The 56,995-nt window shown below is 59.8% G+C and carries 52 protein-coding genes and 2 pseudogenes (2 of these 54 running past the window's edge); 34 read left to right on the top strand and 20 right to left on the bottom strand.

Annotated elements, in window-relative coordinates:
* Both DXT96_RS23815 and DXT96_RS23820 read right to left on the bottom strand, forming a co-directional pair.
* On the bottom strand, positions 1-1,147 hold the 5' portion of the coding sequence (locus DXT96_RS23815; RefSeq protein ID WP_153516749.1) for an extracellular solute-binding protein. The gene continues 5 nt to the left of window position 1, outside the view; only the first 1,147 of its 1,152 coding nucleotides appear in the window; the start codon lies at positions 1,145-1,147; the stop codon falls past the left edge of the window.
* Between the two features lie 452 nt (positions 1,148-1,599).
* A complete protein-coding gene (locus DXT96_RS23820; RefSeq protein WP_153516750.1) occupies positions 1,600-2,244 on the bottom strand; it encodes a hydrolase in 645 nt (214 codons plus the stop codon).
* A 153-nt stretch (positions 2,245-2,397) separates the two neighbouring features.
* On the opposite strand from DXT96_RS23820, the gene DXT96_RS23825 reads away from it, so the two are divergent.
* Together DXT96_RS23825 and DXT96_RS23830 are read left to right on the top strand one after the other, a co-directional pair.
* Entirely contained in the window at positions 2,398-3,291 is an 894-nt protein-coding gene (locus DXT96_RS23825) for a LysR family transcriptional regulator (protein WP_153516751.1), read from the top strand.
* Between the two features lie 9 nt (positions 3,292-3,300).
* Positions 3,301-3,549: pseudogene (locus DXT96_RS23830) on the top strand (substrate-binding domain-containing protein); the annotation flags it as partial.
* Between the two features lie 45 nt (positions 3,550-3,594).
* Here DXT96_RS23830 and DXT96_RS23835 read toward each other — a convergent pair.
* Positions 3,595-4,059, bottom strand: coding sequence for an Lrp/AsnC family transcriptional regulator (locus tag DXT96_RS23835; protein WP_149901396.1), 465 nt, complete (start codon positions 4,057-4,059; stop codon positions 3,595-3,597).
* A 167-nt stretch (positions 4,060-4,226) separates the two neighbouring features.
* On the opposite strand from DXT96_RS23835, the gene DXT96_RS23840 reads away from it, so the two are divergent.
* From DXT96_RS23840 to DXT96_RS23860, 5 genes are all read left to right on the top strand, one after another.
* Positions 4,227-5,006, top strand: coding sequence for an ABC transporter ATP-binding protein (locus DXT96_RS23840; protein ID WP_153516752.1), 780 nt, complete (start codon positions 4,227-4,229; stop codon positions 5,004-5,006).
* Between the two features lie 47 nt (positions 5,007-5,053).
* The gene (locus DXT96_RS23845; protein ID WP_153516753.1) at positions 5,054-5,827 is read left to right on the top strand and encodes a transporter substrate-binding domain-containing protein; all 774 of its coding nucleotides are present in this window, start codon (positions 5,054-5,056) and stop codon (positions 5,825-5,827) included.
* 11 nt (positions 5,828-5,838) lie between these two features.
* Positions 5,839-6,564, top strand: a complete 726-nt coding sequence (locus DXT96_RS23850) for an ABC transporter permease (protein ID WP_153516754.1) — start codon at positions 5,839-5,841, stop codon at positions 6,562-6,564.
* A gap of 12 nt (positions 6,565-6,576) precedes the next feature.
* Positions 6,577-7,266 (top strand): ABC transporter permease, encoded by a 690-nt coding sequence (locus DXT96_RS23855; protein WP_153516755.1) that lies wholly within the window; start codon positions 6,577-6,579, stop codon positions 7,264-7,266.
* A 77-nt stretch (positions 7,267-7,343) separates the two neighbouring features.
* A complete protein-coding gene (locus tag DXT96_RS23860) occupies positions 7,344-8,252 on the top strand; it encodes a homocysteine S-methyltransferase family protein (RefSeq protein ID WP_153516756.1) in 909 nt (302 codons plus the stop codon).
* Positions 8,253-8,342: 90 nt separating this feature from the next.
* Here the strand turns inward: DXT96_RS23860 and DXT96_RS23865 are convergent, their stop codons facing one another.
* Positions 8,343-9,734, bottom strand: coding sequence for an amidohydrolase (locus DXT96_RS23865; protein WP_153516757.1), 1,392 nt, complete (start codon positions 9,732-9,734; stop codon positions 8,343-8,345).
* Between the two features lie 9 nt (positions 9,735-9,743).
* Positions 9,744-10,967 carry an MFS transporter gene (locus tag DXT96_RS23870; RefSeq protein WP_153516758.1) on the bottom strand — a complete coding sequence of 408 codons (1,224 nt, stop codon included), beginning with the start codon at positions 10,965-10,967 and terminating at the stop codon, positions 9,744-9,746.
* A 121-nt stretch (positions 10,968-11,088) separates the two neighbouring features.
* Between DXT96_RS23870 and DXT96_RS23875 the strand changes: the two genes are divergently transcribed.
* A complete protein-coding gene (locus DXT96_RS23875) occupies positions 11,089-13,014 on the top strand; it encodes a helix-turn-helix domain-containing protein (protein WP_153516759.1) in 1,926 nt (641 codons plus the stop codon).
* Here the strand turns inward: DXT96_RS23875 and DXT96_RS23880 are convergent.
* The 4 genes from DXT96_RS23880 to DXT96_RS23895 all read right to left on the bottom strand — a co-directional run bounded on the left by DXT96_RS23880 (position 13,007) and on the right by DXT96_RS23895 (position 17,072).
* Positions 13,007-13,735, bottom strand: a complete 729-nt coding sequence (locus tag DXT96_RS23880) for an ABC transporter ATP-binding protein (protein WP_153516760.1) — start codon at positions 13,733-13,735, stop codon at positions 13,007-13,009. The two genes, DXT96_RS23875 and DXT96_RS23880, sit on opposite strands and share 8 nt — an antisense overlap.
* Positions 13,732-14,601, bottom strand: coding sequence for an ABC transporter permease (locus DXT96_RS23885; RefSeq protein WP_153516761.1), 870 nt, complete (start codon positions 14,599-14,601; stop codon positions 13,732-13,734). The genes DXT96_RS23880 and DXT96_RS23885 overlap by 4 nt, the downstream gene beginning before the upstream one ends.
* Complete coding sequence (locus tag DXT96_RS23890) at positions 14,598-15,593, bottom strand: aliphatic sulfonate ABC transporter substrate-binding protein (RefSeq protein ID WP_153516762.1); 996 nt, start codon at positions 15,591-15,593, stop codon at positions 14,598-14,600. The genes DXT96_RS23885 and DXT96_RS23890 overlap by 4 nt, the downstream gene beginning before the upstream one ends.
* Positions 15,594-15,746: 153 nt before the next feature.
* On the bottom strand, positions 15,747-17,072 hold the full coding sequence (locus DXT96_RS23895; RefSeq protein ID WP_153516763.1) for an LLM class flavin-dependent oxidoreductase: 1,326 nt from the start codon (positions 17,070-17,072) through the stop codon (positions 15,747-15,749).
* Between DXT96_RS23895 and DXT96_RS23900 the strand changes: the two genes are divergently transcribed.
* The 10 genes from DXT96_RS23900 (at position 17,049) to DXT96_RS23945 (ending at position 26,940) form a co-directional block, all read left to right on the top strand.
* A complete protein-coding gene (locus DXT96_RS23900; protein ID WP_153516764.1) occupies positions 17,049-17,369 on the top strand; it encodes a hypothetical protein in 321 nt (106 codons plus the stop codon). The two genes, DXT96_RS23895 and DXT96_RS23900, sit on opposite strands and share 24 nt — an antisense overlap.
* Before the next feature lie 89 nt (positions 17,370-17,458).
* Entirely contained in the window at positions 17,459-18,958 is a 1,500-nt protein-coding gene (locus DXT96_RS23905; protein ID WP_153516765.1) for an NAD(P)-binding domain-containing protein, read from the top strand.
* A complete protein-coding gene (locus DXT96_RS23910) occupies positions 18,951-19,595 on the top strand; it encodes a 2-hydroxychromene-2-carboxylate isomerase (protein ID WP_153516766.1) in 645 nt (214 codons plus the stop codon). The genes DXT96_RS23905 and DXT96_RS23910 overlap by 8 nt, the downstream gene beginning before the upstream one ends.
* Entirely contained in the window at positions 19,592-20,593 is a 1,002-nt protein-coding gene (locus DXT96_RS23915; RefSeq protein WP_153516767.1) for a dipeptidase, read from the top strand. Before DXT96_RS23910 ends, DXT96_RS23915 begins: the two co-directional genes overlap by 4 nt.
* Positions 20,594-20,622: 29 nt before the next feature.
* On the top strand, positions 20,623-21,696 hold the full coding sequence (locus tag DXT96_RS23920; RefSeq protein WP_153516768.1) for an ABC transporter substrate-binding protein: 1,074 nt from the start codon (positions 20,623-20,625) through the stop codon (positions 21,694-21,696).
* Positions 21,697-21,716: 20 nt separating this feature from the next.
* On the top strand, positions 21,717-22,772 hold the full coding sequence (locus DXT96_RS23925) for an ABC transporter ATP-binding protein (RefSeq protein WP_153516769.1): 1,056 nt from the start codon (positions 21,717-21,719) through the stop codon (positions 22,770-22,772).
* Positions 22,772-23,647, top strand: a complete 876-nt coding sequence (locus DXT96_RS23930) for an ABC transporter permease (protein WP_153516770.1) — start codon at positions 22,772-22,774, stop codon at positions 23,645-23,647. The genes DXT96_RS23925 and DXT96_RS23930 overlap by 1 nt, the downstream gene beginning before the upstream one ends.
* 8 nt (positions 23,648-23,655) lie before the next feature.
* On the top strand, positions 23,656-24,444 hold the full coding sequence (locus DXT96_RS23935) for an ABC transporter permease (protein WP_153516771.1): 789 nt from the start codon (positions 23,656-23,658) through the stop codon (positions 24,442-24,444).
* A 1-nt stretch (position 24,445) separates the two neighbouring features.
* Complete coding sequence (locus DXT96_RS23940) at positions 24,446-25,954, top strand: carboxylesterase/lipase family protein (RefSeq protein WP_153516772.1); 1,509 nt, start codon at positions 24,446-24,448, stop codon at positions 25,952-25,954.
* A gap of 38 nt (positions 25,955-25,992) precedes the next feature.
* Entirely contained in the window at positions 25,993-26,940 is a 948-nt protein-coding gene (locus DXT96_RS23945; protein ID WP_149901342.1) for a LysR family transcriptional regulator, read from the top strand.
* A 46-nt stretch (positions 26,941-26,986) separates the two neighbouring features.
* Here DXT96_RS23945 and DXT96_RS23950 read toward each other — a convergent pair whose 3' ends face one another.
* The gene (locus DXT96_RS23950; protein WP_153516773.1) at positions 26,987-27,454 is read right to left on the bottom strand and encodes a heme-degrading domain-containing protein; all 468 of its coding nucleotides are present in this window, start codon (positions 27,452-27,454) and stop codon (positions 26,987-26,989) included.
* Positions 27,455-27,519: 65 nt separating this feature from the next.
* On the bottom strand, positions 27,520-28,413 hold the full coding sequence (locus DXT96_RS23955; RefSeq protein ID WP_153516774.1) for a LysR family transcriptional regulator: 894 nt from the start codon (positions 28,411-28,413) through the stop codon (positions 27,520-27,522).
* A 122-nt stretch (positions 28,414-28,535) separates the two neighbouring features.
* On the opposite strand from DXT96_RS23955, the gene DXT96_RS23960 reads away from it, so the two are divergent.
* The 3 genes from DXT96_RS23960 to DXT96_RS23970 are packed head-to-tail and all read left to right on the top strand — an operon-like array spanning position 28,536 to position 31,283.
* A complete protein-coding gene (locus DXT96_RS23960; protein ID WP_371418986.1) occupies positions 28,536-29,729 on the top strand; it encodes an MFS transporter in 1,194 nt (397 codons plus the stop codon).
* Positions 29,726-30,184, top strand: a complete 459-nt coding sequence (locus DXT96_RS23965; RefSeq protein ID WP_153516776.1) for a cyclophilin-like fold protein — start codon at positions 29,726-29,728, stop codon at positions 30,182-30,184. Before DXT96_RS23960 ends, DXT96_RS23965 begins: the two co-directional genes overlap by 4 nt.
* Before the next feature lie 19 nt (positions 30,185-30,203).
* Entirely contained in the window at positions 30,204-31,283 is a 1,080-nt protein-coding gene (locus DXT96_RS23970) for an alpha/beta hydrolase (RefSeq protein WP_153516777.1), read from the top strand.
* Positions 31,284-31,371: 88 nt separating this feature from the next.
* Here DXT96_RS23970 and DXT96_RS23975 read toward each other — a convergent pair whose 3' ends face one another.
* Positions 31,372-32,904, bottom strand: coding sequence for an MFS transporter (locus DXT96_RS23975; protein ID WP_194287729.1), 1,533 nt, complete (start codon positions 32,902-32,904; stop codon positions 31,372-31,374).
* 111 nt (positions 32,905-33,015) lie between these two features.
* Between DXT96_RS23975 and DXT96_RS23980 the strand changes: the two genes are divergently transcribed.
* The 3 genes from DXT96_RS23980 (at position 33,016) to DXT96_RS23990 (ending at position 39,182) form a co-directional block, all read left to right on the top strand.
* The gene (locus DXT96_RS23980; RefSeq protein WP_153516778.1) at positions 33,016-33,906 is read left to right on the top strand and encodes a LysR substrate-binding domain-containing protein; all 891 of its coding nucleotides are present in this window, start codon (positions 33,016-33,018) and stop codon (positions 33,904-33,906) included.
* Between the two features lie 301 nt (positions 33,907-34,207).
* Entirely contained in the window at positions 34,208-36,151 is a 1,944-nt protein-coding gene (locus tag DXT96_RS23985; protein WP_153516779.1) for a methyl-accepting chemotaxis protein, read from the top strand.
* A 241-nt stretch (positions 36,152-36,392) separates the two neighbouring features.
* Positions 36,393-39,182: a bifunctional aconitate hydratase 2/2-methylisocitrate dehydratase gene (locus DXT96_RS23990; RefSeq protein WP_153516780.1), complete on the top strand. Its 2,790-nt coding sequence runs from the start codon at positions 36,393-36,395 to the stop codon at positions 39,180-39,182.
* Between the two features lie 452 nt (positions 39,183-39,634).
* Here the strand turns inward: DXT96_RS23990 and DXT96_RS23995 are convergent, their stop codons facing one another.
* The 4 genes from DXT96_RS23995 to DXT96_RS27250 form a co-directional block, all read right to left on the bottom strand.
* The gene (locus tag DXT96_RS23995) at positions 39,635-41,644 is read right to left on the bottom strand and encodes a hypothetical protein (RefSeq protein ID WP_371418987.1); all 2,010 of its coding nucleotides are present in this window, start codon (positions 41,642-41,644) and stop codon (positions 39,635-39,637) included.
* 153 nt (positions 41,645-41,797) lie between these two features.
* Positions 41,798-42,691: a DMT family transporter gene (locus DXT96_RS24000; protein ID WP_153516781.1), complete on the bottom strand. Its 894-nt coding sequence runs from the start codon at positions 42,689-42,691 to the stop codon at positions 41,798-41,800.
* A gap of 327 nt (positions 42,692-43,018) precedes the next feature.
* On the bottom strand, positions 43,019-43,423 hold the full coding sequence (locus DXT96_RS24005; RefSeq protein ID WP_149901331.1) for a hypothetical protein: 405 nt from the start codon (positions 43,421-43,423) through the stop codon (positions 43,019-43,021).
* Positions 43,424-43,469: 46 nt separating this feature from the next.
* The gene (locus DXT96_RS27250; RefSeq protein ID WP_149901330.1) at positions 43,470-43,688 is read right to left on the bottom strand and encodes a hypothetical protein; all 219 of its coding nucleotides are present in this window, start codon (positions 43,686-43,688) and stop codon (positions 43,470-43,472) included.
* 287 nt (positions 43,689-43,975) lie between these two features.
* Between DXT96_RS27250 and DXT96_RS24015 the strand changes: the two genes are divergently transcribed.
* Complete coding sequence (locus DXT96_RS24015) at positions 43,976-44,317, top strand: helix-turn-helix transcriptional regulator (RefSeq protein ID WP_153516782.1); 342 nt, start codon at positions 43,976-43,978, stop codon at positions 44,315-44,317.
* On the top strand, positions 44,314-45,237 hold the full coding sequence (locus DXT96_RS24020; RefSeq protein WP_153516783.1) for an SRPBCC family protein: 924 nt from the start codon (positions 44,314-44,316) through the stop codon (positions 45,235-45,237). Before DXT96_RS24015 ends, DXT96_RS24020 begins: the two co-directional genes overlap by 4 nt.
* Before the next feature lie 64 nt (positions 45,238-45,301).
* Here the strand turns inward: DXT96_RS24020 and DXT96_RS27090 are convergent, their stop codons facing one another.
* Complete coding sequence (locus DXT96_RS27090; protein WP_174374880.1) at positions 45,302-45,664, bottom strand: hypothetical protein; 363 nt, start codon at positions 45,662-45,664, stop codon at positions 45,302-45,304.
* 81 nt (positions 45,665-45,745) lie between these two features.
* Positions 45,746-46,192 carry a DUF3732 domain-containing protein gene (locus tag DXT96_RS24025; protein WP_153516784.1) on the bottom strand — a complete coding sequence of 149 codons (447 nt, stop codon included), beginning with the start codon at positions 46,190-46,192 and terminating at the stop codon, positions 45,746-45,748.
* Positions 46,193-46,212: 20 nt separating this feature from the next.
* On the opposite strand from DXT96_RS24025, the pseudogene DXT96_RS24030 reads away from it, so the two are divergent.
* The 8 genes and pseudogenes from DXT96_RS24030 to DXT96_RS24065 all read left to right on the top strand — a co-directional run.
* Positions 46,213-46,563 (top strand): annotated as a pseudogene (locus DXT96_RS24030) (transposase); the annotation flags it as partial.
* A 315-nt stretch (positions 46,564-46,878) separates the two neighbouring features.
* Positions 46,879-47,694 (top strand): DUF2189 domain-containing protein, encoded by an 816-nt coding sequence (locus DXT96_RS24035; RefSeq protein WP_153516785.1) that lies wholly within the window; start codon positions 46,879-46,881, stop codon positions 47,692-47,694.
* Between the two features lie 101 nt (positions 47,695-47,795).
* A complete protein-coding gene (locus DXT96_RS24040; RefSeq protein ID WP_153516786.1) occupies positions 47,796-48,182 on the top strand; it encodes a cytochrome c family protein in 387 nt (128 codons plus the stop codon).
* 46 nt (positions 48,183-48,228) lie between these two features.
* The gene (locus DXT96_RS24045; RefSeq protein ID WP_153516787.1) at positions 48,229-49,029 is read left to right on the top strand and encodes a cytochrome c oxidase subunit II; all 801 of its coding nucleotides are present in this window, start codon (positions 48,229-48,231) and stop codon (positions 49,027-49,029) included.
* Positions 49,030-49,075: 46 nt separating this feature from the next.
* Entirely contained in the window at positions 49,076-50,854 is a 1,779-nt protein-coding gene (locus tag DXT96_RS24050) for a cbb3-type cytochrome c oxidase subunit I (protein WP_153516788.1), read from the top strand.
* Positions 50,851-51,552: a cytochrome c oxidase subunit 3 gene (locus tag DXT96_RS24055; RefSeq protein WP_153516789.1), complete on the top strand. Its 702-nt coding sequence runs from the start codon at positions 50,851-50,853 to the stop codon at positions 51,550-51,552. The genes DXT96_RS24050 and DXT96_RS24055 overlap by 4 nt, the downstream gene beginning before the upstream one ends.
* 12 nt (positions 51,553-51,564) lie before the next feature.
* Positions 51,565-52,287: a heme-copper oxidase subunit III family protein gene (locus DXT96_RS24060; protein ID WP_153516811.1), complete on the top strand. Its 723-nt coding sequence runs from the start codon at positions 51,565-51,567 to the stop codon at positions 52,285-52,287.
* A 27-nt stretch (positions 52,288-52,314) separates the two neighbouring features.
* Complete coding sequence (locus DXT96_RS24065) at positions 52,315-52,644, top strand: cytochrome C oxidase subunit IV family protein (RefSeq protein ID WP_153516790.1); 330 nt, start codon at positions 52,315-52,317, stop codon at positions 52,642-52,644.
* 314 nt (positions 52,645-52,958) lie between these two features.
* On the opposite strand, the gene DXT96_RS24070 is transcribed toward DXT96_RS24065, so the two are convergent.
* Both DXT96_RS24070 and DXT96_RS24075 read right to left on the bottom strand, forming a co-directional pair.
* Entirely contained in the window at positions 52,959-56,555 is a 3,597-nt protein-coding gene (locus DXT96_RS24070; RefSeq protein WP_153516791.1) for an autotransporter domain-containing protein, read from the bottom strand.
* A gap of 249 nt (positions 56,556-56,804) precedes the next feature.
* Positions 56,805-56,995: the 3' portion of a hypothetical protein gene (locus DXT96_RS24075; RefSeq protein ID WP_153516792.1), read on the bottom strand. 91 nt of this gene lie beyond the right edge of the window; only the last 191 of its 282 coding nucleotides appear in the window; its start codon lies off the right edge, out of view — the gene reads right to left on this strand; it ends in the stop codon at positions 56,805-56,807.

Consider the following 56,995-nt stretch of genomic DNA (forward strand, 5'->3'; position numbering starts at 1 on the left):
ACTTGCGGTCGACGTTCGGAGCAACGTGACGGTACCAGCCGTCATTGATGGCGGTTTCCCATTTGCCGGCCGGGAAGGTCGGAATGGTCTGCGGAATGATGTCGGCGAAGCGCTTGCGCAGATCGGCCGGTACATAGTCCCAGGAAACGCCGGGGAAACCGCCGAGTTCGGTAAGGATTGCGCCCTGGATTTCTTCGGAGAGGACGAAATTCGCCAGTTTGAGCGCGGCGTCGCGATTGGCGCCATTTGCCAGCACCACAGCGCGCGAGAAATTGCCGCAAAGCGCCAGATCCTGAAGTTGGACGAGGCCGGTTTCCTTCGGCAGAACGCCCTGATCGATCGCCTGAAGCACCTGATCGGACCAGACCGGGGTCATGGTCACCACACCCTGCGACAGAAGTTGCAGCGACTGCGTGTTGCCGGAAGAATAAGCGCCCTTGTCGTAGAGCGACGGTGCGATATCGGTCAGCAGCTCCCAGGCCTTGCCCAGAGCCTTGTCACCGAATTCCTGGGTGTAATTGGCAACTGTGAAGGCCTTGGGGTCGAGACCGTTGGCCTGATGGATGGCGCGGCGGACGAAATTGCCGCCCGAACCGCCCTTGTCGGGACGGTTATAAACGAACTGGCCGGGATTGGCCTTGATCCATGTGACCAGCTGCTCCCAGGTCTTCGGTGCATCCGCCGGCTTGAGCTTGCTCGTATCATAGGCAAGCAGAACCTGGCTGCCGCGATAAGGCAGGCTGTATTCACCCTGGAATGCAAGCGGGTTGACGCGCGAATAGTTGGAAAGACCGGCTTTAGCCATGTTTACGTAAACGCCGGCATCGATCGCACCGGCGGGCAGCAGCGGATCGGCCGTTTCGAAATAATCGGCCTGCGGATCGGTGCCCGTCTGTTTAGCCGCAACGGCGCGCTCGCCGATGGCGATGATGCCTGCGCCGTCACCGGCGTCCACCAGGTTAAGCTTGAGACCGGGATTGGCGGCTTCAAAAGCCGGCTTGATGATGTTCGACCAGAAGTCGAGAATGTTGGTATCCGAACTGGTGTACCAGTCGATCGTGCCCGGGGCGGCGAAGCTCATGCGCGGCGCAAAGGTAAGGCCAGCGGCAGCGCCTGCTGCTGATATCATGAAGGTGCGGCGTTTCATCTCTGTCTCCAGTGCTCTCGGCGAGTGGAATTGTTGAGCGCTGACCCTTTTTGGAAAGATCGGAACGGCGCTGGCCCGCCTTTGCACAGCCGTGCACTTTTTAACGGACCGGCGGCGTTTCTAATGTCTTTCATTAACGCTTTCGTGACACCCGGCGGCACTGGTGGCCACTGACCGGCACCGTCGCGGTTTTCGCTCGCTCTCAGCAGGCGAACAAATTCTGCGTGAGGCGAGGAATTCTCACTTTGCACGAGCAATAAGGAGGCGTGAAAGCTGAAACATGGCCGTTGTGTTCCCCTCTGGAGTGTAGCGGGTGGCGGCCCTGCGGCACGCGCGATCTCTGCACTTGAGCGGACTTGTAGGTCGAGAGCTTCCCCTTGGGCTAAAGGCGGTGAGGGCCGGCAAACCAATCGTTCCGGCCCTCACAAAAATGTTCGCTGTGTCGGCCGGGATCAGCCAGCGACTGGCGTATTGAGAAGCTGCTGCTCCCAAAGATAGGCGATGCCGCTGCCGCCGAAGTGCTGGATGAGAATTTCGGTCAGCTCTTCGACATGCTCGGTGCGCGCCCAGTCGCGCTGCCATTCGCCAGCGAGCGCCATCACGGTCATCGGGTTCGCGCCGGCCGCGATCATCCGCTGGACGGCAACTTCGTGGGATTCCTTCGAAATCCCGCCCGACGCGTCGGTGATCACGGTCACGTCCCAACCTTCGCCGGCGGCCTGGATAACAGGCATTGCCACGCAAACCTCGGTCCACAGCCCGGCGATGATCAGCTGTTTGCGGCCTGTCGCCTTGACCGCGTCCACGACCTTCTCGTCCTGCCAGGTGTTGACCCAAGTCCGGTCGATGACCTCCTGGCCCGGAAATACGTCGGTGATCTGCTTGAAGAGGAGTCCGCCGCGCGCTGCGATCACGCTGGTGAGAATGGTCGGAACATTGAAAGCCTTTGCCAGCTTCGCCAGCGCGGTCGTGAGATTGACCACAGCCTGCGGATCGTGGCTGTTAAGATTTGCGAGCTGGTAGGGCTGATGGTCGATCAGAACGAGGACCGAATCTTCGGGACGAAGAAGAGAATCGAGGCCGTTACGAAGGGTCATCAAGACTTCCTTTCTCTGCCGTCATGGACGGCGATGGGTTCAAGAGGGACACGCGTCAGTGGGCGACGTGCCTGGAAGCAATTTGCTGTTCCTTTTGGTGGGGCGATAGTGCCATAGTCTGGCGAGCTGTGTCGCGAAACGAGGAACGCCGGAATGGACATCGAAGATCTCCAGACATTCGTCGCAGTCGCTGATGCCGGTGGTGTTTCGGCCGCCGCACGTCGGCTCGGCGTCTCCAAATCAATCGTCAGTCGGCGGTTGTTGCGGGTGGAGGCTGAACTTGGCGTGCAGCTGCTGGCGCGAACGACCCGCGGCGCGGCGCTCACGGAGGCGGGGATCACGTTCAGGGAACACGCGGCAAGGGCCACCGCCGAGATCGATGCCGCCAGGGAAACGATCCTTCCCACCGGCGAGCTGCGCGGCCGCTTGAGGGTTGCTATGCCGCTTACTTTCGGCCCGACCCACTTCGCCCCCGTGCTCGCGGAAATGGCGCATCTGCACCCGCAGCTTCACATTCATACCTCCTATAGTGATCGCTTGGTCGATCTCATTGCAGAGGGTTTCGATTGTGCGATCCGGAGTGCCTACCTTCAGGATTCAAACCTGATCGCGAAGCGCGTCGGGCCGATCCATGGAAAGCTTGTCGCCAGCCCGGCTTACATCAAGGCGCACGGTTCCCCTGAAACGGTAGAGCAGCTCGGTAACCATCAGGCGCTGATGCAGGGAACGGAAGTCTGGCAGTTTTTGGATGGCGACAAAATCGTCACGGTTCAACCGCAGGGCAGGTTCAAGGCCGACAGCGCCACAGCGCTTGCCGCAGCGGCGGCGGCAGGTCTCGGCATCGGCTGGCTGCCCGATTGCATCACGCATGCATATGTGACCTCCGGCGCATTGGTGCCGATCATGACGCGCTATCCCGTCCCTCCGGGCGCCACCTATGTCGTACGCCCGCCCAGCCAGCATCCCACCCGCAAAGTGCGGGTGCTCACTGAAATGCTGACTGAATATTTCAAACGGAACCCGGAACTCTGGGGCGTGGATAGTTGAAAAGGAGCATATCGGATCCCGGATGACGTATCGGTCGTTGGATTTGGCGATTATTCTGCGGCCATCCAGATTTCACCACGGCTAACGACGGTACGGGTGTTTGGTCGCGAAGCTGGAGCCGCCGCCCTTGCCTTGCTTCTTGAGCGGATTGACCGGCCGCGCAACCAGGATCAGCCGCCGCGTAGCACAAGGATCGTGTCGCGCCTGATTGAGCGGAAATCCACCGCGCAGGCTTTGTTGCGCAAGCCGCAGAGTTGAGAGAGGAACTTCGACAGATAGCTGACCGCAGGGTCATTTCCGTCATTATTCCGGAGGCACAAACAGGCCGAGCTTGACGTCCCGAAGCACCACATTCGTGTGCATTCGGCGGATCTGCGGGTTTTCGGCCATGATCAGCGCGGCAATATCGTCATAATGCTCGACGTCGCGGGCGGTGACGATCGCAATCAGATCGACCGCGCCGGTCACGTAATAGACCTGCTGGATGTGATCCTGCTTCTCCACCCAGACGCGAAACTTCGCCAGCGCGTCATAATTGTCCCGCTCGATCTCCATGCCAACGATGAACACCATCGACGTTGCCGTCGCCTTCCGATCGACGACGGCAACTTCCGCTTTGATAATCCCGTCCTCGCGCAGGCGTTTCAATCGTCTCTGCACGGCTGAGGCCGACAAACCCACGCGTTCGGCGATGGTCTCGGCTTTCATCTGGCAGTCGCGCTGAACGATATCGAGAATGTCACGGTCAAAACGATCCAGTTGTTCCATTATGCAATCCAGTCGGGTTTTCGCAGCGGCAATTCATGTATTTCGCCTTATATACCGCAAAGGAAAGATTATTTTGCATGAAAAATGCAAATTAGATGGAAATTGCGCGAAAAAACCGCGTCCTTTTGTCATTATCCTCCGCAAATTCATTTTAGTCGGAACCATGCATGCCAGACCAACCCTTTCCTGCTCTTCGTGTCGAAGATCTCCATAAAAGCTTCGGCTCGCATCAGGTTCTCAAAGGGATTTCGACGCAGGCCCATAAGTCTGATGTGATCTCCATCATTGGTTCCTCCGGTTCCGGCAAAAGCACCTTCCTCAGATGCATCAATTTTCTGGAAACGCCCGATCGCGGTCGTATTGCCGTGAACGGTGAGGAGATAGCGCTGAAAGCCGGGCGCGACGGGCGGTTGCAGCCGCGCAGCTGGCGGCAGGTTGAACGGCTGCGGACCGGGCTCGGCATGGTCTTTCAGAGCTTCAATCTATGGGCGCATCGCACCGTGCTGGAAAACGTCATCGAGGCGCCGGTGCATGTCATGGGCATGCCGCGGCGGGAGGCGGTCGAAAAAGCCGAGGCCCTGCTTCACAAGGTCGGACTTTTTGAAAAGCGCGACACCTACCCGGCCTTCCTTTCCGGCGGGCAGCAGCAGCGCGCGGCGATCGCCAGAGCGCTCTGCGTCGATCCTGATGTCATGCTGTTCGATGAACCGACCTCGGCGCTTGATCCGGAACTGGTCGGCGAGGTTCTCAAAGTCATCCGCGATCTCGCGGAAGAGGGCAGAACCATGCTGATCGTCACCCACGAAATGCGCTTCGCCCGCGATGTCTCGAACCGCGTTCTCTTCCTGCATCATGGACAGATCGAAGAAGAAGGTCCGCCGGAGCAGATATTCGGGGCACCCATCAGTGCCCGATGCCGGGAATTTACCGGCCTTATCGCCCACTGACGACCACCCCGCCATCATCGACAACACCATCAGGAGAAACCTTGCGAATGAAACTGCTTCCCATGTTTTTCGCCGGCGCGGCATTTGCACTGTCGGCCGTCACGGCACAGGCCGAAGTCCGCTTCGGCGTCATGAATGAATCCTATCCGCCCTTCTTCGCCAAGGACGCCTCGGGCACCTGGCACGGATGGGAAATCGACCTGATGAACGCGGTCTGCGAGGAGATGAAGGAAAAATGCTCCATCGTCGATATTTCCTGGGACGGCCTCATTCCCGCTCTCCAGAGCAAGAAGTTCGATGTGATCTGGTCGTCCATGTCGAACACGGCGGAGCGCTCGAAGGTGATCGACTTCACCGACAAATATTACAACACGCCGAGCACGCTGATCGGCCCCAAAGACCAGACGCCGGGCGCCGCGGCTGAAGATGTGAAGGGCAAGACCATCGGCATTCAGGTCTCGACCATTCAGTCCGAATATTACAAGAAGTATTTTGCCGGTGTCGCTGACGAAAAGACCTACCAGACGCTCGATGAGGCATTTCAGGATCTCGCTGCCGGCCGCATCGACTATGTCTTCGGCGATTCACTGGCACTCGACGCCTTTCTGAAAAGCGATGGCGGCAAGGATTGCTGCGTGAAAATGGGCGACGTTGCCGATGACAGGGAGATACTCGGAGCCGGCGTTTCGGGCGGCCTGCGCAAGGACGACACCGAACTGAAAGCCAAGCTGAACAAGGCAATAGCAGCGGTTCACACCAACGGCCAGTATGACGCGATCACGAAGAAATACTTCGACTTCGACATCTACGGCGCGAAATAAGCAATCATCAGATGGCGAGCGCGCAACAAGGTATTCTGGACCTGCTGTCTCCCTATCCTCCGGGATGGGGCGGCGTGCTTTTGGCAGGTGCGGTCGCCACGGTCGCCATCTCGGCCTGCGCTTTCGCGATCGGGCTGTTGCTCGGCACGGCCGGGGCGCTTGGAAAGCTTTCGGGTCATCCTCTGCTCCGGCTTCCGCTTAATCTCTATACGACGGTGATCCGCTCCGTTCCGGAATTGATCCTGATTGTCGGGCTCTATTATGCGGGCACCGATGGTCTCAATCGGCTGCTGGCGGCTCTCAACCTGCCGCCTGTCGAGGTCAACGGCTTCATGGCGGCCGTCGCCGTGTTGGGGTTCGTTCAGGGCGCCTACATGACGGAGGTGCTGCGCGGCGCGATCCTCGCCATCCCCGCCGGGCAGATCGACGCCGCCAAGGCGTTTGGCATGGGACCGGTCCTGAGGTTTCGCCGCGTCCTGCTGCCGGCACTTCTGCCCAATGCGCTGCCGGGTCTTGCCAATCTATGGATGTCGGTCACCAAGGACAGTGCGCTGGTTGCGGTGGTCGGTTATCAGGAGCTGGCGCTCGCCACCCGTCTCGCCGGGGCAAGCACCAAACATTACTTCCTGTTTTTCCTGGCGTCGGCATTTCTTTACCTCGCCATCACGCTTGTTTCCAACGTCGTCGTCAAATTGATCGAAGGACGGGTGCGGCGTGGACAGCCACGCCTTGCCTGAGGAAAGCACTCCATGAGTTTTGACTGGATACCGAACTATTGGTCGCTGCTTCTGATGGGAGCCTGGCAGACGGTGGCGCTGCTGGTGATTTCAGTGGTGTTCGGTTTCATCCTCGCCATCGGGCTTGCTTTCGCGCAGGTCAGCGGAGGCAGGCTGACGCGGCTTTTGGCTCGCGGCTACTGCACGTTCTTTCGCGGTACGCCGCTGCTGATCCAGCTCTGGCTGCTCTATTACGGCGTCGGTTCGCTGCTGCCCATGGTTCCCGGCATCCGCCAGAGCCTGTTCTGGCCGATGTTGCGCGAAGGCTTCTTTTTCGCCGCCGTCAGCTTCACGTTGAATTATGCGGCTTATGAAGCCGAAGTCTTGCGCGGCGCGCTGCTTGCCGTTCCGAAGGGCGAACTAGAAGCCGGTCGGGCCTTTGGCCTTTCACCGTGGAAGCTGACCCGCCGCATCTGGCTGCCGCGCGCCATTCGCATCGCCCTGCCGACGATTGCGGGAGAGATCATCATGCAGCTCAAGGCGACGCCGCTCGCCTTCACGGTCACGGTGATGGATCTCTACGCCGTGGCCAACAAGGTTCGACAGGACACGTTGCTGGTCTACGAACCGCTGCTCGTTGTTACCTGCTTTTATCTTGCCCTGACGGCCGTGATCGCCCGTGTCTTTCGAGGTCTCGAAGCACAGGTGCCGGTTCGCCGCTAGCTGATGGAAGATCCAACACATTGTTTTGAAAATCCCGCTGCCGGTGACGGCGCGGCAGCCTGAATGGAGATGAACTCATGAGCACAATACGAATTCTTGACGGCGGTATGAGCCGTGAATTGTTGCGGCTGGGGGCTGAGCTGAAGCAGCCGGAATGGTCGGCTCTGGCGTTGATGAATTCACCTGACATCGTGCGCGAGGTACACAAGGAATTCATCGCCGCCGGCACGCAGATCATTACGACGAACAGCTACGCCCTCGTACCCTTCCATATCGGCGAGGAAAGGTTCCAGAATGAAGGACCGGCACTGATCCGCCTCGCAGGCCGTCTGGCGCGGGAGGCCGCCGATGCGGCTGGGGATCGGAAAGTGCTGGTTGCCGGTTCGCTGCCGCCGATCTTCGGCTCCTACGAGCCGCAGAATTTCCAGCCTTCGCGAGTGCAGGACTATCTGAAAGTGCTTGTCGAAAACCTTGCGCCGTTCGTCGATGTATGGCTCGGCGAGACGCTGAGCCTGATCGCCGAGGCGGATGCCGTGCGGGAAGCGGTTGCGGCAACGGGCAAACCGCTCTGGATTTCGTTTACATTGGAGGATGGCGAGGCAGCGCTAAGGGGCGACGAACCAAAACTCCGGTCAACCGAGACTGTGGAAAATGCCGCCTCCTGGGCGGCTTCATCGGGTGCCGAAGCCATCCTGTTCAATTGCAGCAAGCCCGAGGTCATGCAGGGGGCCGTGGAGGTGGCAGCGCGTGTTTTCCGGGAGAAGAGTGTCCGCCTCGAAATCGGCGTTTACGCCAATGCTTTCGAAGGCGAACAGGGTGAGGCTGCCGCCAATGAAGGCCTGCACGACACGCGCAAGGATCTGAATGACGATGTCTATTCACGTTACGCCTGCTCCTGGGCCGAGGCCGGCGCGACGATCATCGGCGGCTGCTGCGGCATAGGGGCTGCCCATATTCATCGGCTGAGGACGACGCTTTTAGCTTGAGGCAACCGTATTCCTCGGTCAATGCGGACAGAAGGAGGGCGGTTTCCCGATGAGGGAGATCAAGGGCGGCCAGGGAGGCCGCCCGGAAACTCACCGCAGCCGTTGCGGGGTCGCGTCCGCCGGTATCAGCGGCACATAGCTCTCACCGTTCAGTTGTTCGCGATGCTCGGCTTTTGCCGCGGAGATCAAGTCAGGATCGAGCATTGCCTGCACGGCGGAGGCGGCCATGACCTTGCCGGCCTGCAACATGCCCTTGTGGGCGTAACCGGAGGTGCCCTGCGCCACCATCTGCCAGGTGTGCGGCGGCGTGCCGTAGGCTTCGGTCGCGACATAAACCTGTCCGGTCGGCACCAACCAGCTGACATCGCCGACATCGGTTGAACCGTGCAGGAACGTTGGCTTTTCCTCGAAATCGTTCAGGTCCTCCGAAAGGACCTTGCCGCGCCTTGCGACACGGGTCTGCACCTCCGCCGAAAATGTCTTTTGAATTGACCCGGCAAAATCCTTCTCACTGTTGGAGAAAGCGGCGACGCCGATCTTCTCGAACTCCCGATGCATCATCCGGGCGAGCGTCACATTCGGCACGAGATCGGCCGACGCCGCATCGAAGGTGATCTGCAACTCCGTTCCCGTCATCAGTGCGGCACCACGCGCAACATCCTTCACCCGTTCGGTGATGTCGCGAACCTGATCCATCCTCGGCGCCCGGACCTTGTAGAGCACCTGCGCCTGCGATTGCACCACGTTGGGCGCCCGTCCACCCGTGTCTGTGATGGCATAGTGGATGCGGCCGTCCTGAATGATGTGTTCCCGCAGATAATTCGAACCGACATTGGTCAGCTCGACCGCGTCCAGCGCAGACCGTCCGAGGTGCGGTTCGAATCCGGCATGGGCGCTGGTGCCGCGGAAGGTGAAATATAGCTGGTTGGTGGCCAGCATGCGCGCATTATAAGCGAGGTTTTCATCCCATGGGTGCCAGGTGAAGGCCACATCGACATCCGCAAACAGGCCCTCGCGGGCCATATAGGCCTTGCCGCCGCCGCCTTCTTCGGCCGGGCAGCCATAATAACGGATCGTGCCGCCAAGCTTCAGTTCATCCTTGCAGGCCTTGAGCGCCATTATGGCCGCAAGCGCGCCGGTGCCGAGAAGATTATGGCCGCAGCCATGGCCGTTTCCACCCTCGGTGATCGGCTTGTGACTGGCGATACCGCCCTCCTGGCTGAGGCCCGTCAATGCATCAAATTCACCCAGAATGGCGACGACGGGTTGGCCCTCGCCATAGCTGGCGACGAAGGCGGTTTCGATATTGCCGGCGTTGCGGGTGACGTCAAAGCCTGCCTTTTCCAACTCGTCGGCCAAGAGGGTGGCCGATTTTGTTTCCTCGTAACGGATTTCGGCGAAAGACCAGATGGCATCCGCCACGGATTTCAGATTATCCGCCTGGGCGGCGACGGTGCGTTCGATGATGTCGATATAAGTCATGGTCTTCCTTCAGGCGGTCTGTTCGACGGTTTTGTTGCCGTGAATGGCGGGGAAGGTGGTGGCAATAGCGCAGACAATCACGGCGCAGCCGACGATGACGCCAAAGGCGATGCCGTAATTCTGGCCGGTAGCGGAAAGAACGGCGCCGATGAGCATCGGCGAGGCGAATGAGCCGAGCTGCGCCAGCGAATTGATGAGGCCGGTGGCCGTACCGATCGAATTCTGCGGAAAGTGCTTCATGATGCTGACGAAGACACTGATTGAGATGGCGTTGAGGAACACGTTCGAGACCGACAGATAGGCAAATGCCAGCGGAATGGATTGCGCATTCGCCATCAGGTAGATGAAGATCGCCGACACGGCCGAGCCGATGCAGATGAGGTACTTTTCTTTCTGGTGGAAGTAGCGGTCAAGCAGCCAGCCGCAGGTGAGGAACGAGACGAAACCGAGCGCCGGCGGGATCATGGAATATGCGCCCATTTCCACCATGCTCATGCCCTTGACCTTCACCCAGTAGGACGGCAGCCAGGATTGCAGGCCCCAGAAGACGATATTGGTGAAGAAATAGACCGAGGCGATCTTCCAGGTCAGCGTGTTTTTCAGCAATCCGGCGATGCGCTGCTTTTCGGAAAGCTTGGGGCCGGCATCTCTGGCGGCCAGCGTCTGCGAGCGCGGCTTCATGACGGTGAAGAGCGCAATCGACAGGATGACGCCGACTGAACCCAGAACGAAGAACATGATGCGCCAGCTATAGAAGGAAATCAGCGTGGTGATGACAATCGCACCGAGCGCGAAGCCGACGGAGGCGCCCGATTGCAACACCGACTTGGCGCGCGCCATCTGGGTTTTCTCGAAATTCTCGGTGATCGCGACCGATCCTCCGGCCGGGAAAATGGCTTCCCCGGAACCCGTGATCGCCCGCGCGGCGGCCAGCCCGACCGCGCTGGTGACGACGCCGGAGGCGACGGTGCCGAGCGACCAGACGGCCACCGCCGAGCTCAGTACCCGGCGCGAGCCGAAGCGGTCGACGAGATAACCGCCAACCAGTTGTGTCATCGAATAAGCGAGGAAAAAGGCGCTGATGATCATGCCCTGATGATCGGTGGCCAGACCGAACTCTTCGCTGATCGGGATGATTGCGTAGTTGATTGCGGTCTTGTCCAGAAAGCCGACGACCCAGCAGATGAACAGCATTCCAATAATAATATGACGGCGTTTTATCGCAGAAAGCATTTTAGTGGTTCCCTTTGTATTTTGCTTTTTAACGTTTGTGTCACCGTCACGAAAAATTCATATGTTGAAACCGCCATAAAAATCTGAAATTTAATGTGCGTTAACACAGGAGGCGGTGCGCTTGAAAATTGATCTCCATGCGCATCCCGTCCTGCGCGAGCTGATGCAATCTCGGGCCGTTCAGCTCAGAACCATCGATGCCGATGGCCGGGAATCGTCGAGCCTGATTTCCCATGTCATTGAACGCGAAGACGAAAGCCTCAATCTTTCGGTCGATCATTCCTATTATACCGCCAAGCGCACCGAGTTTGCCATCCGCGGGGAGGGCGGCGAGGAGATAGCGGGGCGAATTCTTCAGGCTGTGCATGAAGCGGTCATCGCCCTTCAGACAAGAACTTTCGAAATGCTGGCTTCGGTCAATTCAGCGGTCATCAATTCGCTGGATGAAAAGGAGATCGTCCATAACGTCCTGCGGGAAGTGATGAACGTGCTGCCGCACTGCGACGCCGGCGTCTTTCGCCTGTTTGACGAGGAGAGCGGTTTTCTCATTCCTGTTTCGCATGAAGGGTTGCCCGACGACTATACCCATTATCGCGTCCAGCCGAATGAGTCCGTTTCGGGCGTGGTTTTCGCCACCGGCCAGCCGGCCATTCACAATGGCAGGCAGAACATCATTGCAGCGCACCGCGTCATGCGTCCCGAAAGCCAGTCTTTCATGGAGCGGTCGGAGATCGCCAATGCCCTGCTCTGCGTTCCCGTCATGGCGGAGGGTAAGCGTCTGGGCACATTGACGACACTGTGTTTTTCCAGCGACGGTGCGTTTTCGGTGTTCGACAGGACGGTTCTGGAATCGCTGGCGACGCAGATCGCAGTCGCCTATCAGCGCTCGCTTGCCTATCAGAACGCCGTTGCCACGTCGCATCGACTGGAGCAGATGCGCAGCGATCTTGCACGCAAGAATGCCGAGCTGGACCGTGCCGTCGCATTGCACGAGGCATTGTTGCGCATCTTCGCGGCGGGAAGTGGCATGACGGAGCAGCTTCATGCCGTTGCCGACCTGTTTCGCGTCGATTTCCGCTTTGAGAGCGTACTGGGTCTTGATTACCGGTCCGCCGGGTGGACGGAAGAGGGTGAAACACTGCGGCAGACAGTGGAAGTCGCCGAAGCGCCTGTCGGCCAGTTTCATTTCAGAGCCTCGGGGGATGCCGGCTTCCACCAAGTGCTTTTCGGCACATTGGCGACATTCGTGGCGCTGGACTTCGTGCATGACATGTCGCGGATGGATGTACTGAATGCGCGCCGGAAGGCGCATTTCGAAGCGCTTGCCGCCGGCGTCGACCCCGATGGCCGTCGCAGCCATCAGGGCTTTCGGCTTGATCGTTATCATCAGCTGTTTGTGGCGCGGGGTCCGCGCCGCGATGTTTCGGCCAATCCACGGCTGTCTCTCTACAAGTCCCAGTCAGATTTGCAGCAGGCAATGACGGCGTCGAATTCCCTTATCTTTCACGAAGACGAGCAGATTGTCATGCTGGTTTCCGCCTCCACCGTTGCGGCGCTCGAGCGAAACCTGCGGGCGGTTGCCGAGATTGCCGACAAGGAGGCCATCTGCGTCGGCACGAGCGAGATTTATGACGCGAATGAAGGCCACCCCGCCGCGCGGGAAATGGCGGCGCAGGCAAGCGAGGCTTTGCTGCGGCGCGGCCAATCGGGGCTTCTGCGCCACCGCGACATGGGTGTGGAACTGTTGCTGGAGGGCAGGGCGCGGCAGGATATCGTGGAATTCACCCGACAGATTCTGGCGCCGCTGCTGCGCGATCCCAGACATCGCTCCCTGCATGAAACCCTTTCGCGTTACATTCAGGAAGGGAAGTCCGTTGCCCGCACGGCGCAGGCGCTGAACATCCACAGCAACACGCTTTACCAGCGGCTGCAGCGGGTGGAAACGCTGACCGGCCGCAAGCTTGCCGATGCCGCCGATTTTACCCTGCTCAGCCTCGCCTGCCAGCTTCACGCCGATTATTCAGGTGAAGCCGCCGCCCTCAGATGACGTGGGCGTTGTGCAGGGCGGTCAGCACCTCGTTCTTGAGGCTGGCGAGGTGCGGTGACCTTCGGTCGCGCGGGCGCGGCACGTCCACCTCGATCCGCTGCTGGATGCGGCCGTCGTGGGCGCCCATCATGTAAATGCGGTCACCGAGATAGAGCGCTTCATCGATATCGTGGGTGACGAGCAGGAAGGAAATGCCGCGCTGTTCGACGATTTTCAGCACCAGATCCTGCAATTTCATCCGCGTGAAGGCGTCCACCGCACTGAAGGGTTCATCCAGCAGCAAGATGCGCGGCCGGGTATAGAGCGCCCTTGCGATGGCCACCCGCTGCGCCATGCCGCCTGAAAGGGCCTTCGGCAGCGCGCCAGCGTGGCCGCTCAGTCCCACATCGTTGATCAAGCCCTCTACACGCTCGACATCATATTTCTTGCCGGCGGCATAACCGATGTTTTCGGCAACCGTCAGCCAGGGCATCAGCCGCGGTTCCTGAAACACGAAGGCGATGGGAGGAGAGGTCTGGTCTTCCTCCGCCTGCTGAACCTTCACCGTGCCAGAAAAACGCCGGTCGAGACCGGCGGCGATACGCAGCAAGGTGCTCTTGCCGCAGCCGCTGGGGCCAAGCAGAACCGCCGCTTCACCATCGCCAAGTGTCAGGTGGATATCCTGAAGGATGATCGTATCGCCAAAAGCTTTTTCGCGCACATCGACATTGAGCAGGCTCATTGCAGCCGCCCTCCTTCGTGAAGGGAATAGGTGTCACGCCAGCGCAGGCAGCGCTCCTCGACGATCTTGAACAGGCTGTCGGAAATCTTGCCCAGAACCGCAAGGCAGATAATGGCGATCATCACCAGATCGGGCCGCGAAAGTTCCCGCCCGTCGGACAGCATGTACCCAATGCCTTCGGAGGCGGCCAGAAGCTCGGCTGCGACGACACTCAGCCAGGCGAGCGACAGCCCGTAACGCAGGCCGGTGAACAGATGCGGCAAAGAGGCGGGAATGAAAATCCGCCACACCAGAACGGGCAGCGGCTGGCGATACATCTCGCCGACCTCCACCAGCTTGCGGTCGACATTCCGGATGCCGGAGAAGAGGTTGAGATAGACCGGAAAAAACGCGCTTTTGGCGATCAGCACGATTTTCGAGGTTTCACCGATGCCGAACCAGATCATCAGCAGCGGCACCCATGCAAGGCTCGGAACGGCTCTGAGCGCCTGAAACGTCGGTTCGAGATAGCGCTCGGCGGCAATCACCAGTCCGACCAGCGAACCGACGACGACTGCCAGCAGAGAGCCGATGACGAAACCGACAAAGACACGCGCGGTACTGGCCGCGACATTCGTCCACAACGGGCCTTCGGCAAGCCGCAGAAACGTCTCGTATAGCTCGGAGGGTGGCGGCAGCACATAGGGACTGACCCAGCCCAAACGGACGAAAAGCTCGAGCAACACCAATGAGCCGACCGGCACGATCGCGCCGCGCAGATCGAACCGTCGAAGGAAATTCCCTGCCCGCTGCAAAAGCGGCAGTCGGGAGGAGGCTTGTTTTTCAGTCTGCTTCACGCGCAGGAATTCGCGCGGATGGGAATTCATGCGCCGAGCGCCTTTTTCGCCGGTGCCGGGTCGGCCAGCGTTGAAAGGACATTGTCGACATTGACGCCTGGCCGAAGCACGTCGTCGCCCAGCAGCGGGGTAACGATGCGGATCGAGTTCAGCAATTCCTCGCCCGGAACGGGGTCCTTCCAGTCGCGCTTGTTGATGGTCAATTCGGTGATCTTGGGATCGTTGCCGGTAACCTTGGTGACGAAATCGATGAATTCGCGGTTATTGTCGCGGATCCACTTCTGCGTTTCCACCCAGACGCCGAGCAGGCGCTCGACCGCTTTCGGGTGCTTGGCCAGAAACTCTTCCGACACGCTGAAGACGCTGCCATCGCGCCAGCTGCGCTCGTCGAAAATTGCCCTGTCGCCGGCAAGCTCGGCCTGGGATGTATGCGGATCGATACCAACCCAGGCATCGACCTGCCCCTGCTGCAGCGCGTTGAAGCCCTCAGGATGTTGCAGGTTCACGACCTTCAGATCGTCGATCGACAGTTTGTTCTGGTCAAGGGCGCGGACGAGTGTGAAATAGGGCGCCGTTCCCTTGGTGACCGCAATGGTCTTGCCCTTGAGATCGGCGACGGTCTTGACCGGCGAATCCGGGCGCACCTGGATGATGGAGGAACCACCCCAGCTTGCCACATAGATAACCTTCAGCGGCACGCCGTTGGCACGAGCCAGAAAGGCGGATAGTGCGGCCGAGCCGGCAAAATCCGTCGAGCCGACCTTCAGGAATTCCAGCGAATTGTTGCTGCCGCGCGATTGCACCCAGGTGATCCTGGTGCCGACATCCTTGAAAGCCTCCTCAAGCCAGCCCTTGTTCTTTATCAAAAGCGTGTGGGAGGAGTAAAATCCCCAGTCCAGCTTCAGCTCGGCAGGGAAATCCGGCGAGCTCTGGGCCAGCACACTGCCTGAGACAAACGGTGCTGCGAGAGCACCGGCAATGCCGAATTTGAGGATCTGGCGGCGGGAATGTTCAGCCTTCATATTAATTCACCTAATTTATGTATTTTGTGTAATTAAAAGGTACGGGCGGGTGTTTTTGAGGTCAATCCGCCCTTCTGGAACCTCATGCCAAACTTCAGGGCGGGTGTGGAAAATCTCCCTAGCTTTGTCGCAATCGGCGCGATGGCCCGTTATTTAAGGGAAAAAACGATTGGCCGGCCGTTGCAGCCCCAGATGGTCACGCAAGGTCGGCCCCTCATAGTCCTTTCGAAACAGCCCACGCCGTTGCAGTTCCGGCACCACCTGCGTGGTGAAGTCGTCGAGGCCGACGGGGAGGAAGGGGAAGGTGACGTTGAAACCGTCCGAGCCTTCTTCGTGGAGCCATTGCTCCATCTCGTCGGCGATGGTTTTGGGTGTGCCGACGAAGGCGAGACCGGCATAGCCTCCCAGCCGCTGGGCCAGCTGGCGCACCGTCAGTCCTTCGATTCTGGCGAGTTCGATGACCCTTTCACGGCTTGATTTGCTGGCATTGGTTTCCGGAATGTCAGGTAGGGGGCCATCGGGGTCGAAGCCGGAAACATCGTGACCGAGCGCGATCGACAGCGAGGCAATGGCGCTGTCATAATGGACGAGACTGTCCAGCTTGGCGCGTTTGGCTCTCGCCTCTTCCACGGTCTCGCCGACCAGCACGAAAGCGCCCGGCAGGATGACAATGTCATCGCGAGAACGGCCCGCGGCGACAGTCCTGTCCTTGACGTCCTTATAAAAGGCCTTTCCTGCCGCAAGCGTGGGTGTTGCCGCAAAAACCACCTCGGCGGTTTCGGCGGCAAGCTGGCGTCCCGGCTCGGATGCGCCTGCCTGAACGATCACAGGCCAGCCCTGCACCGGACGGGCGATATTAAGCGGCCCGCGCACGGAAAATTCGGGTCCCTTGTGATTGAGCACATGCATTTGTTCAGGATCGAAGAACAGCCCGCTATCGACATCCCGAATGAAGGCGTCCTCCGAGAAGGAGTCCCAGAGGCCGGTGACGACATCGTAGAATTCGCGTGCCCGCGCATAACGCTCGGTGTGATCAGGCTGCTCGTCGCGGCCGAAATTCCGCGCCGCATCCGGATTTGAGGTGGTGACGATGTTCCATCCGGCGCGGCCATTGCTGAGGTGGTCGAGCGAGGCGAAACGCCGTGCCACATGATAGGGCTCGTCGAATGTGGTGGATGCGGTGGCGACCAACCCGATGCGGGAAGTAACAGCGGCGAGCGCCGAAAGCAGCGTAAATGGCTCGAAAGACGTCACGGTATGGCTGCGGCGCAGGGCTTCCGTCGGCATGTTCAGCACCGCCAGATGATCGGCCATGAAGAAGGCGTCGAATTTCGCGGCTTCAAGCTGCTGTGCAAACCGCGCCAGATGGGCGAAATTGAAATTCGCATCCGGGAAGGAACCCGGATAGCGCCATGCGCCCGTGTGGAGACTGACGGGCCGCATAAAGGCGCCGAGATGCAGTTTGCGATCATTTGCCATGGGGGCCTTACTCTTTCGTCGTGGGTTCTGATCCGGGCTGCTGGTCTTGCCGATGGTCTCTGGCAGGCGAAGGCAGGCCCGGTCGTCATCGCGACGATATCCCTGCCGGGGACTTGGCGCGGCAAAGACTATTCCGATTATGAATTGCAAACCGAAAGATTTTTTCCGAAATTCTTTATTTTGCGAGATAGCGTGGCCGGTGGGGCAAGAGCTTCACCCCCAGTTGGCCGCGACAGGCGGGCCACCGAGCCGCGCTTCCGGCGGCTTGCGCCAAAATTTGCTGAAAACCGCAAATGATTAGAAGAATTTTGCTTTCCGCATTCGCGCTTCTGTGTTTCTTATGATGCTTAAATAGAATTTTTAACGTGCATTAATTCAGAAATAACATGATGGAAGATCGCAAAACCAATGCTGTGTCCGCTGATGCGGGTGGCTTGCCGGCGCTCGAGGCGAGGCTTGCGCAGGAACTTGCCGTGCTCGAGCGGCCGGCAAAGCCGTGGGTGCCGCGCACCCATCTCGGCGGTGCCGAGGTGTTGGATGTCGCCGTCATCGGTGCGGGGCTCTGCGGGCTCACCGCGCTTGCCGCCCTGTCATTTGCCGGGATCGACAATATCAGGGCTTTCGACAAGGCGGCGAGCGGGCTGGAAGGGCCATGGGTAACGAGCGCGCGCATGGAAACATTGCGCACCCGCAAGGAACTTGCAGGTCCCGCTCTCGGCGTGCCGTCCCTGACATTCCGCGCATGGTTCGAAGCGCAGTTCGGCGCAGCCGCTTATGAGGAGATGCAGCTTATCCCGCGTGAAGCGTGGATGGCTTACATGGTCTGGTATCGCACTGTGCTGGCGCTGCCGGTGAGCAACGATACCGAACTTGCCGGCCTCGGTTTGCGTGAGGATGGTCTGCTCGACCTCGAACTACAGGGGCCGGAAGGCCGCAGCAATGTTCTGGCGCGTCGGGTGATTTTGGCAACGGGGCTTGATGGTCTCGGTGCGCCGCGCCTGCCGGACGTGGCGAAAACGGTGCCCGCCCGCTTCGTTCGCCATAGCGGTGATATATTCGACGTGAGCGCATTGCGCGGCAAGCGTGTTGCCGTGGTCGGCGCCGGCGCTTCGGCAATGGACAATGCGGCAGCAGCGCTGGAGGCAGGGGCTGCGCGCGTCGATCTCTTCATTCGCAGAGCCGATATTCCGCGCGTGGAAAAATTCGGCGGCGTCGCCAGCCTTGGCATGACCCATGGTTATATCGGCCTGCCAGATGCAGATCGCTGGGCCTTCATGGTCGAAGCGGAGCGCACGCAGATACCGCCGCCGCGTCACAGCGTCCTCAGGGTCTCGCGCCACGCCAACGCCTTCTTCCATCTGGCCAGTCCCATCCTCAGCCTGACCGAACTGGGCGATGCGGTGGAAATCGAGACGCCGAAGGGTCGCTATCCGGCGGATACTATCATTTTTGCCACCGGCTTTGATGTCGATTTTGCCCGGCGGCCGGAATTTGCAACCCTGAGCGGCCGCGTCCTGCTCTGGCGCGACGCCTATCAACCGCCTGCCGGACAGAGCAACGATGCGCTGGGGTCCTATCCCTATCTCGGCGCGGCCTTCGAATTTCTGCCGAAACCGGGTCTGCCCGCCACGGAGGCGGAGACAATTTCCCGTATTCATTGTTTTGCCTATCCGGCCGTCCCGTCCCACGGGAAAATCACCAGCGGCGTTCCGGCCGTCAGCCAGGGGGCGGAGCGTCTGGCGCAGGGCATCGCCCGTTCGCTGTTCGTGGAAGATCGCGCCCGCCATTTCGATACTTTCATGAACCACGACGCCGCTGAAATCACCGGCGAGGAATGGCGCGACGCAGATGCGCAGGACAAGATAAGGGAGCATGCCAATGGCTGAACCGGTGCTGAAACTGGAGATATTTTACGGCATCTCCTCACCATGGGCCTATTTCGGCGCGCCACGGGCGGTCGAAGTCGCCCGCACCCATGGGGCGGCCATCGTGCTGCGCCCCATCCGCATCATTGAGGCCAATGGCGGCATTCCGCTGCGCAACCGCCCGGATGCCCGACAGAATTATCATGCCGTGGAGCTGGACCGGTGGCGTCGTTATCTCGACATGCCGCTCAATCTTGCACCGAAATATTACCCCTGCGCCACCATCGAACGTGCAGCCCAGCTCGTCATCGCCGCGCAGAAGGCCGGTCTTGATGCGATCAGCCTGTCCTTCGCCATCCAGCGCGCATTGTGGAGCGAAGATCGCGACATTGCCGATCTCGACACACTCCGCACTATCGCGCAGACCGTTCTCGGCGCTGAAGCTGCGGCACTGGTGCGCGATCCGCAGCGGCAAGACATCGTGGCGGAGTGGCATGGAAATCTCGCTGAGGCCGAGCGCGTCGGCATTTTCGGAACACCGACCTATGTGGTGAACGGCGAGCTTTTCTGGGGGCAGGACCGTCTGGAATTCGCCAGCCGCGCCCTTGGGGCGCTCAAGCAGCAATTTTCACAATCCGCCGTGAGGACATCCGCATGACCGATGCCGCAAAACTCCATAATGAAGCCATTGTCATCGACGGTCTGCAAACCTGCCAGTGGAGCCGGTCGATATTCGAGGACATGCGCGCGGGCGGCCTCACCGCCGTCAACGTTTCGAGCGTGATCTGGGAAAATTTCCGCGAGGGCATCGGTTATGTCAGCGAATGGAAACGTTTTCTGCGGGAAAACGACGACCTGATCCGCCCGGTGCGCTCGGTGGCCGATATTCACGCGGCCAAGGTGGAAAACAAGACGGGCATCATCATCGGCTGGCAGAACACCTCGCCGCTTGAGGACAGGCTTGATTATGTCGAGATATTCAAGGATCTCGGCGTCGGCATCATGCAACTCACCTATAATACTCAGAACTATTCCGGTGCCGGTTATCTGGAAGAAAACGACAGCGGCCTGACCGGCTTCGGCCGTGAAGTGCTTGGGGAGATGAACCGCGTCGGCGTGCTCTGCGATCTCAGCCATGTCGGCGACAGAACCACGGCGGATGTCATCGCCCGCTCGAAATCACCGGTCTGCATCTCGCATGTGCTGCCGCGCGCGCTGCGCGATGTGAAGCGCAACAAGCCGGATGAACTTTTGACGGCCTGCGCCGAAAAGGGCGGCATCATCGGCATCAGTCTTTTTGCACCGGGTCTTGCTGCCGGAAATGATGCGACTGTCGAGGATTATCTCGATGCCATGGCCTATGTTATCGATCTCGTCGGCGAAGATCATGTCGGCATCGGCACGGATTTCTCGCAGGAGCGGCCGCGCCCCGGTCCCTGGCAGCTCTGGGCCAACCGTGACAAGGGCACGGCGCGCACGTTGACGGAATTCGCGACCGTCAAGATTTCCAAGCCGAAGGGCATCGAGCGCATTGGCGAGGTTCCCAATATCACCGCCCGCATGCTGGCGCGTGGCTGGAGCGAAACGCTCGTTCTCAAACTTCTCGGCCAGAACTGGCTGCGCGTGCTGGATGCCGCCTGGCGGCCCATAAACTGACAATATCAAAAAAAACGGAGGCAATTGAAATGAAAAATGCTCATCAGCGCCGCAAGGCCGCGATTGTCGCCGGCATCGTTGCCGCCGGGATCGCATCGCTCTCGGGCACCGTCTTTGCGCAGGATGCGACGAAAGGCACCGTCAATATCGTCGGTTTCTCCGGGGTCTTTGCGGATAACTATCAGAAATTCATCATCGACACCTTCAAGGCCCAGCATCCCGGCATTGAGGTGAATTATCAGCAAAGCAAGAATTCGGCCGAAACGCTGGCGTTGCTCACCCTTCAGCGCGCCGAGCCGAAGGTCGATGTCGCCCTGATCGACGTTTCGGTTGCGATCAAGGCGAACAAGGAAGAATTGTTCACCAGGCTCGACGCCGCCAAGGTGCCGAACCTTGCAGACCAGCCGGAATGGGCGCGCATCGACGGCGACCGCGCCATCGCGTTCTCGCAGGACAATCTTGCCATCCTTTATAATACCGAAACGGTGAAGGAGCCGCCGACAAGCTGGGCCGATCTTGCCGATCCGAAATACAAGGGGAAGATCGCCGCCAAGCTTTCCGATACCCGCGGCGTCATTCTGCTGCCGATCCTCACCAAGTTGAAGGGCGGCGACTACAAGACCTCCATCGATCCGGGCATCGATTTCCTGAAAGAGATTGCGCCGAGCGTCTCCACTTTCGAGCCGGCGCCGGATTGTTATGCGGTGGTGCAGAGCGGCGAAGTCGATCTTTCCATTTGCTGGAATGGCCGCGCGCAATATCTGCATGACACGCAGGGCGGCAAGATCGGCGTAGCACTGCCGAAGGAAGGCTCCATCGGCCAGACGAACACGATCGGTCTCGTCGAAGGTTCCGCCAACAAGGAGGCCGCCGAGCTTTTCGTGAATTATGCGCTGAGCGCCGAGGCGCAGGCGACATTCGCCGAAAAGAGCTTCTACGGCCCGGTCAACAGCAAGGTTTCTCTGAGCGAGCCGGTCGCCGCACGCATATATGGCAGCAAGGAAGCGCAGGCAGCGCAGTCTTCGCTCGACTGGAGCTTCGTGGCGGACAAATATTCGGCATGGATACAGCGGATCAACCGCGAGGTCATCGCGGCCAATTGAGACAGGAAGCAGAGGACGCCATGGCCGATCATCATGTCGAGATCGACAATCTCGTGAAGACCTATCCGGGCGCCCTCAAGCCCTCCGTGGATCACGTCAGCCTTTCCCTGCCGCGCGGGGAAATGCTGGCGCTACTGGGGCCGTCCGGCTGCGGCAAGACGACGATCCTGCGTATGATCGCCGGTCTTATCCCGGCAACATCGGGCGAAATCCGGCTGGATGGCCGCGATATCTCCGCAACCGCCGTCCATAAGCGCAATATGGGCATGGTGTTTCAGGCCTATGCCCTGTTTCCGCATATGAATGTGTCGGAAAACATCGCCTTCGGGCTGGAAATGCGCGGCATTCCAAAATCGGAGCGCAAGGACCGGGTGGCAAAGGCGCTTGATCTGGTCAAGCTTTCCGGCCTTGGCGAAAGGCGGGTTTCCCAGCTTTCCGGCGGCCAGCAGCAGCGAGCGGCGATCGCCCGCTCGCTCGTCATCGAACCTGCGCTGCTGTTGTTCGACGAGCCGCTCTCCAATCTCGATGCGAAGCTGCGCGATGAGATGCGCGATGAAATCCGCGACATCCAGAACCGCACCGGCGTTACCAGCATTTTCGTCACCCATGATCAGGATGAAGCCCTGTCTATGGCCGACCGGCTTGCCGTCATGTCGGAAGGCCGGCTGGAGCAGATTGGCACGCCACGCGAGATTTTCGACCGGCCGAAAACGGATTTCGTCGCCTCCTTCATCGGTGCCGGTTCGTTTCTCGCGGGTACCGTGGTTGCGCCGGGCCGGGCGGAAATTCCCGGTCTCGGTGTCCTGCATTTCTCAGGCGCAATCCCTGCCGGCCAGAAAGCGCGGTTTCTGGTCCGCCCGCACCGCTTCGTGCTGGGCGAAGGCGTCAACGCCTTTTCCGGCATCGTCGAACACGTTACCTATCGTGGGCAGGTGTTGACGCTCGGCGTGCGCGCGGGCGAGCATCGCCTGCAGGCCGATCTGCCCACCCATGCCGCCGCCCTGCCGGCCAGGGGCGAGCGGGTGACGCTTTCCGTTGCGCCCGAGGATGTAACGCTGATCGGGGAGGCGGCCTGATGGCGGCGGCAAGCCATTCCGCCAGTGGCGGTGCGTCGCATCGCGGCATCCTGCTTCTTCTGCTCCTGCCGGGTCTTGTCGCGCTGCTGACGACCTTCCTGTTGCCGCTCATCTGGCTGGTGCGGGCATCGTTCGCGTCCTCGGCGATGGCCGCCCTTCGCGGCGGCGACTGGACGCTCGAATCCTACCGCACCGTTATTTTCGACCCGTTCTACTGGAAAATCGCCTGGAACACGCTTTATCTCGGCGTGAATGTTGCGGTTCTGGCGGTCGTTCTTTCCTATCCCATCGCTCTCTTTCTTGCCCGCACCCAGAGCCGCTGGCGCGGTGTGCTGACCGCACTTGCCGTTGCGCCGCTTCTCACCTCTTCGGTGGTGCGCACCTATGGCTGGATGGTCATTCTGGGGGACAGGGGTGTGATCAACACGGCGCTGCAATCCTCCGGGCTGACGGACGGCGTCGTCCGGCTGACCAATAATTATTTCGGCGCGACCGTCGCACTGGTCGAAATCCTGATGCCCTATGCGATCCTTGCGATGCTGAGCGGTTTCGGCCGGCTGAACACGCAGTTTGAGGAGGCCGCCGCCATGCTCGGGGCAAACCGGCTGCGGGTGTTTACTCGCATCGTGCTGCCGCTGTCGCTGCCCGGCGTTCTGACCGCCGCCCTTCTGGTCTTTGTGCTGGCCATCTCCTCCTTCGTCACGCCGCGCCTCATGGGCGGTGGCCGTGTCTTCGTCATCGGCACGGAGGTTTATAACGAGGCGACGGTGACGCTGAACTGGCCGTTGGCGGCCGCACTTTCCGTGCTGCTGCTCGTCCTGTTCGGCAGCGTGATCGTGATTTACCAGCGCGCCATGCGCGCGCTTGAGACGTGAGGCCGACCATGGACGCGAAATTCGGACGTCTCGCCCACGCGCTGCTGCTGACGCTGCTCTATCTGTTTCTTCTGGCGCCGATCATCGTCGTTCTGATCATTTCTTTCGATACGCGGCAATATCTGGCGTTTCCGCCGGAAAATTTCTCCTTCGGCTCCTATGCCAAGGTGTTCGCCAATGCCAAGTTCATCAGCGCCTTCTGGCGAAGCCTCGGCATCGGCCTGCTCGTCGGTTTCGTGTCGATCTTTGCGGGGCTGCTTCTGTCTCTGGCGCTGTCGCGGCACGAATTCCGCGGCAAGGGCGCGCTCAATTTTCTGATCCTTGCACCCTTCCTCGTGCCGCATATCGTGCTGGCCGTGGGTGTGATGCTGGTGCTTGGGCCGCTTGGCCTGCTCGACAGCTATACCGGCATCTTCCTCGCCCATCTCGGCATCACCACGCCCTATACGGTGCGCACCATCACCATGAGCCTGATGGCGGTGGATCGCCGTATCGAGGAAGCGGCGCGCGTTCACGGCGCATCGCCCGCCATGGTATTGTGGCGCATCACGCTGCCGCTCGTGCGACCCGGCCTCATCGCCGGCGCGGTCATCGCCTTCCTGATTTCCTTCGACGAAGCGACGATCTCACTCTTCATCGTTTCTGTGAAGTCTTCGACGCTACCGACTGAAATTTATCATTATCTTGAATATTCCACCGATCCGCAGATTGCCGCTCTTTCCGTCATCCTCATCCTCATTTCCGTCGGTGTGGTCGTGGCGGTGGAGCGGCTGATTGGATTGCGCAAGGTGCTGTGACATGACGATTGTTCAAGTGGCAGCCGGCGCGCTGCAGGGTATCAGGGAAAACGGCATTCACGCCTTTCTCGGCGTGCCCTATGCCGCGCCAGTCATGCCGGAGCGGCGTTTCGAAGCGCCGCAGCCGGTTTTGCCGTGGCAGGATGTGCGCGATGCCACCCGGCTTGGCCCCGTCTGTCCACAAATCCCGACCTATGGTCCGGTCGGCACCGCTGCGACCTCTAAACTTGCATTCGGCGAGGATTTTCTCACCGTCAACATCCGCACGCCGGACCCGGCGGGCCGGTCGCCGGTGTTGTTCTGGATCCATGGCGGCGGTTATGCGGTCGGTTCGGCCAATGAGCCGGTGCTGCAGAGCGGCGCTTTCGCGGCAAGCGGCATCGTTGAGGTCACGGTCAATTATCGCCTCGGTGCACTGGGTTTCCTCCATGTCGAGGGCAAGCCTGACAATCGCGGTCTGCTCGATCTCATTGCCGCGCTCGAATGGGTGCGCGACAATATCGCCGCCTTCGGTGGCGATCCTGACCGCGTGACGCTGGCAGGGCGCTCGGCGGGCGGCTTTGCGGTCGCGACGCTGATGGCCATGCCTCGGGCGAAAGGGCTTTTTCACCGGGCCATGCCGCAGAGCGGGGCAAGCACGGCAATTGCGTCCCTTGAGGACGCCGCCAAACTCTCGCACCGCTTTCTGGCGGCGGCAGATACGGACGATGCGTCGCTTGCGGCTCTTCCAATGGACAGGCTGCTCGAAATCCAGCGCGATCTCTGCAACCAGTCCTATGGGCAGCATGATTTTGCCCGCGACGGGACGGCGGCGATGCTCGGCGTGCCATTTGTGCCTGTTGTCGATGGGGTGAGCCTGTCGGAACACCCGGAAACTGCCGCGCAGGCAGGGCGCACCGCCGCCGTGCCGATGATGATCGGCTGCACGACGGGAGAGTACGTTACCCACGCGACGGCGCAGCCGAAGATGGATTTCACACTCTGCGCGAAACTGCTGCATGAGCGTGTTCTGCCGCTTGGCCTTACCGGTTCCGGCATTGTCGAACGCTATCGTGCCGCCTTGCCGGGCCACAGTGCACGCGGCATCTGGCGCGCGGTTGCCGGCGATCTGGTTTTCCAGCTTCCCGCGATCCGTTTCGCCAGGCTGCATGCCCGTTTCAACCCGGTCTATAAATATCTCTACGGCCCGCTGGAGGCCGATGAACTCGGTGCGCCGCACGGGGCGGAAGTCGGCTCCGTCTGGTATCGCGATGGCTCCAACAGCCGTGACCTGCCGGAGCGTCAACGGGTGACGGATGCGGGTTTTGCAAAGGCAATCCACCAACTGTGGGTCTCATTCATAAAGGACGAACGGCCCGCCGCGCCGAATGGCGAATGGCCGCTTTATCACGCCGAAAAGCCGATGGTTCTGCGGGCGCTTGTGGCCGGGTTTGGCGCTACTCTCGATCCCTTTGACGGGCGTGCGGCGCTTTGGTTGCAGACGGGCGAACCGACCGGTATAGCGCGTTGACGATACGGAAAAGCACATGTCTCGGGGTGGAGTGGAAAATGGTGTCTGACTATCTCGATACGCGGCAGCTCGAGGCTTTCGTGGCGGTGGTTTCGATCGGCAGCATTACCGGTGCTGCAAAAGCGCTGGGCAAGTCGCAACCCGTCGTCACGCGCCTCATTCAGGACCTTGAGGGCGAAATCGGTTTTGCGCTGCTGCATCGCAACGGCCCGCGCATCACCCCCACCGAAAAGGGTGTCGCCTTTTTTGCCCAGGCGGAGCTGTTTCTCAGCGGCCTCAGAACGATCAGCGAAAGCGCACGGCACATCCGGGCCGCGCGCCGCACGGCCATCGAGGTGGCGGCCATTCCGGCGATTGCCTCCAGCCTTCTGCCGAGGGCGCTCGCGGCCCTGCCGGCCGACAGGTTCCCCGATCACGTGCATCTGCAGAGCATTTCTTCGGAAAATGTCGTGCAGGCAGTGATGGCCGGCACGGCGGATCTGGGTGCGGTCAGCCTTCCGCTCGACAATCCCGGCATCGACATTCACTGGCTGGGGGAGGTGCCGTGCGTCGCCGTGGTTGCGGAGGATCATCCACTGGCGCAAAAGGCGGTGATCTCTGCGGAAGACCTTGCCGGACACCGGCTTATCGCCTCCGCCAACCCCTTCCGCCTTCGCATGCGGATCAACGACGTACTTTCCAGTCTCGGTGTCGATCTTTCCTCTGTCATCGACAGCAATGCGACCTATGTTTCCCTTTCGCTGGCGCGCATGGGGCTCGGCATCGCCATCGTCGAATCGATCACCCTCTGGGGTCTGCCGGTGGAAGGGGTCCGCGTTCTGCCCCTTTCATTTCACATACCGTTCCAGTGGGGCCTCGTTACGGCGGCCGGCCGGCCGGTCATCTTCGAAGTGGAACAACTGGTGGCCACCGCAAGACAAATGGTGGCGGATATTCCACAAGCCGTCGTCTACGACAAAATATCGCAAATCCCAGTATCTGACTGAATTTTCTCCGATGCGGTCGTTTCGACCACCAAGCCGCAATTGCCGTCTATGACAAGACTTCCCTGAGAACGGCCACCACGAGATTGTGGTCTTCGACATTGGGAAGGCCACTGACCGCAACTGTACCGATGAGCGTTCCACCTTTCAGTATCAATGGAACGCCGCCGCCGCTTGCGACGTAGTCGGCCGGCGGAAGCTTGAATTTTTGATTGAAATCATAACCACCTTCCTCCGCCTCCAGTCTGAGCTGCAGCGAGCTGCGATGGAAACGGTGAACTGCTGCGCATTTCCGGCGAGTCCAGTCGAAATTGTCGATCGTTGCGCCGCCGACAAGCGTTGCAAAAATAACGTCCATGCCGTGGCGAACCTCGATAGCCACCGGCAAATTGCCCTCATACGCCCTATGGCGAATTCGTTTTCCCAGCGTCCAGGCGAACTCGTAGTTGAATGCCGACAGCTCCAGCGACTTTTGCTCTTCGGCCAAGGCCGCCAATGATGGTGTTGGTACTGTCATGTTAGCGGTTCTCCTGTTTTGACATTGGGATTATTCGGATCATGACGTAGCATCGTCATGGTGTATCAAACATGATGCCGAAGGGCATCGACGATCACCTTCATCGCCGGCGACATCTGGCGTCGGCTGGGGTAATACAGATGGTAGCCGGTGAAGGGCTCGCTCCAGTTATCGAGAGCCGCCTGCAATCTGCCCTCAGTGATATGTTCCTCAACGATATCCTCTGGAACGTAAGCGATCCCGTAACCCTTTATGGCCGCATCGATCTGGGACATCGAGGAATTGAAGCTCAACTGGCCGTCAACCCTGACCCGCAGCTCGTGCCCGTCCTTTTCAAACTCCCAGGCGTAAAATCCGCCCCAGGTTGCCTGGCGTGTGTTGATGCAGGTATGGCCGACCAGATCTTGCGGTGTAGCGGGGATGCCGTGCCTTGAAAAGTATTCCGGTGAAGCCACGGCCCTGAGACGCCAGTCCGGGCCGATCCGCACGGCGATCATGTCCTTGTCGACGCTTTCCCCTAAGCGCACGCCGGCGTCGAAGCGTTCCTCAACGATATTGCGCATGCCGTTGTCGCTATAAAGCTCGACATGAACGTCCGGATAGTCCGAGAGCACACGGGCTAATTTCGGCCAGACTGTCATCTGCAAAGCGTGGTCGGACAGGGTGAGGCGCACGGTGCCGGAGGGCTTTTCCCTGAAAGCGACGAGGTCCACCAGATCGGCTGCAATGCCCTCAAATCGTGGCGCAAGTGACAGAAACAGCCGCTCGCCGGCGTCTGTCGTTGCAACGCTGCGTGTCGTCCTTGTCAAAAGACGAACGCCCAATCGGGCCTCCAGCTGCTTGATGGTGTAGCTCAATGTCGATTGCGACGTTCCAAGCGTCGCCGCGGCCTTTGTAAAGCTGCGTTCCTTGGCCACCTCCATGAACCACAGCAGGTCCTTCATGTCCTCGCGCTGCATCAAAGCCTCGATTGATATTGAGTTTCGATAAGTTCATGCGGATTAGCACGGATTGTCGGCAAAGTCTCCCGGCAATATCTTCCGGTCCGAACACAGAAACAAATTTCGACGGGACCGAACGAGTGACCCTTACCTATAATGAAAACATAGAAAGCAAAGGCGCGGCGTGGAGCGCCGTTCTGTGCATGACGCTGTGCGCTTTCGTATTGATCGCGTCGGAATTCATGCCCGTCAGCCTGCTCACGCCGATTGCTGCCGATCTCGGGGTTTCGGAAGGAAATACGGGGCAGGCGATTTCCATCTCGGGTATTTTTGCGGTGGTGACCAGCCTGTTCATTGCCAGCCTGACGCAGCGGCTTGACCGGCGTATCGTCGTCCTCGGCCTCACGGCGCTGCTGATGGTATCGGGTCTGGTCGTGACCTTTGCGCCGTCTTTCCCCGTTTTGATGCTCGGCCGGGCATTGCTCGGCATTTCGATCGGCGGCTTCTGGTCGATGTCCACCGCCATTGTGATGCGGCTCGTTTCCCGCGAGCAAGTGCCAAAGGCGCTAGCTTTGCTCAACGCCGGTAACGCCGTTGCGGCAACGGTTTCTGCACCACTCGGAAGCCTGCTGGGCGCCTATATCGGCTGGCGCGGCGCCTTCTTTCTGGTCGTGCCGATCGGGCTGCTGGCGCTGCTGTGGCAGTGGATCACCCTGCCTGCACTTCCACCCCGGAGCGAACGCAAATCCACCAATGTTTTCCGGTTGCTCGCCCGCCCGCCTGTCGCGGCAGGCATGACCGCGATCTTCCTGTTGTTCATGGGGCAGTTCGCGCTTTTCACCTATCTGCGACCATTTCTTGAAAAGGTCACACAGGTTGGAATTGAGACGCTGTCGTTTCTCCTTTTGATCATGGGGTTGGCGGGGGCTGTCGGGACATGGGTCATCGGAAGGCTGCTGCACAAACGCCTGTTCAGCATTCTCGTGATCATCCCTTTGCTGATGGCTGGTATCGCTCTTGTCATGGTCGCCTTGGGCGGTGTGAAAATTGCCGTCGTCGCCGCACTTGTCGGCTGGGGTTTTCTTGGAACCGCCGCGCCCGTCGGCTGGGGCACGTGGCTCAGCCGTATTCTCCCGGATGACGCCGAGGCGGGCGGCGGGCTGCAGGTCGCTGTCATCCAGCTGGCGATTACGGCCGGAGCCTCGTTCGGCGGCGTTTTATTCGACGCTTTCGGGTGGTGGTCGGCCTTCACCATGAGCGCGCTGCTGCTCAGCGGTTCCTCGCTCGTTTCCCTTGTCGCCTGGCGGGTGACACGGAGACCAGCAGGCGCATGAGATTTGCCCATGCGAAACGACGTGAACTGCTGGCGCTGGCAATCGCTGCAATCATCGTCCCCGGCCGGGCTTTCAGTAAAAGCGGCCCCAACAATCAGGAGCGGACTGAAGTGAAAATCAAGCTGACATCAGGAGAAAACACGATGACGGCAGTACTTTACGACAATCCATCGGCGCGCGACTTCGCATCCATGCTGCCGCTCGATCTCAGGATTGCTGACTTCAGCTCCAACGAGAAGATCGCTTATCTGCCGCGAAAGTTGACCGTCGAAGGCCATGGGCCATTCGACAATGAGCGACCATACGACCTCTGTTATTACATGCCCTGGGGCAATCTGGCGATGTTCTATGCCAACTACAGGCATCCCGGCCTGATCCGGCTGGGACGCTTCGAACAAGGCTATGAAGCGCTGCATCTCCCCGGGGAGTTTCCGCTGCGTATCGAACGCATTTAATCCACACAGGAGACCTCCCATGACCAACGACATTAAAACGACCGAGACACTCAACACCGGCAGACGCAACCTGATGAAGGCAACGGGCATCGCCGTTGCCGCAATCGGCATGGTGCAGGCTGCGAGCACGATGCCGGCCTTCGCCCAGACCGCTGCCTGGGACAAGGTCTTCCCGAAGAGCGACAATGTTGACCACGAGAAGGTCTCGTTCAAAAACCGCTATGGCATCACCCTGGTGGGCGACCTTTACCTGCCGAAGAACCGCGCAAGCCAGCCATTGGCGGCCCTCGTCATCAGCGGTCCGTTCGGTGCCGTGAAGGAGCAGTCCTCGGGGCTTTACGCGCAGACCATGGCGGAGCGCGGGTTTGCCACGCTGGCGTTCGACCCGTCCTATACCGGAGAAAGCGGCGGCGAGCCCCGCAACATTGCTTCGCCTGACATCAATACCGAAGACTTCAGTGCGGCGGTGGATTACATCGGCCTGCAATCTTATGTCGATCGCGAGCGCATCGGCGTCATCGGCATTTGCGGTTGGGGTGGCATGGCCTTGAATGCGGTTGCGTCAGACAAGCGCGTGAAGGCGGTCGTGGCCAGCACCATGTACGACATGACGCGGGTGATGTCGAAAGGCTACAATGACAGCGTCACGCTTGAGCAACGCACACAGGCGCTGGAGCAGATGAGCCGGCAGCGCTGGGTGGATGCCGAGAAGGGAACGCCCGCCTATCAGCCGGCCTATAACGAACTAAAGGGTGGCGAAGCGCAGTTCCTGATCGACTACCACGACTACTACATGACGCCGCGTGGCTATCATGCGCGTGCCGTCAACTCCGGCAATGCCTGGTCGCAGACCACACCGCTGTCGTTCATGAATATGCCGATCCTGACCTATATCGCCGAGATATCTCCGCGTCCGGTCATGATTATCCATGGCGAGAAGGCGCATTCCCGCTACTTCAGTGAAACCGCTTTCGCCGCGGCGGCTGAACCGAAAGAACTGGTGATCATTCCGGATACCAATCACGTTGATCTTTACGACCGCGCGGACAAAATCCCGTTCGACCGGATCGCCGGTTTCTTCAACCAGCATCTGGCTTGATCGAATGCACAATGTGTCGGCTATAGCAGCCGGCACACATCACAGGATAGGACGACGCGCCCCGCGCGCGTCGGTGGGTTTTCGGTCTCTACCCTTGCGCGGCTGTCTGTTGCTCGACCTCACCGTTTGCGACCGTCGCAGCATTCGGCAGCAGGATGAAAATTGCGATCCCGCAGAGCGCCGTCACTGCGGCAAGCCACCAGCAAAGCGTCGAAAACGCAGTCTGATAGGCGTCGCCCAAGACACCATCCCCGATGTGGGACGATATTGCCGCAGCCCCGCTCAGGTCGCCGACTGCCAGCCGTTGCCCTGTCTCGTTTAGAAGAGATACGGAGAGCGGCGTCAGCCGTCCGAGCGAGGCTGAAATCAAGGCGGAAAGAGCAGCGCTGACGATTGCCAGCGCAATGCCTTCACCGGCAACCCGCACAGTGCTGAATATGCCCGTCGCCATTCCCGCGCGTTCCACCGGCACGACGCCGACGGACAGGCCGTCCATCAGGCCCCAGGGCAGGCCGGCTCCAATGCCGATGACGAGCATGGGCAGAACGATCATGCTGCCATCTTCTGCGGTGAAACCGGCAAGCCAGACGAGGCCGGCAGCGGCGATCAGCAGGCCGGTGCCGCAGAGCAGGCCGGGTGAAACATGACGGGCCAACATCGTCGCCGCGATGGGTACGACAAGCATGGGGGCCGACAGTCCCAGCATGATGAGCCCCGCCTTGATCGCTCCCTGTTGCTCGATGCCGATCAGGCGCAAGGGAATGATAACCAGAAGAACGACGAAGCAGGCGCAGGTGGCGATCGGCAACAATTGCACACCCACAAACCGCGCATAACGGAACAGCGACAGGTCCAGCATCGGCCGCGCCGTCCGCATCTCGATCATGATGAAGGCCGCGAGCGAAATCGCAAATCCGAGGCTGAAAACGGTAACGCCAGTAGGCCCGAGAACAGGCAGCTCGATCATCATGACGGTGAACAGAGTGAGTGTGAGGGTAAAACTTGCTGCTCCCGGCCAGTCGAGCTGCGCAGCATCGGGATCTTTCGTTTCTCGCATCCGTGGCGGGCCGAGGATCAGGGCCAGAAGGCCGATCAGGCCGCCGGCGAGGAATATCGCCCGCCATCCGACGGTCTCGATCATCAATCCCGTCAGCAGCGGACCAGAGGCAAGCCCGACGCCGAAGGTCGTTCCCAATAGCCCAAAGGCGCGCGTTCTGGCATGGCCGTCGAATTCCTGCGCCAGCGCCGCCGTTCCGCCAGCCAGTGCGGCAGCAGCACCCACGCCCTGACCGGCGCGTAACAGGTCGATGATCCAGACTGAAGGCGCCAGCCCAAGCGCGAAGGAAAAGCCGACAAATAGCGCAAGGCCAATCAGAAACACGCGCCGTCTGCCATATCGATCCGCCAGCGCGCCGGCCGCCATCAACAGGCTTCCGAAAGCCAGCATGAAAGCATTGGTGATCCAGGTGAGAGATTCCGGCGATCCGCCAATATCGCGTCCAATCGCCGGCGTGGCGACCGCGCCGGCGGAGAAGTTCAAGGGAAGTGTCAGGGCGGCGAGACATACCGCCGCCAAAACCGAATTTCGGCTGACGGATGGCCTGTAAGAAATGTCGATCATGCGAACTCCGATAGTGAAAATGATGTCGCGACATTCTCATCCGACGAATGCAGTTCGATAATCGGCCTTGTCGGCCTTTCATTGCGGATCAAAATTCTCTAATAAACGACTATGGATAAGTTGAGCGAGATCGATGCTTTTGTGCGCGTTGCCGAAAGGCTTAATTTCGCCAAGGCCGGGCAAAGCCTCGGACTGTCACCGTCTGCGGTCGGAAAAAGTATCGCCCGGCTGGAGGCGTCGTTGGGCGTGCGGCTGTTCAACCGCACCACACGAAAGGTCACGCTGACCAATGAAGGGGCGATGCTGTTTGAGCGGTATCGCGCCATCTTGACCGATCTGCGCGACGCCCATGAGGCGGTCACGGATAATCAGGCTCTGCCGCGCGGCAGTCTGCGGGTGACGCTTCCGACGATCGGCTACCGATTTCTGCTGCCGATCGTGCCTGAATTCCGTCGACGATATCCTGATATCGAGCTGGAACTCGACTTCAACGACAGGCGGGTCGATCTGATCGAAGGCGGCTTCGATGCGGCAATCCGCAGCGGCGAGCTTGACGATTCGAGCCTGATCGCACGACGTCTGGGACCGTTCCGTTTCGTTTTATGCGCGTCGCCAGCCTATTTTCAACGAATGGGCATGCCCCTTCATCCTGACCAACTCTCGAACCATGAAGCTTTGCGGTTCCGCTTTCCGACCTCCGGCAAGTTTCAGGAATGGCTGCTGGAAGATGGTGATAACCCCCTGTCGACCATGCGTGTCGCTCTCACCTGCGGCAATATGGAAGCGATACGGGCGGCGGCGATCGATGGGATGGGCCTCGCCTACATGCCTGAATTTCTGGCGATGGACGCCATCCGGGATGGTCTGCTCAAGCCAGTCTTGAACGAACATCTCGCCGCGCCGGGTCAGTTCTCGATAGTCTGGCCGTCTGCCCGGTTCATGGCTCCAAGGCTGCGGGTTTTCATCGATTTTGCAGTCGAAAAACTGTTCGTCGAAAACTGACGGTGCTCCACCCGAAATCGCTTCTCGAATAAGGTTGCAGCGCAGCGAATTATGAGCACTTGCATATATTAGGTAACACTTCATTCAGTGGTTTTGTGAAATCTAAACAGGCAGGTTCCAAGGTTTCATCGGCGGAGCCGGTAGAACAAGCGGCCCCCTCGGTCTGCCTCGTGGCAGCTCGGACAAGGGCATCCGCTTGTCGCCCCATGAGGAGGGGCAACAGCTACCCGCGATGTTTCATTTTATGTTTCCCCGGCCTCCCTAACGGGCGGCTGGCGGAGCGCTTGCCTTGAGGCCATTCATGTCTTTCCTGAAGAATACCAAGATAAAAACGAAGGTCGTTTTTGTCATTTCGCTGATGAGTTTGATGTCGCTGTCCGGAATTAGCTACGTCAGCCTGCAATACAAAAACACCGATCAGGTCTATAGCGATTTCATCGCCAATGAGGCTCTTGCGGCGGTGCTGAACGCCAGAACCAGCGGCAATCTCAATGCACTCGGCATGCAGATGCTTCGCGCCAGCCTCAATGATCCGGCCGGCAGCGATTTCGAATCGGCGGTCAAGACTTTCAGGGCAGACCGCAAACAACTCGAAGAACGCCAGAACAAGATCATGGAGCTGGTGCCGGCCCGCACGGATGCCGCCCGCGATATCCTGAAAGGTGTCGTTGAAGTCGAGGAAATCGGCAATCAGGTCATCACCCTGATGCAGGCGGGAAAAACCGCTGAAGCGCAGCAGATGGCGCTGAACGTCCTTCGGAAAATCGGCGAAGTGTCGCCGAAGATCAGCGCAGGCAACGAGCAGCTTATTCAGGTGATGAATGATGGCAGGCAGCAGCTCACCGCCAGCACGAATACGACGATCTGGACAGCTCTGGTCAGCATAGCACTCATTTCGCTGGCATTGATCGCACTCGGCCTGTTTGTCTCCTCGCGTGGCATCACCACCCCGATTGCGCGGCTTCGCGCCCGCATGGGATCTCTGGCGGCCGGTGATACGGCAAGCGAAATCGACGGAATGGACCGCAAGGATGAAGTCGGCCAGATGGCCGCTGCCGTTCAGGCGTTTCGTGAGAATGCAATCGAGCGCATCCGGCTTGAGAACGAGACGGAAGCCAACCGTTCGACCTCGGAGAAAGACCGGATCGAGCGTGAAAAACAGAAGGCGAAGGAAGCCGCCGACGTGCAGTTCGCCGTCGATAACCTTGCCACGGCTCTTTCGAAGATTTCCCAGGGCGATGTGACTTACCGCATTGCTCAACCTTTCGCGTCCGGCCTCGACGGCATTCGCGGCGACTTCAACAGGGCGGCCGAACAGCTGCAATCGACGCTGACCCAGGTGGCGCAGAATGCGCGCGGCATCGATGCCGGTGCGGGCGAGATCAGGTCTGCCGCAGACGATCTGGCGAGACGCACGGAGCAGCAGGCGGCAGCCGTTGAAGAAACCGCGGCGGCGCTGGAAGAGATCACCGTCACGGTGAAGGATTCCACCAAACGCGCCCAGGAAGCGGGTCAGCTCGTCAGCCGCGCAAAGATCGGCGCGGAAAAGTCCGGAGAAGTGGTGCAGAAAGCCGTCTCCGCGATGGAGCAGATCGCCAAATCCGCCGATGAGATTTCCAACATTATCGGCGTGATCGACGAGATCGCCTTCCAGACCAACCTGCTCGCGCTGAATGCCGGCGTGGAAGCCGCCCGTGCGGGTGATGCGGGCAAGGGCTTTGCAGTTGTCGCGCAGGAGGTTCGTGAACTGGCGCAGCGTTCCGCGGGTGCGGCCAAGGAGATCAAGAACCTGATCACGACATCGAACGGTCAGGTGCAGCAGGGCGTGCAGCTGGTTGGCGAAACCGGCCGGGCGCTGGAGTTGATCGTCACGGAAGTGCAGGAAATCAACCGGCACGTCGCGGCAATCGCGGAATCGGCGCAGGAACAGTCCTCCGGCCTCCAGCAGATCAACACGGCCGTGAACCAGATGGATCAGGACACCCAGAAAAACGCCGCGATGGTGGAGGAAAGCACGGCTGCAAGCCATGGCCTTGCACGTGAGGCTTCTTCGCTCAACGGGCTTATTGCCCAGTTCAAACTGTCCGAAGGTGGTTACAGTGAAGCTTCCGCCCCGGTCCGCACCGTCTCTTCGTCAGACAGGCCCACAGCGTCCCCGGCGCGTGCCCTCGGCAGCAGGATCAAGGCGGCGTTTTCCGGCAATGCCGCACTGAAAACGTCTGCAGATAGCTGGGAGGAGTTTTGATGATTGTCGCGCCGGCATGACGCTGGTCTGATATAAGAACGGGCGGTTCGGAGACGGGCCGCCCATTTTTGTCGCGACAGTCGGACAACGGAACGATTGAAACGATTATACTGAAATGCGACATCTTGTCAGCCGGCCCCGGTTGGCGTACTCGAAACCGATAAAAGACCCAGACCTATTGACGTGACAGTTCGGTGGTGCTGGGTTTTGGCTCCATACATATCAGGACGTTGGGATTGCGATGAACCTTTACTTGGATTACCTGGCTGAGATCAAAAGCAGAGAACAACAAGGGCTCGCTCCCAAGCCGATCGATGACGGCGCATTGACCGCTGAAATCATTGCGCTTATCAAGGATGCCGGTAGCGAATACCGGACGGACGCTCTCAAATTCTTCATCTACAACTCCCTGCCGGGCACCACGAGTGCCGCGGGCGTCAAGGCGGCTTTTCTGAAGGAGATCATCCTTGGCGAAGCGGTCGTGCCAGAGATCACGCCCACCTTCGCGCTGGAACTGCTGTCGCACATGAAGGGCGGTCCCTCCGTCGAAGTGCTGCTCGACATCACGCTCGGTGATGACGCGGCACTTGCCGGGCAGGCAGGTGAGGTCCTGAAGACCCAGGTCTTCCTTTACGACGCCGACATGTTCCGGCTGCGTGACGCCTTCAAGGCGGGCAATGCCATCGCCAGGGGTGTTCTTGAAAGCTACGCCAAGGCTGAATTTTTCACCAAGCTTCCGGATGTCGAAGACGAGATCAAGGTCGTGACCTTCATCGCCGCAGAAGGCGATATTTCGACCGACCTTCTGTCGCCCGGCAACCAGGCGCATTCGCGCTCCGACCGCCAGTTGCACGGCCAGTGTATGATCACGCCGGAAGCGCAGGCGGAAATCGTCGCGCTTCAGAAACAGCACCCCGACAAGCGGGTGATGATGATCGCCGAAAAGGGCACGATGGGCGTTGGCTCGTCGCGCATGTCCGGCGTCAACAACGTGGCGCTGTGGACCGGCAAGCAGGCCAGCCCCTATGTGCCATTCGTCAATTTCGCCCCCATCGTGGCGGGCACCAACGGCATATCGCCGATCTTCGCCACCACCGTCGACGTGACTGGTGGCATCGGCATCAACCTGAAGAACTGGGTGAAGAAGCTCGGTGAAGACGGCAAGCCGATCCTCAACAATGACGGCAACCCGATCCTCGAGCAGAAATATTCGGTCGAGACCGGCACTGTCCTCAAGATCGACGCCAAGAACCGCAAGCTTCGCGACGAAAGCGGCAATGAACTGGTCGACGTCGCCGGTGCCTTCACGCCCCAGAAGATGGAATTCATGAAGGCGGGCAGCTCCTACGCCATCGTCTTCGGCAAGAAGCTCCAGACCTTTGCGGCTCAGACGCTCGGCGTCGAGGCTACGCCGGTCTTTGCCCCGAACAAGGAAATTGCGATCGAAGGTCAGGGCCTCACCGCCGTTGAGAAAATCTTCAACCGCAACGCCGTCGGCGTAACGCCCGGCAAGGTTCTCCATGCCGGTTCGGACGTTCGCGTCAAGGTGAACATCGTCGGCTCGCAGGATACGACCGGCCTGATGACCGCGCAGGAACTTGAGGCGATGGCGGCAACCGTCATTTCGCCGCTGGTGGACGGCGCCTATCAGTCGGGCTGCCACACGGCATCCGTCTGGGACAAGAAGGCGCAGGCGAATATTCCCAAGCTCATGTCCTTCATGAACAATTTCGGCGTCATCACCGCGCGCGACCCCAAGGGTGTCTATCATTCGATGACGGACGTGATCCACAAGGTGCTGAACGACATCACCGTGGATGACTGGGCGATCATCATCGGCGGCGATAGCCATACGCGCATGTCCAAGGGCGTCGCCTTCGGCGCCGACTCGGGCACAGTTGCGCTGGCGCTGGCGACGGGCGAGGCGACCATGCCGATCCCGCAATCCGTCAAGGTCACCTTCAAGGGCGCGATGCAGCCGCATATGGACTTCCGCGATGTTGTGCATGCGACGCAGGCGCAGATGCTGAAGCAGCATGGCGACAACGTCTTCCAGGGCCGCATCATCGAAGTCCATATCGGCACGCTGCTCGCCGACCAGGCCTTCACCTTCACCGACTGGACGGCCGAGATGAAGGCCAAGGCGTCGATCTGTATCTCTGAGGACGAGACGCTGATCGAGTCGCTGGAGATCGCCAAGTCGCGCATCCAGATCATGATCGACAAGGGCATGGACAATGCCGCTCAGACGCTGAAGGGCCTGATCGACAAGGCGGATCATCGTATTGCCGAGATCCGCTCGGGCGAAAAGCCCGCTTTGACCCCTGACGACAATGCGAAATATTTCGCCGAAGTTGTCGTGGATCTCGATGTTATCGACGAGCCGATGATCGCCGACCCCGACGTCAACAATGCCGATGTATCGCGCCGTTATACCCATGATACGATCCGCCCGGTGTCCTACTACGGCGGCACCAAGAAGGTCGATCTGGGCTTCGTCGGTTCGTGCATGGTGCATAAGGGCGACATGAAGATCGTCGCGCAGATGTTGAAGAACATCGAGAAGGCCGAAGGCAAGGTCGAGTTCAAGGCGCCGCTCGTCGTTGCCGCGCCGACCTACAACATCATCGATGAGCTGAAGGCGGAAGGGGATTGGGAAATCCTGCAGAAGTATTCCGGCTTCGAATTCGACGACCTGAAGCCGAAGACCTCGAACCGCACCGAATACGAGAACATCCTCTATCTGGAGCGCCCGGGCTGCAACCTGTGCATGGGCAACCAGGAGAAGGCGGAAAAGGGCGATACCGTTCTGGCCACCTCGACCCGCCTGTTCCAGGGCCGCGTCGTGGAAGACACGGCCGAAAAGAAGGGGGAGTCGCTTCTCGCCTCGACCCCGGTCGTCGTCCTGTCGGCAATCCTTGGCCGCACGCCAAGCGCTGAGGAATACAAGGCAGCCGTCGAAGGGATCGACCTGACCAAGTTCACCCCGTCGAAGGGCACGCCGATCGATTCCCTCTCGGTCCATTATTGAGGTTTCGGCGCCGGGAGGTGAAAACCTCCCGGACATGACGCGTTATCTGAAGCGCGTCATAGCGATCTGACGGATGCCTGCCGAAGGGCGGGCATTCGAAACCATACGCTGGTCCATCGCAGCATGGAGGCAGCCATTGTCGCATCGCTGGCCCGAGGGCCGCACCGTTGATGACAAGATGGTCCGTCTTTTCGGCCGGTGCGTGAAAATATGTCGGGTGCCTTCCGTCGGCTGCGGAAGAGCCGAACCCATGGCGCGATATTCACGCTTCCATCTGTGATTTCTGTTAATGCATGACTTCCGATTTTCGGAATAACTTATTAAATAAGCTTGTAAAAATCCTATTCGAAGTTTCAACATTCCGCCCCGCAAATGGTGCGACAAAATGTATATTCAGGTTTTCTCAAGCTCAGGAAACTGAGCTTGAGATAATTGGCGGCCGATAGGCCGGCTTATTCGGCTGTTGCCTGAATATCGACCTTGTCAAGAAGAAGCATCGGATTATCCGAGGCTGCAGCCAGGTCAAAAAGGCCAAGGCCATTTGGGCCTGTTGATTTGACCGTGACGGTCAAGGTTCCCGGCGTGTTGATGAATTGGACGAGTGCGTTCACCGCATCCTGGAGTTTCGGCTGTTCGGCGGCCACCTGCTGCAGCATCACGTTGGCAACCAACGTCAAAGTGCCACGCACCTGATCCTCGGTCATCTCGTTCTGCAGGGCATAAAGCTTGATCGCCTTGGCCATCATGCCCTCGTCCTTGATCGTGAATTTGACCTCACGACCGGCAAGCCCGAAAAGCGCAGCCTGGGCGCGGCCAAGGTCGAAGGAGAAGAACTCTTCCGTGAACCCGCTCACCAGACCGGAAAAATTGACGCTGCCAATATCCTTGCTGCTGAACGAGACTTCGCGGATCACCAGGTTTTTGTTCGGCTCGTCCCAGCCTGCGGCCATGGCATAAGACAGGGCGATCGACTCCAGACCCAGTTTGCGCGCTTCAACAAAAACTTCCTCGGTCGAATCCGCCGGGATGGGCAGAGAGAGGTCTTCCTGTCTGATCTCTATATCGGTCGGGATGCCATTGAAGGGCTTTGTCAGGCCCATTTCGAAATTCTTGAGCGCGAACTTGATGCGTTCAGGCGTGCCTGCGGCCTCTTCATCCGTCTTTTCCGGTGCGGCGATATCAACGTTGATGCCACCGACACGCACCCTGCCAAGTTCCGGGATCAGCCGATTGAACGGAAATGTCTCCATCTTCGTTTCATCGAAGCCGACGATCTGGGAGAGACCTTCGATTGTGGAACTCCAGTCAAAGCCCTTGAGGCTTGCCTCGGCGACTTCGATCTTGCCGTCGCCATCGCCAATCGACATGCCGTTCAGGCCGAAATCGAGCTTGCGGCTGTCCATCTGCATGTCGATGCGCTCGATGGTGGCCTTGACCCGCTTGCCGTCCGCCCCTTCGCTTTGATCAGGCGCGTCGACCTTGAAGCCCAGCAGCTGCATGTTGCTCTTGCCCATCATGTCCAGAATGGACACGACCTTGCCGAAAAATGCCTGGCGCTCCTGTGGTGAAAGCTCATCGGCATTCTGGGTTGTCGTCAGCGCCTTCAGGGTTTCCAGCAGCGGCTCTGCCGGCATGCGAGCGGTAAAGCCGTCGCTGCGTATTTCGTCGTAGCTGAAGCGACCGTCACCGTCGGAGAAGGAAATGTTGCTGACGGAGAGTGGTCCGTAAAGAGGTTTTGCCTCCTTGTCTTCGGGCCCTGCCTTTTCCGTGTAGAGCCTTGCAAGGTAGGCGGCGTCGAAGTCCTGGCCGGTTATTGCACCTGTCGAGACGACCATGTGCTTCTTTTCCATCGTGCCAGTGCTGTCCGGCAAAGCCATCTTGATGTCATAGCTGGCATTGTCGACCGTATAGCGGGCGACCCGGCCATCGGCGATGTCCACGAGAGCCGCGTTGTTGTACACGGTCTTCTGCTCGGTGTCGGCGATGGACTGGGTGAATGTCAGTTCAGGCGTGGAAATGCGCGTCGCTGCAAAGCGCTCCATGCGTCTGGACAGGGAGTTTGCATTGCCATCGCCAGATGCCGCTGCCACTTTCTTGAAGGCGGCATTCTCGACACGGGCATGCGCCATGGAGATCTTGCCGGTCGGCACGTCAATATCGATGCCGTTCATATCAAGCGCGCCTTCCAGGAAAGGAAGTCTGGGACGCCCGTCGATCGCTGCGATCTGGATATTCTTGCCGTCTTCAAGCGGCAGGGTCAGCTCGCGAATATGGATTCGTCCGAGAAAATCAACGTTCACGGAGCGAGCCGTTGCGCCGCTGCGGGCAATCAGTTCATCAACCTTTGCTTCGTAGAAGGCTTTACCACCGATGACACCTGCAGCCGCGATGGCAATAATCGCAACCGCTGCCCATAAAGCCTTGCGCCGGCCCTTGCCGACTGGAGTGTTTACCTGTTCCACGAAGTTGGTCCTCTGTAACGCGAATTAACATTTCGCGTCTTTTAGACACGCGAAAGTTGCCGCGCAAGTGTACGGCCGAGACAGCTGGACATTATTTGCAATAGTATATCGTGGCACCAGCGGCATCATCTGCGGCGCTTTTGAAGGCTTCGGTCACTTCCAGAACATCAGCGCCATGCCGGCCACGACCAGCGCGGCCCCGGCCCATGCGCCGGGTGCCGGCAATTCCCGTGTTCTCAGCCACAGCAATGGCAGGATGATGACAGGTGTTGTTGCAGACAGCGTCGAGACGATGCCGATCTTGCCGCCGGAAAGTGCGAAAAGAAGCAGCGTCATGCCGAAGGCAAGCGCGATGATGCCGGTAAGCGCCGTCTGCAGGAAAATGCTCTTCGTCAGCGGTCCATTCGGCCGAACTGCCTTGATGGGCAGCATGGTAAGCGCCGTCAGGCAGAGCGCCGCGGCCCCAACGCGCAGCATGGAAGCGGTAATCGGATCGATCCCCGTCGCCATGACGGGTCTTGCGATCAGCGAGCCGACGGCCTGACTGAGCGCGGCCAGCAGGCCGAGGAGCACGCCCAGCCAAAGCGGTCCCTTCACTCTCTCCCATTCGTGCAGCTGCGCCTTGCGCTTGCCGAAGAGGATTGCGAGCAGAACACCACACAGCGTCAGGCCTATGCCGGTGACAGTTGTCGCGGAAAGCTCCTCGCCAAGCACCGCCCATCCCAGCAGCGCGGCAATTGGGGCGTTGAGGGCAAACAGGATTCCCGAGCGGCGTGGTCCCAGCCGATTGAGACAGGTGAACAGCAGCGTATCGCCAACGAAGATGCCGATGAAACCGGATAGCAGAAGCGCCGACAGCGCCTCGGGCTGCAGTTCCCGCCAGGTTCCCGAAGCGAGAACATAGACCCCCAGCAGGGAAGCGACAAAAAGCTGCCGCGTCCTGTTGAAGGCGAGCGCTCCCAGATGCCCCGCCGGACGTGCCGCCAGAAGTCCGGTCATCGCCCAGCAGGTTGCGGCGCCCACGGCAGCCAGTTCATAAATCGGCATCTTTTCCCCGTCGCTTCATGGCGCGCTTGCGGCCACGGACACTATCCCTGCCTGCACCCATCGCAGATTCCGGGTTCGCCCGCCATACCATAAGCATCGTCATAAACAGCGTGGAGCAGCGCCTGGTTCACCGCCCGTGCCGGGCGAGCCCGCGGTCGTGCCATTCCCGATGTCGGTGTGCACCGTCATAGAGACTGCGAAATGAGCGGTGAGGCCCGGGCCTGCTTCCTGTCGCCACCCGCCGAAGCGCCCGTCACGCCAAGGCCAATGCAGACGAAGCGGCTGGCCCCGCTCCGTCAAAAGGACAGTCGTCTTATCTACAGCACTTCACGCGCCGTTGATGATATTGCAGATGCCCTCACGGATGACGTTCTTGTCCGCAATCTGTCCTGCCTGAATGTTGAAAACGGCGTCGATCCGCACGCCGGCGCCTTTCTGCCGGGCCACAACCCGCAGCGTCTGAATTCTGCCGCTGCCGCTGGTCTCCTGGTGCGCATCAATGGAAGACAGCGCCTTGTTGATCTGGATGCCGGAAAAACCTTCCGCTGCCACAGCCTGGGCGAGCTTTTGAAGCACGGCGGGCGCTTTTGCCTTCGGCAATTCCTGCCATGATTTGTAAGAGACAGCCGTCACCATCGGCACGCCGGAGACAGCGAAGTTCTTCTCGCAGGATGCCGCAAAGGCGGGGCTTGAGAAGCTGATCAGGCCAAGAGCTGCTATGACATATTTCATTTCGAGTAATCCAGTTGTTGGTGAAGGTTGAGAGCTTTCGGCCGCATCAGAATGCCGACCGTTTTCCTCTGTAGGTTGATGGGGGCGGGAGAGCTTCATGGGCCTGTGCAAGCGTTTCAAGCCATGTGGCCAAACCGGCGGGAACCTCCTCATTGCCCGCCTCCAGTGCCTCGATCCACGAAAGCTCACATTGCAGTGCGGACGCAATGTTGATCGGCGTCCAGCGGATGACCCGCAGGCATTGATTAAAGCGTTCTGGTAACATGATGATTTGATATTTTCCCCGTCTTTTTCCGGGCAAGGCTCACTCACACAGCTAAGAGAGTCAATCCTTTTCTGCAACTTTTGATGGCTAATTCCCGACTCGATAGTTGCATCTGCCGCCGGCTGCCGACCCCAAGGCGCTGGAGAGACGAAAGGCTCGGTTGCCTGAACGACATGCCCGGGGGGAGGCATCGGCGCCTTATTCCCGGCACCACTCCACCAAGGAAAACTTAGTTGATTCACTAAGTTTTCCTTGCGCCGCCACGATGGACCGTGATAGTTAGCAACATGACTAAGCATTATCAGGAGCTATCACTGATCTTCCAGGCTCTTGCCGATCCGACGCGCCGGGCAATTCTGGCGCGGCTTGGCGGAGGGCCGGCACCGGTCATGGAACTGTCCGCTCCCACGGGGCTGCGTCTGCCCACGGTTATGCGGCACCTTTCCGTGCTGGAGGAGGCGGGGCTGATCATCACCTCCAAGGATGGGCGAGTGCGCACCTGTGCGATCGTGCCGGAAGCACTGGAGCCGGTGCGCACGTGGCTCGATGAGCAGCGAGCCATGTGGGAGAGCCGGCTTGACCGGCTGGAGGCATTTGCAATGCAGGCCATGAAGGAGGATTCCGAATGACGACGAAGCCGGGTCAGGAAGGCGCACGCGCCGAACCGCATCTGACACAGGACCGTTTTGCGACGCTGAGTTTTGAACGGGAAATTGCCGTTCCGCCATCGGCGCTCTGGCAGGTCTGGCTGTCACCCGCCGCCCGGGCGGTGTGGGCTTCTCCCACACCCGCGATCACCGTGGAGTTCCTGGAGGCGGACAGCAGGCTTGGCGGTCGCGAAGTTTCGCTCTGCAAGGTTGCCGGCCAGCCGGATATTCGCTGTGAATGCGGCTGGCTGGAGTTGCAGCCGGCCCGCCGCAGCGTGAATTACGAGGTGGTTTCCTCCGGCGGCGTAACGCAGTCGGCAGCGCTGATCACTGCCGATTTTCAGGCTGTGGAAGAGCGTAGCCGCTTGACCGTAACGGTTCAGCTTTCCTCGCTGGCAGAGGATATGCGGGATGGTTATCAACAGGGTTTCAGCGCCGGTCTCAACAATCTGGCCAGCGTGGCCGGGCGAACCATGGTTCTGGAGCGAGTGATAAAGGTGCCGCGAAACAAAGTCTGGAAAGCCTGGATGAACGAGAAGACGCTGCCGCGATGGTGGGGTCCTGACGGGTTCTCCTGCCGCACGAAGAGGATTGATCTGCGGACCGGCGGCGAATGGGTCTTTGACATGATCGGCCCTGACGGCACAGTTTTCCCGAACCATCATCGTTATGTCGAGGTCCGGCCCGAAGAGCGGCTCGCCTATACGCTGCTGTGGGGCGAAAACGGGCCAAAACATGCCGACGCCTGGGCCTCGTTCGAAGATCAGGATGGCGCAACAAAAGTTGTGCTGGGCATGGTGTTCAGCACGGAAGCCGAGTTCCAGCAAGCGAAGGGTTTCGGCGCCGTGGAGCTGGGTCAGCAAACGCTGGGCAAACTGGAGCGCTTCGCCAGGGCGCTATAGATGTGCCGGGCCGTCAGCTCCATGTGCAGAGGTCTCGATACTGGCCTCTTGTCCAGAGCGGCAATTACTCTTCAAAGCCGCTCTGCGCGTGCGAGATCGTCTTGCAGGTCCCGCCATCCTTCTCGCCAACCATGCGCTTGTCACGAATGACTGAACCCTTGGCGATGTCGATCTCCCATGCCACCGAGCCTTCATTCAGGCTCGCCTTACCACCGGCAAAGGTGCCTTTCTCCATTCTCTGACTTCCAGAAACCGGGACATAAACTCCAAATGTCCCGGCGGCTTCGTCGAGAACGAAATTGAACACCTGAGGGGTTCCCTTCGAACCGGCGAATTCGCAACTGAGATATGTCGGCGCGGCAAAGGCGGCAGAGCTCGAAAAAAGCAGGGTGGCAGCGGTGAATCCGGTTCCTGTAATGACGTTCAATTCCTGATCCTCATTCGCGTTATCCGCAGGTGACGCCTACGGTGTCCGTCCGAACAGACCATCATTGCGATTGTCGCCGGATCATGCATTTCTATCTGTGAGCCAACTCTGCGGAACTAGCGCCTCGTCGCCACGCCACTCAGCGGCGAGCGTGACACCCATGAGGCCACCCCAGACGTCAGGCCCTGCATGGTCTAGGACAATAGCCTGCAGTTGGCCCTCCGCGCCCACGATTTCATCAGCGATGGCGGTGAATATCGCTCTAATCGCGGCAATGTCCTGATCGCGTGATCGTCCGGGTCGTTGTTTGCGATCATCTTCGAATCCGGTGGGAAAGTAAACTTGGCTCGGCTGATCGTAGACAAGAAATCCAGGGACCGGATGATTGGGTAATCCTCTGAAGAAATGCTGCAATGCAAGGGTCACGGCCACATGGTACGCTAGCCAGTTCGCACCGCTGCCTATTTCCCAAAGATAGTCCTTTCGGTCAGGATGCGAAGCAATTCCACCGCACTTACGATACGCCAAGATTGGGGATTACGGCCGAAGGAACACGGATTTATCGTGCCAGCAAAAAGGACTGTGATGTCTGTGACCTGAAGCAGCGTTGTTGCCCTAACACGCCTATGCGCAAGGTGCCGCGCGACCTCAATGAGGATGCGCGCGATGTTGCCAGAGCGATTGCGACCACACCAGAATATGAACTGTCGCGTCATCGCCGGAAGAAAGTCGAAATGCTCTTCACGCATCTCAAACGCATTCGACGGATGGCGCGTCTTCGACTTCGGGGACCGTGTGGTGCGCGAGACGAATTCCTGCTTGCTGCAACGGCACAGAACTTGAGGAGACTGGCCAAACTCAGGCCTCAGATACCGCCATGCGGTCCCATTGCCGCCTGAGGACGGCATCGACCAGCACCCTGCGCCGAGGCGCGGGGCACAAAAGCATTGGTACACCGCCCGGAAAAACAAAAAGGGCGGATGAGAAGCAAATCCAGCGAGTTTTTCAACGGAATCCGCCGGATGCGGCCATCGGTCGCAAAGCGTCACTCGCCAACGCTGAGGATCTAATTTCCCCAAATTAAAGAATAGGCGACAAGGGTGGCAGGATTTGATAAAATACAAGTCAGCCGGTTGCGGTTTGACGCGCGGATAGCAGGATCACCGGGCGTTCCTATACTGCCAGCCGGATCATGGCGCAGGAGGAGAAGTGCTATGACGGCGTTCCATGTCATGGCCGGTGCGCGCGGTGAATTTGCGCGCCCGGAAGTCCGTAAGATTGGTATCGCGGATATTGTCGATGCATTGCGGTTGGGACTTGCTGACTTCAAGGAGAAGCCGTCCCATTATGTCTTTCTCTGTCTGATGTATCCGATCGCGGGTGTCTTTCTGGTCATGTGGAGTTCCGGTGCCAATCTGTTGCCGCTGGTCTATCCCTTGATGTCAGGTTTTGCGCTGATTGGTCCGCTCGCGGCCATAGGTCTCTATGAAATCAGTCGACGGCGCGAACAGGGAATGGATAGCTCATGGCGTTATGCGCTGGAGGTTCGTCACTCCCCGGCGATGCCGTCGATCATCGCTGTCGGCCTTATGTTGTTTGCGCTTTTCATCGTCTGGCTGATTGTTGCGCAAAACCTCTATACCTCGACTTTCGACGCAACCGGTCCGATCTCGCTCTCGACGTTTCTGTCGGACGTCCTGACGACCCCGCAGGGTCTCTCCCTCATCATCTGGGGGAACCTCGCTGGTTTCGTTTTCGCCGTCATTGTGCTGGCGACGACGGTGGTGGCGTTCCCGTTGCTCTTGGATCGTGATGTCGGCGCGGTCGCGGCCGTGGATGCGAGCATACGCGCCACACTTGCCAATCCCGTACCGGTTGCACTTTGGGGACTAGTTGTCGCGGCGCTGCTCGTCGTTGGCACCATCCCTGTCTTCGTCGGCCTCGCGGTCATCATGCCGGTCCTCGGACATGCGACGTGGCATCTCTATCGAAAACTGATCGTTCCCGTTTATCCAAGCCGTATGCCCTGAATTCACAAAGGAAATCTGCCTGTAGATCACTTCCCTGTCGTTGCGGCCTGCCTGGTGGCAGCCGTTCCGGGCGGGATGGCGATGGAGAGCGTGAGGATGCCATGTTGTATCGTTTTCTTCCGATCTGTCTGCTTTTCGCCATTACCATTCCGCTTGACGCGCGCGCCCAAGAAGGCGACCCGGCCGCAGGGGCCATCGTTTTCAAAAAATGCGCCATCTGCCATGTAGCCGAAACCGACCAGAACAAGGTCGGGCCATCGCTGAACGGTCTGTTTGGCAGGACGGCCGGCACGCATCCGAACTTCGCCTATTCCCCGGCAATGCAGGAGGCGGGCAAGGCCGGCCTGGTATGGAACGAGACGTCGCTTCGCGATTATCTGCCTGACCCCAAAGCGAAGGTGAAGGGCACGAAAATGGCTTTTGCCGGGCTGAAAGACGATACCGATATCACCAATCTCATCGCCTATCTGAAGCAATACTCCAAATAGCAAATTGGAGCGTGGAAATAGTCGTGGCCGGGTCTGGGAGGAGGCAATGGCTGTCGTCGTGGTTCTTGTTCTGCTGGTGGTGGGATCGATCGCGTTCCATCTGCTCAGCCCGTGGTGGTGGACGCCGATCGCTTCGAACTGGAGCTACATCGACAATACGATCACCATCACCTTCTGGATCACCGGTTTTGTGTTCGCAGCCGTCGTGTTGTTCATAGCCTATTGCGTTCTCCGCTTCCGGCACCGGGCCGGAAATCAGGCGGCGTATCAGCCCGAAAACAAGCGGCTGGAATGGTGGCTGGCGGGGGGAACCGGCATCGGCGTGGCCGCAATGCTGCTGCCGGGCCTCTTCGTCTGGAAACAGTTCGTCACGGTCCCTGATGGCGCCGCCGAGGTCGAAGTCTTTGCCCAGCAATGGCAATGGAGTTTCCGGCTGCCCGGAGCGGACGGACGGCTGGGGCGGGTAAACACGCGCGATGTCACAGCCGACAATCCGCTCGGCCTCAACAGGCAGGATCCCGCCGGAATGGACGATGTCATCGTTGAAGGCGGCGAGTTGCATTTGCCCGCCGGCAGGCCGGTCAAGATGCTGCTGCGTTCGATCGACGTCGTGCATGATTTCTACGTGCCGGAATTCCGGGCCAAGATGGACATGATCCCCGGTACGGTCACCTATTACTGGTTTACGCCGACACGGACGGGAACCTTCGAGGTTCTCTGCGCGGAACTGTGCGGCGTCGGCCATCCGCAGATGCGCGGCACCGTCGTCGTCGATAGCGAGACCGATTATCAGGCCTGGCTGCAACAGCAGCCGACCTTCGCAAAATCGGTGGCGTCGGCGGAGTGATCGGCGGTGAGGTCGACGTCACCGGAGGAAACAGGGAGGATGCAGCATGGTCGAGATTGGATCGGGCGCGGGAGAGGTCATCCAACCCGCTGAAGTCGAGGATGTGGAGCTTTATCATCCGAAAAGCTGGTGGACGAAATATGTCTTCAGCCAGGATGCCAAGATCATCGCCATTCAGTATTTCCTGACCGCCGTATCGATCGGCATGGTCGCGCTGGTGCTGTCCTGGCTGATGCGCCTGCAACTCGGTTTTCCCGGTTACTTCTCCTTCATCGACGCCGAGCATTATTATCAGTTCATCACCATGCACGGCATGATCATGGTGATCTACCTGCTCACCGCGCTGTTTCTCGGCGGTTTCGGCAATTATCTCATCCCCCTGATGCTCGGCGCCCGCGATATGGTGTTCCCCTATGCGAACATGTTGAGCTACTGGCTCTATTTCTGCGCCGTCCTGGTGCTGGTCGCCGGCTTCTTTGCGCCGGGCGGGCCGACTGGCGCGGGCTGGACGCTCTATCCGCCGCAGGCTCTGCTGTCGGGAACGCCGGGCGGGCGCGACTGGGGCATCATCCTGATGCTGTCTTCGCTGATCCTGTTCATCATCGGCTTCACGCTCGGCGGGCTGAATTATGTCGTCACCGTGCTGCAGGGGCGCACGCGCGGCATGACGCTGATGCGCATGCCCCTGACGATATGGGGCATATTCACCGCAACCGTCATGGCGCTGCTCGCCTTTCCGGCGCTGTTCGTCGCCGCCGTCATGATGTTGTTCGACCGGCTGCTCGGCACCAGTTTCTTCATGCCCGCCATTGTCGAGATGGGCGAGCAGTCAAAGCAGGGGGGCGGCAGTCCGATCCTGTTCCAGCATCTGTTCTGGTTCTTCGGCCATCCGGAAGTTTATATCGTAGCACTTCCCGCCTTCGGCGTCGTCTCGGATCTGATCAGCACCCATGCGCGCAAGAACATCTTCGGTTACCGGATGATGGTCTGGGCAATCGTCATCATCGCGGCGCTCAGCTTCGTCGTCTGGGCGCATCATATGTATGTCAGCGGCATGAACCCGAATTTCGGGTTCTTTTTCGCCACCACGACGCTGATCATCGCCGTGCCGACGGCGATCAAGGTCTATAATTGGGTGCTGACGCTCTGGCGCGGCGATATCCATCTGAATTTGCCGATGCTGTTTGCGCTCGCCTTCATCGTGACATTCCTCAATGGCGGATTGACGGGTCTCTTCCTCGGCAATGTCGTCGTTGATGTGCCGCTTTCCGATACGATGTTCGTCGTCGCCCATTTCCATATGGTCATGGGGGTCGCACCCATCATGGTGGTCTTCGGCGCGATCCACCATTGGTATCCGAAAGTCACCGGTCGCATGCTCAATGCGGCGATGGGGCATATCCACTTCTGGATTACCTTTCTCGGCGCCTATGCCATCTTTTTCCCGATGCATTATCTCGGCCTGATGGGCGTGCCGCGCCGTTATTACGAACTGGGCGAAACCGCATTCATTCCACCATCGGCACATACGCTGAACATGTTCATCACCGTCGCGGCGCTGATCGTCGGTGCGGCGCAGCTGCTGTTCCTGTTCAATCTCGCCTGGAGCCTTCGCTGGGGCAAACCGGCGGGCGGTAATCCGTGGCGGGCAACGACACTGGAATGGCAAACGCCGCAAACGCCGCCGGTTCACGGAAACTGGGGCAGGGAGCTGCCGGTCGTCTATCGCTGGCCCTATGATTACAGCGTGCCCGGAGCGGCGCAGGATTTCCTGCCGCAAAACCAGCCGGCTGCGGCCGGGCCGTCCGAGAGGGCGTTGTCATGAGCGCCATTCTCATTTTCATGGCTGGTATCGCCGGCATCATCGGCTGGTGGATGGCAAGCCAGCGGCTCACCTCGAAGCCCTGGCTGGAACAGGGTCTGGCAGGCGATGCGCCGGGGGTGCGGGGCTCATCGGAAACAATCGTAAAACTCGGGCTCGGGATTTTTCTTGCCGTCGTCGGCGCATTGTTCACATTGCTCATCAGCGCCTATCTCGGCCGCATGGGCGGCGCCGACTGGTGGGGTATTCCCATGCCGCGGCTGTTATGGGTAAACACTGCGGCCCTTGCCGCCAGCAGCGTCGCGCTGCAATGGGCGAAAACAGAAGCCCAGAGGGACCGCCGCGACATGCTGACCACGGCGCTTGCGGCGGCTTTCGTCATGGCTGTCCTCTTCGTTGCCGGGCAGGTTCTGGCGTGGCGGCAGCTGGCGTCTGCGGGTTATGTGCTGGCGGATAACCCCTCGAACAGCTTTTTCTACATGATATCAGGATTGCATGGCCTGCATATATTGGGCGGGCTTCTCGTGCTTGGACGCACGACACTCCGCGCCCGGATCGGCCCTGTAGCGAGAATTCGTCTGAGCGTGGGTCTCTGCGCCATCTATTGGCACTTCATGTTTGTCGTCTGGCTCGTCCTTTTTGCGCTGTTTGCCGGCTGGGCGAACAGTTTCGTCGATCTCTGCCGTCAACTGGTCAGCTGAGGAGGTTCGATGATGACCACATCCATGGAAAGACCGGCACATGATCCCCACCGCCAGGTGAAGGGACTGCGCGGCGTTGCCGCCGATCTCTCATCGGACCAGCGGGCGTTCAAAAACGTCTCGTGGGGCAAGGCGATGATGTGGATATTCCTCCTGAGCGACACCTTCATTTTCGGCTGTTTTCTCGTGGCCTATATGACAGCGCGGATGTCGACCACCGTGGCCTGGCCCAATCCGAGCGAGGTTTTCGCCCTGACGATCGCGGGCAAGGACGTACCGCTGATCCTGATCGCCATCATGACCTTCGTTCTCATCAGCAGCAGCGGCACGATGGCCATGGCCGTCAACTTCGGATATCGCCGCGATCGCCGCAAAACCGCCGCGCTGATGGTTGCGACGGCGGCGCTGGGCGCGACATTCGTGGCAATGCAGGTATTCGAATGGACCAAACTGATCCGGGAAGGGGTTCGCCCCTGGGAGAACCCGTTCGGTGCCGCGCAATTCGGCTCGTCTTTCTTCATGATCACGGGCTTTCACGGCACCCATGTTTCAATCGGCGTGCTGTTCCTTCTCATCATGGCGCGCAAGGTATGGCGGGGGGACTTCGATCAGGAAAGGCGGGGATTTTTCACCAGCCGCAAGGGCCAATACGAGATCGTAGAGATAACCGGGCTTTACTGGCACTTCGTGGATCTGGTCTGGGTATTCATTTTTGCATTCTTCTATCTGTGGTGAGGCTTCTATCCGCGTGAGGATGACATCATGGCACAAGAGCAGGCGCATTCGGGACAACAGCATTCGATAAGACTTTATCTGGTGGTCTGGGGGCTGCTTTTCGTCCTCAGCACCTTCTCTTACCTCGTCGATTACCTTGGCATCCAGAGTTATGCCAGATGGGCTCTGATCCTTCTGTTCATGGCCCTGAAGGCGGGGCTGATCGTTGCGGTTTTCATGCACATGGCGTGGGAAAGGCTGGCCTTGATTTACGCCATCCTCCTTCCTCCGGTCATCGTGCTTGTCTTTACCGCTTTGATGGTGTCGGAATCCCAGTACACGGTGTTTAACCGATTGGCCTTTTTGGGCGGCCCGTAGGATCAGGCTGTTTCCTCTGGTACGCCGTTTTCATTGTCGGCCAATGGCCTGATGCGCAAGAAAGCGTTGCGTGTCCGCCAAACCTCTCGCGCAATCTTTCAAGGTCGGAAACGATCTGCATTTGATTGCCGGTCGATTTCTGCGTTCAGCATTCCGTTCGTTACTCAGGCCATCCTGCTGAGTTTCGGGTGTTTCCGGCGCAGCGGAAAACGAACCTGCCGGCGAACGGCAAGCTGCGGTTTCCTGGCGGAAGCCGCAGCTTGCTTCGATGGGCAGGCCTTGTACTCGGCCGGCAAATCGCGGGCGCGGGCGGTTCAGAACCTGACGTTGAGATCCAGCCTGGCGCCATTGTCGGAAACGCCCGAGCCGAACTGCCCGGTATAGGAGACGCCGAGCTTTGCCATGGGCGCAATATCGAAGTCGAGGCCGGCCTCGAGCACCGCGGCATCCCTTGCGATCGGCACGCCGGCGATGGTGAAGGTGTTGCCGCCGGCAAAGGCTCCGGTCGACAATGGTGTCACTTCGCCGAACGCATGACGCCAGGCCAGCATGCCGTGCGCAGTCACGTTGATGTTGCCGAGCGCGAAGTCGTCCGAGGCGCGGATACCGAGCGCGGTGAAGGTGGTATCGGCATTCGAACCCGCCTGTGAAAGGGCTGCCGCCCCACCCGTCTCGGTGAACCCGCCGGTGCGTAAATTGACATAAGCGAGATTGGCAAAAGGCTCGAAAGTCGCTGCCGCCGTGTCGATGCGGTAGCTGGCCTCGCCGAATATCTGTGCCGTGGCGCCGTCATAGTCGGCCGACAGCACCTCGGACAGGCCATGGATCGCCACCGCGCGGCGGGTCTCGATGCTGTTCCAGCTGTAGGCGGCACCCGCGCGTAACGACACCGCGCCCCATTGGCCGCCGCCATAGGCACCGAAAGAGTAGCTGGTGGCGTTGCCGGAAGATGCGAGGTTGTCGACATCGAAGGAGGAACGGCTGAAGCCGCTCACAAGACCTGCACGCCATGCATCGCCGACCGGGACATCACCGCCCAGCAAAAATCCGCCGATGGAGCGGTCGAACGCGGCGGCATTGCCGTCGCCGCCTGTGCCGCCCCACGAGCCGAAACTATGACCCCAGATGGCGAAGCGGTCGGTATCCGCCGCGACGAGTTCGGCCCCACCCTCGCCATAGGCCAGCACTGGCGCGCGCGCAGCGCCGGTGCCGCCGAAAGCAGCACGCAGGCGATCGCCTGCGGCGTCGCGGACAAAACGGCTGTCTTCGAGCAGCATGCCCCTGGCCGAAGCGTGGATTTCGCCCGAGACCTGGTTGAAGACGTAGGCCGCAGCCTCGGCACTCGCCTGCGAAGCGACAAGGTCGTAGAGGGTGTTGCCCTGACCGAGCAATTCGACGCTACTGGCGCTTGCGCATTCGTTGCCGCTGAAGCCGGTGAGGCAGAAGGCGACGCCGTTGCGGGCGACACCGAGATAGACGTTGCTGGCGTCATAGCCGAGCGACACGTCGATATAGGGCAGACCTTCGGACGGCGCGGCAAAGGTGCCGCTGACACCGCCGGCCGCAGTGAGGATTGTCCACTGGCGGCCCGACAGATAGACCCCGCCCACGTCAGGGATTGCTGCCGTGCCGCCGGCCAGCGTCGCGCTTCCGGTTGTGATGAATTTGTCCGCCTGTCCCAGGGCATTGACGTCGATCACCAGAACCGATCCTGCTTCGAACCGCGCATTGCCGCCGGTCTGGCTGACCACATCGCCAGCCACGCCATTGGCCATGGTGAGCGTGCCGTGATTGACAAAACTGCCGAGGTTGTCAAACAGGGTCTGCACCGGCACGGCGCCATTGCCACCGCCGATAATTGTGCCATTGACACTGTTGGTCAGCGTGCCGCCGCCGAAGTGGTTTTCGCCGCCCGCCGTGTTCCAGGCCGCGTTGTTGGTCATGATATTGGCGCCCACGCCGAAGTCGACCGTGCCAATCATGCCGCCGGCATTGGTCAGCGCCACCGGGCCGCCGAAAGCCTCGATCGCAAGTCGTGTCGAATCGCGTGAGGTATTGCGCACCAGCCCGTTGGTGACGATGGCGATCGGTTGGCCACCGGACTGGACCGAGATGGCGCTGACTCCGCCTTCCACGAGCCCACTGGTCGTGATGGTGGTCGCACCGGTGCCGTTATTGCTTGTCTTGATGCCATACAGCCTGCCGGCGACGCCTGCGGAATTGACCGTCATGTCGGTTGTCGCGAGGTGATTATAGGCATAGATGCCGGTGTCGTCGGCCCCCGTCACCTGACCGGACGTGGTGATCGTTGTCGCCCCCCGGCCGTAGTTGGAGATGTTGATGCCGAAGCTGTCGGCCGTGATGTCTGCGGCCTTCACCGTCAGGTCGGCTGAGGCGGGGCCGGTCACGGCGCTGATCCCGGTAGCCCCGGTCACGAGGCCAGCTGCGGTGATGCTGGTCGTCCCGGAGCCGCCATTGATGGCGTAAATACCGGCCGGAACGCCGGTGACACCTGCGGCTTTTACCGTCACGTCGGTTGTCGTGCCGCCGTCATTGAAGGCGAAGATGCCGTAGCCCTGTTTCGCGATGATCTGCCCTGTCGCGGCCACGTCGGTGGTGCCGGCGCCCTGGTTCCAGGCGTAGATGCCTGTCAATCCGGCCGTGACATCCACGACATTCACATTGAGGCCGTTTGCGGTAGCGCCGTTATAGGCCTGGACGCCGTTCCCTTCGATCCCAGTGATCAGACCCGTCGCGATGACGCTGGTCGCGCCGGTGCCGCCGTTATAGGCGAGAATGCCCGTGTCGCGGCCGGTAGCACGCGCAGCGTTGACAGTCAGATCGGTCGCCGTGGTGGCGTTCCAGGCGTTGATGCCGATGCCATTGGTGCCGGTTACCTGGCCCGTCGCGGTAACGCTCGTCGCACCTGTACCGTCGTTGTAGAGGTAAATACCGTCGGCATTGCCGGTGACGCCTGCGGCGCTTACCGTCAGGTCGGTTGTCGTGGTGGCGTTTTGGACCCAGATGCCGTTGAGACCGATCCCGGTCACCTGGCCTGTCGCGGTAACGCTCGTCGCGCCTGTGCCGTCATTGTGGGCATAAATACCATCGACATTGCCGTTGACGGCTGCGGCGCTTACCGTCAGGTCGGTTGCAGTGTTGGCGTTTTGGACCCAGATGCCATTGAGACCGATCCCGGTTACCAGACCCGTCGCGGTAACGCTGGTCGCACCAGTGCCGTTGTTGGCTGCGATAATCCCGGTGTCGCCGCCGGTGACGCCTGCGGCGTTCACCGTCAGGTCGCTCGCCGTGATGGCATTCTCGGTGTAGATGCCGCTGCTATCGGTCCCGGTCACCTGGCCTGTCGCGGTAACGGAGGTCGTGCCGGTGCCATAGTTGATGGCCACGATACCTGAGTCACCGCCGGTGACGGCCCCACCAGTCATGACCGTTATTGCGCCCGGAGTTGCGCCGTTATCGCCATTCGCCTGGATGTTCAGACCAATTTGACCCGAGCCCGCCGTGAGGGCCGCCCCATTGCCGTCGATGTAGCTGATATGGCCGAACCCCTGAATGGAGAGGGCGTGTTCGCCCGGCGCCGTCGTATCGACGCTGAAGCCAGGGGCCGTCGTGACAGTGGTATCGTCGGCGTCGATGTCTTGCCCCGTTATATTGGCTCCGGAGCAGGCGAAGCCGCCCGCTGTTGGAGCGCATTGCGCGAGAGCCGGCTGCGCAGCCAAACCCAGCGCCGTTACCGCCAACACAGAGTAAACACCGGCGGAGAAGAACCCGCACAGCGTCGTCGAACCCCGCAACGTCTGGGGCCGCAGATGCCCGAAGCGGGACGAACGCACAATGGAAGCTTCATCGGCAGGGCTTGTCGTTGGAAATGGTAATGACCTGATGCGCATTCGAATCTCATGTTGAAGTTGGCCTTGAAGCCGTGTTGCTGGGGTCAGCAGGCTGAAGCGTCGCGGATGGGTCGAGATCGAGGCCGGTTTCGGTGGTTGCCAATGTGTCCGAAGACCTGAGAGCGTCAGGCTTTGAGGTGACAATCTGCCTGCGCCCTGAACGCGAAAAACGTCCTGGGCCGGTCAATCCTGATCAATGGAATTTTCATTTGCCTGCCTGCCGTTGCGGGCAAGTTGACTGGCAGGGTGCTAGCTAATGCTGCGCCGCCTGGCGTCGGAGCCTTCCCAGCCGCCGAGCATATCGAGCACTTCCAGACCGTCCGGCTCTTGTTCGCGCGGGTCGGCCGGCGTTACCAGAGCCCATGCCTTGCTGAGTGCCCTGCCAAGATACGACGGCCAGTGCGCGGGGTGCTCCGTATCGGTAATCTGCTGCGTCTGAA

The sequence above is a fragment of the Agrobacterium sp. ICMP 6402 genome (assembly GCF_009498615.1).
In the GTDB taxonomy this organism is placed as follows: domain Bacteria; phylum Pseudomonadota; class Alphaproteobacteria; order Rhizobiales; family Rhizobiaceae; genus Agrobacterium; species Agrobacterium burrii.

Bases quoted from the DNA above. Each gene is read 5' to 3' on its own strand.
- DXT96_RS24015 (WP_153516782.1), top strand. From the start codon at position 43,976: ATGACTAAGCATTATCAGGAGCTATCACTGATCTTCCAGGCTCTTGCC.
- DXT96_RS23820 (WP_153516750.1), bottom strand. From the start codon at position 2,244: ATGACCCTTCGTAACGGCCTCGATTCTCTTCTTCGTCCCGAAGATTCG.
- DXT96_RS23880 (WP_153516760.1), bottom strand. From the start codon at position 13,735: ATGAGCCTGCTCAATGTCGATGTGCGCGAAAAAGCTTTTGGCGATACG.
- DXT96_RS23935 (WP_153516771.1), top strand. From the start codon at position 23,656: ATGGACGCGAAATTCGGACGTCTCGCCCACGCGCTGCTGCTGACGCTG.
- DXT96_RS24005 (WP_149901331.1), bottom strand. From the start codon at position 43,423: ATGAAATATGTCATAGCAGCTCTTGGCCTGATCAGCTTCTCAAGCCCC.
- DXT96_RS24065 (WP_153516790.1), top strand. From the start codon at position 52,315: ATGGCACAAGAGCAGGCGCATTCGGGACAACAGCATTCGATAAGACTT.
- DXT96_RS23905 (WP_153516765.1), top strand. From the start codon at position 17,459: ATGATGGAAGATCGCAAAACCAATGCTGTGTCCGCTGATGCGGGTGGC.
- DXT96_RS23910 (WP_153516766.1), top strand. From the start codon at position 18,951: ATGGCTGAACCGGTGCTGAAACTGGAGATATTTTACGGCATCTCCTCA.
- DXT96_RS23835 (WP_149901396.1), bottom strand. From the start codon at position 4,059: ATGGAACAACTGGATCGTTTTGACCGTGACATTCTCGATATCGTTCAG.
- DXT96_RS23950 (WP_153516773.1), bottom strand. From the start codon at position 27,454: ATGACAGTACCAACACCATCATTGGCGGCCTTGGCCGAAGAGCAAAAG.
- DXT96_RS23870 (WP_153516758.1), bottom strand. From the start codon at position 10,967: ATGCTTTCTGCGATAAAACGCCGTCATATTATTATTGGAATGCTGTTC.
- DXT96_RS23940 (WP_153516772.1), top strand. From the start codon at position 24,446: ATGACGATTGTTCAAGTGGCAGCCGGCGCGCTGCAGGGTATCAGGGAA.
- DXT96_RS23945 (WP_149901342.1), top strand. From the start codon at position 25,993: ATGGTGTCTGACTATCTCGATACGCGGCAGCTCGAGGCTTTCGTGGCG.
- DXT96_RS24020 (WP_153516783.1), top strand. From the start codon at position 44,314: ATGACGACGAAGCCGGGTCAGGAAGGCGCACGCGCCGAACCGCATCTG.
- DXT96_RS23985 (WP_153516779.1), top strand. From the start codon at position 34,208: ATGTCTTTCCTGAAGAATACCAAGATAAAAACGAAGGTCGTTTTTGTC.
- DXT96_RS23855 (WP_153516755.1), top strand. From the start codon at position 6,577: ATGAGTTTTGACTGGATACCGAACTATTGGTCGCTGCTTCTGATGGGA.
- DXT96_RS23850 (WP_153516754.1), top strand. From the start codon at position 5,839: ATGGCGAGCGCGCAACAAGGTATTCTGGACCTGCTGTCTCCCTATCCT.
- DXT96_RS23955 (WP_153516774.1), bottom strand. From the start codon at position 28,413: ATGCAGCGCGAGGACATGAAGGACCTGCTGTGGTTCATGGAGGTGGCC.
- DXT96_RS23890 (WP_153516762.1), bottom strand. From the start codon at position 15,593: ATGAAGGCTGAACATTCCCGCCGCCAGATCCTCAAATTCGGCATTGCC.
- DXT96_RS23900 (WP_153516764.1), top strand. From the start codon at position 17,049: ATGCAGTTTGCGATCATTTGCCATGGGGGCCTTACTCTTTCGTCGTGG.
- DXT96_RS23845 (WP_153516753.1), top strand. From the start codon at position 5,054: ATGAAACTGCTTCCCATGTTTTTCGCCGGCGCGGCATTTGCACTGTCG.
- DXT96_RS23825 (WP_153516751.1), top strand. From the start codon at position 2,398: ATGGACATCGAAGATCTCCAGACATTCGTCGCAGTCGCTGATGCCGGT.
- DXT96_RS23885 (WP_153516761.1), bottom strand. From the start codon at position 14,601: ATGAATTCCCATCCGCGCGAATTCCTGCGCGTGAAGCAGACTGAAAAA.
- DXT96_RS23975 (WP_194287729.1), bottom strand. From the start codon at position 32,904: ATGATCGACATTTCTTACAGGCCATCCGTCAGCCGAAATTCGGTTTTG.
- DXT96_RS23895 (WP_153516763.1), bottom strand. From the start codon at position 17,072: ATGGCAAATGATCGCAAACTGCATCTCGGCGCCTTTATGCGGCCCGTC.
- DXT96_RS23930 (WP_153516770.1), top strand. From the start codon at position 22,772: ATGGCGGCGGCAAGCCATTCCGCCAGTGGCGGTGCGTCGCATCGCGGC.
- DXT96_RS24035 (WP_153516785.1), top strand. From the start codon at position 46,879: ATGACGGCGTTCCATGTCATGGCCGGTGCGCGCGGTGAATTTGCGCGC.
- DXT96_RS24045 (WP_153516787.1), top strand. From the start codon at position 48,229: ATGGCTGTCGTCGTGGTTCTTGTTCTGCTGGTGGTGGGATCGATCGCG.
- DXT96_RS27250 (WP_149901330.1), bottom strand. From the start codon at position 43,688: ATGTTACCAGAACGCTTTAATCAATGCCTGCGGGTCATCCGCTGGACG.
- DXT96_RS24050 (WP_153516788.1), top strand. From the start codon at position 49,076: ATGGTCGAGATTGGATCGGGCGCGGGAGAGGTCATCCAACCCGCTGAA.
- DXT96_RS23920 (WP_153516768.1), top strand. From the start codon at position 20,623: ATGAAAAATGCTCATCAGCGCCGCAAGGCCGCGATTGTCGCCGGCATC.
- DXT96_RS24040 (WP_153516786.1), top strand. From the start codon at position 47,796: ATGTTGTATCGTTTTCTTCCGATCTGTCTGCTTTTCGCCATTACCATT.
- DXT96_RS23980 (WP_153516778.1), top strand. From the start codon at position 33,016: ATGGATAAGTTGAGCGAGATCGATGCTTTTGTGCGCGTTGCCGAAAGG.
- DXT96_RS23970 (WP_153516777.1), top strand. From the start codon at position 30,204: ATGACCAACGACATTAAAACGACCGAGACACTCAACACCGGCAGACGC.
- DXT96_RS23925 (WP_153516769.1), top strand. From the start codon at position 21,717: ATGGCCGATCATCATGTCGAGATCGACAATCTCGTGAAGACCTATCCG.
- DXT96_RS24060 (WP_153516811.1), top strand. From the start codon at position 51,565: ATGACCACATCCATGGAAAGACCGGCACATGATCCCCACCGCCAGGTG.
- DXT96_RS24055 (WP_153516789.1), top strand. From the start codon at position 50,851: ATGAGCGCCATTCTCATTTTCATGGCTGGTATCGCCGGCATCATCGGC.
- DXT96_RS23840 (WP_153516752.1), top strand. From the start codon at position 4,227: ATGCCAGACCAACCCTTTCCTGCTCTTCGTGTCGAAGATCTCCATAAA.
- DXT96_RS23990 (WP_153516780.1), top strand. From the start codon at position 36,393: ATGAACCTTTACTTGGATTACCTGGCTGAGATCAAAAGCAGAGAACAA.
- DXT96_RS24000 (WP_153516781.1), bottom strand. From the start codon at position 42,691: ATGCCGATTTATGAACTGGCTGCCGTGGGCGCCGCAACCTGCTGGGCG.
- DXT96_RS23965 (WP_153516776.1), top strand. From the start codon at position 29,726: ATGAGATTTGCCCATGCGAAACGACGTGAACTGCTGGCGCTGGCAATC.
- DXT96_RS24070 (WP_153516791.1), bottom strand. From the start codon at position 56,555: ATGCGCATCAGGTCATTACCATTTCCAACGACAAGCCCTGCCGATGAA.
- DXT96_RS23860 (WP_153516756.1), top strand. From the start codon at position 7,344: ATGAGCACAATACGAATTCTTGACGGCGGTATGAGCCGTGAATTGTTG.
- DXT96_RS23865 (WP_153516757.1), bottom strand. From the start codon at position 9,734: ATGACTTATATCGACATCATCGAACGCACCGTCGCCGCCCAGGCGGAT.
- DXT96_RS23915 (WP_153516767.1), top strand. From the start codon at position 19,592: ATGACCGATGCCGCAAAACTCCATAATGAAGCCATTGTCATCGACGGT.